Source organism: Rhodococcus sp. DK176, assembly GCF_038447315.2.
Classification (GTDB): domain Bacteria; phylum Actinomycetota; class Actinomycetes; order Mycobacteriales; family Mycobacteriaceae; genus Rhodococcus_F; species Rhodococcus_F jostii_A.
In genome coordinates this window covers 968,936-1,026,606 of the sequence record NZ_CP118321.2, presented here as the reverse complement: position 1 = coordinate 1,026,606, position 57,671 = coordinate 968,936, and the positions used below count along the sequence as shown (strand labels likewise).

At 66.9% G+C, this 57,671-nt stretch carries 49 protein-coding genes, 2 tRNA genes, 3 rRNA genes, 1 pseudogene and 1 riboswitch (2 of these 56 running past the window's edge); of the genes and pseudogenes, 42 read left to right on the top strand and 13 right to left on the bottom strand.

Going from position 1 to position 57,671, the window contains the following annotated elements; genetic code table 11:
* From PSR88_RS04790 to PSR88_RS04680, 23 genes are all read left to right on the top strand, one after another.
* On the top strand, positions 1 to 494 hold the 3' portion of the coding sequence (locus tag PSR88_RS04790; protein ID WP_011594137.1) for a DNA-3-methyladenine glycosylase. Its footprint begins 178 nt before the window's first position; only the last 494 of its 672 coding nucleotides appear in the window; its start codon lies off the left edge, out of view; the stop codon is at positions 492 to 494.
* Positions 495 to 502: 8 nt separating this feature from the next.
* Positions 503 to 1,780, top strand: coding sequence for a tyrosine--tRNA ligase (tyrS, locus tag PSR88_RS04785; RefSeq protein ID WP_029537419.1), 1,278 nt, complete (start codon positions 503 to 505; stop codon positions 1,778 to 1,780).
* Between the two features lie 603 nt (positions 1,781 to 2,383).
* A 16S ribosomal RNA gene (locus PSR88_RS04780) occupies positions 2,384 to 3,901 on the top strand.
* 330 nt (positions 3,902 to 4,231) lie between these two features.
* Positions 4,232 to 7,367: ribosomal RNA gene (locus PSR88_RS04775) — 23S ribosomal RNA — on the top strand.
* A gap of 130 nt (positions 7,368 to 7,497) precedes the next feature.
* Positions 7,498 to 7,614, top strand: a 5S ribosomal RNA gene (gene rrf, locus PSR88_RS04770).
* The 16S, 23S and 5S rRNA genes sit together here, the layout of an rRNA operon.
* A 60-nt stretch (positions 7,615 to 7,674) precedes the next feature.
* Positions 7,675 to 8,667 (top strand): tetratricopeptide repeat protein, encoded by a 993-nt coding sequence (locus PSR88_RS04765; RefSeq protein WP_016880794.1) that lies wholly within the window; start codon positions 7,675 to 7,677, stop codon positions 8,665 to 8,667.
* Complete coding sequence (locus PSR88_RS04760) at positions 8,664 to 9,659, top strand: HAD-IIA family hydrolase (RefSeq protein ID WP_016880793.1); 996 nt, start codon at positions 8,664 to 8,666, stop codon at positions 9,657 to 9,659. The genes PSR88_RS04765 and PSR88_RS04760 overlap by 4 nt, the downstream gene beginning before the upstream one ends.
* 77 nt (positions 9,660 to 9,736) lie before the next feature.
* Positions 9,737 to 9,964, top strand: a complete 228-nt coding sequence (locus PSR88_RS04755; RefSeq protein WP_050787244.1) for a hypothetical protein — start codon at positions 9,737 to 9,739, stop codon at positions 9,962 to 9,964.
* Between the two features lies 1 nt (position 9,965).
* A complete protein-coding gene (locus tag PSR88_RS04750) occupies positions 9,966 to 10,796 on the top strand; it encodes a TlyA family RNA methyltransferase (protein WP_029538186.1) in 831 nt (276 codons plus the stop codon).
* A complete protein-coding gene (locus PSR88_RS04745; protein WP_009473603.1) occupies positions 10,793 to 11,755 on the top strand; it encodes an NAD kinase in 963 nt (320 codons plus the stop codon). The genes PSR88_RS04750 and PSR88_RS04745 overlap by 4 nt, the downstream gene beginning before the upstream one ends.
* A 2-nt stretch (positions 11,756 to 11,757) precedes the next feature.
* Positions 11,758 to 13,530: a DNA repair protein RecN gene (gene recN / locus PSR88_RS04740; RefSeq protein WP_016880792.1), complete on the top strand. Its 1,773-nt coding sequence runs from the start codon at positions 11,758 to 11,760 to the stop codon at positions 13,528 to 13,530.
* Between the two features lie 110 nt (positions 13,531 to 13,640).
* Positions 13,641 to 14,825 (top strand): putative cytokinetic ring protein SteA, encoded by a 1,185-nt coding sequence (gene steA, locus PSR88_RS04735; protein WP_009473601.1) that lies wholly within the window; start codon positions 13,641 to 13,643, stop codon positions 14,823 to 14,825.
* Positions 14,822 to 15,772: a copper transporter gene (locus PSR88_RS04730; protein WP_009473600.1), complete on the top strand. Its 951-nt coding sequence runs from the start codon at positions 14,822 to 14,824 to the stop codon at positions 15,770 to 15,772. Before steA ends, PSR88_RS04730 begins: the two co-directional genes overlap by 4 nt.
* 141 nt (positions 15,773 to 15,913) lie before the next feature.
* Positions 15,914 to 17,689 (top strand): CTP synthase, encoded by a 1,776-nt coding sequence (locus PSR88_RS04725; RefSeq protein ID WP_011594131.1) that lies wholly within the window; start codon positions 15,914 to 15,916, stop codon positions 17,687 to 17,689.
* Positions 17,690 to 17,702: 13 nt separating this feature from the next.
* Complete coding sequence (locus tag PSR88_RS04720) at positions 17,703 to 18,371, top strand: NUDIX domain-containing protein (protein ID WP_016880791.1); 669 nt, start codon at positions 17,703 to 17,705, stop codon at positions 18,369 to 18,371.
* Between the two features lies 1 nt (position 18,372).
* On the top strand, positions 18,373 to 19,299 hold the full coding sequence (xerD, locus tag PSR88_RS04715; protein ID WP_016880790.1) for a site-specific tyrosine recombinase XerD: 927 nt from the start codon (positions 18,373 to 18,375) through the stop codon (positions 19,297 to 19,299).
* A 58-nt stretch (positions 19,300 to 19,357) separates the two neighbouring features.
* Positions 19,358 to 20,362, top strand: coding sequence for a ParA family protein (locus tag PSR88_RS04710; RefSeq protein ID WP_016880789.1), 1,005 nt, complete (start codon positions 19,358 to 19,360; stop codon positions 20,360 to 20,362).
* On the top strand, positions 20,363 to 21,238 hold the full coding sequence (locus PSR88_RS04705) for a segregation and condensation protein A (RefSeq protein WP_011594127.1): 876 nt from the start codon (positions 20,363 to 20,365) through the stop codon (positions 21,236 to 21,238).
* The gene (scpB, locus tag PSR88_RS04700; protein ID WP_009473594.1) at positions 21,235 to 21,927 is read left to right on the top strand and encodes an SMC-Scp complex subunit ScpB; all 693 of its coding nucleotides are present in this window, start codon (positions 21,235 to 21,237) and stop codon (positions 21,925 to 21,927) included. Before PSR88_RS04705 ends, scpB begins: the two co-directional genes overlap by 4 nt.
* 16 nt (positions 21,928 to 21,943) lie before the next feature.
* Positions 21,944 to 23,005: a pseudouridine synthase gene (locus PSR88_RS04695; RefSeq protein ID WP_009473593.1), complete on the top strand. Its 1,062-nt coding sequence runs from the start codon at positions 21,944 to 21,946 to the stop codon at positions 23,003 to 23,005.
* Positions 23,002 to 23,691 carry a (d)CMP kinase gene (cmk, locus tag PSR88_RS04690; RefSeq protein ID WP_009473592.1) on the top strand — a complete coding sequence of 230 codons (690 nt, stop codon included), beginning with the start codon at positions 23,002 to 23,004 and terminating at the stop codon, positions 23,689 to 23,691. Before PSR88_RS04695 ends, cmk begins: the two co-directional genes overlap by 4 nt.
* Positions 23,688 to 25,115 carry a ribosome biogenesis GTPase Der gene (der, locus tag PSR88_RS04685; RefSeq protein ID WP_011594125.1) on the top strand — a complete coding sequence of 476 codons (1,428 nt, stop codon included), beginning with the start codon at positions 23,688 to 23,690 and terminating at the stop codon, positions 25,113 to 25,115. Before cmk ends, der begins: the two co-directional genes overlap by 4 nt.
* 86 nt (positions 25,116 to 25,201) lie before the next feature.
* Positions 25,202 to 25,278, top strand: a tRNA-Pro gene (locus PSR88_RS04680).
* 65 nt (positions 25,279 to 25,343) lie between these two features.
* Here PSR88_RS04680 and PSR88_RS04675 read toward each other — a convergent pair.
* Positions 25,344 to 26,105, bottom strand: a complete 762-nt coding sequence (locus tag PSR88_RS04675) for a L,D-transpeptidase family protein (RefSeq protein WP_029538181.1) — start codon at positions 26,103 to 26,105, stop codon at positions 25,344 to 25,346.
* Positions 26,106 to 26,288: 183 nt separating this feature from the next.
* On the opposite strand from PSR88_RS04675, the gene PSR88_RS04670 reads away from it, so the two are divergent.
* Complete coding sequence (locus PSR88_RS04670; protein ID WP_016880787.1) at positions 26,289 to 27,167, top strand: sigma-70 family RNA polymerase sigma factor; 879 nt, start codon at positions 26,289 to 26,291, stop codon at positions 27,165 to 27,167.
* A gap of 219 nt (positions 27,168 to 27,386) precedes the next feature.
* Here PSR88_RS04670 and PSR88_RS04665 read toward each other — a convergent pair.
* A pseudogene (locus PSR88_RS04665) lies at positions 27,387 to 28,658 on the bottom strand (MFS transporter); the annotation flags it as partial.
* 152 nt (positions 28,659 to 28,810) lie between these two features.
* Between PSR88_RS04665 and PSR88_RS04660 the strand changes: the two are divergent.
* The gene (locus PSR88_RS04660) at positions 28,811 to 29,251 is read left to right on the top strand and encodes an SRPBCC family protein (RefSeq protein WP_009473587.1); all 441 of its coding nucleotides are present in this window, start codon (positions 28,811 to 28,813) and stop codon (positions 29,249 to 29,251) included.
* A 6-nt stretch (positions 29,252 to 29,257) separates the two neighbouring features.
* Here the strand turns inward: PSR88_RS04660 and PSR88_RS04655 are convergent, their stop codons facing one another.
* On the bottom strand, positions 29,258 to 29,893 hold the full coding sequence (locus tag PSR88_RS04655) for a TetR/AcrR family transcriptional regulator (RefSeq protein WP_029538178.1): 636 nt from the start codon (positions 29,891 to 29,893) through the stop codon (positions 29,258 to 29,260).
* 207 nt (positions 29,894 to 30,100) lie between these two features.
* Here PSR88_RS04655 and PSR88_RS04650 point away from each other — a divergent pair, with 207 nt between their 5' ends.
* The 15 genes from PSR88_RS04650 (at position 30,101) to gcvP (ending at position 44,911) form a co-directional block, all read left to right on the top strand.
* The gene (locus PSR88_RS04650) at positions 30,101 to 30,904 is read left to right on the top strand and encodes an SDR family NAD(P)-dependent oxidoreductase (protein WP_011594123.1); all 804 of its coding nucleotides are present in this window, start codon (positions 30,101 to 30,103) and stop codon (positions 30,902 to 30,904) included.
* Positions 30,905 to 30,944: 40 nt separating this feature from the next.
* On the top strand, positions 30,945 to 32,066 hold the full coding sequence (locus PSR88_RS04645; RefSeq protein ID WP_011594122.1) for a DUF5938 domain-containing protein: 1,122 nt from the start codon (positions 30,945 to 30,947) through the stop codon (positions 32,064 to 32,066).
* Positions 32,067 to 32,100: 34 nt separating this feature from the next.
* A complete protein-coding gene (locus tag PSR88_RS04640) occupies positions 32,101 to 33,621 on the top strand; it encodes an acyl-CoA synthetase (protein ID WP_016880784.1) in 1,521 nt (506 codons plus the stop codon).
* A 73-nt stretch (positions 33,622 to 33,694) separates the two neighbouring features.
* Positions 33,695 to 34,312 (top strand): NUDIX hydrolase, encoded by a 618-nt coding sequence (locus PSR88_RS04635; RefSeq protein WP_011594120.1) that lies wholly within the window; start codon positions 33,695 to 33,697, stop codon positions 34,310 to 34,312.
* 42 nt (positions 34,313 to 34,354) lie between these two features.
* Entirely contained in the window at positions 34,355 to 35,413 is a 1,059-nt protein-coding gene (locus tag PSR88_RS04630; RefSeq protein ID WP_016880782.1) for an SMP-30/gluconolactonase/LRE family protein, read from the top strand.
* 115 nt (positions 35,414 to 35,528) lie between these two features.
* Positions 35,529 to 36,152 (top strand): CDP-alcohol phosphatidyltransferase family protein, encoded by a 624-nt coding sequence (locus PSR88_RS04625; protein WP_016880781.1) that lies wholly within the window; start codon positions 35,529 to 35,531, stop codon positions 36,150 to 36,152.
* Positions 36,152 to 37,015: a DUF881 domain-containing protein gene (locus PSR88_RS04620; protein ID WP_011594118.1), complete on the top strand. Its 864-nt coding sequence runs from the start codon at positions 36,152 to 36,154 to the stop codon at positions 37,013 to 37,015. The genes PSR88_RS04625 and PSR88_RS04620 overlap by 1 nt, the downstream gene beginning before the upstream one ends.
* A gap of 32 nt (positions 37,016 to 37,047) precedes the next feature.
* Positions 37,048 to 37,410 (top strand): small basic family protein, encoded by a 363-nt coding sequence (locus PSR88_RS04615; protein WP_005264197.1) that lies wholly within the window; start codon positions 37,048 to 37,050, stop codon positions 37,408 to 37,410.
* Positions 37,411 to 37,417: 7 nt separating this feature from the next.
* Entirely contained in the window at positions 37,418 to 38,164 is a 747-nt protein-coding gene (locus PSR88_RS04610; RefSeq protein WP_005264198.1) for a DUF881 domain-containing protein, read from the top strand.
* A gap of 42 nt (positions 38,165 to 38,206) precedes the next feature.
* Positions 38,207 to 38,611: a glycine cleavage system protein GcvH gene (gene gcvH / locus PSR88_RS04605; protein ID WP_005562897.1), complete on the top strand. Its 405-nt coding sequence runs from the start codon at positions 38,207 to 38,209 to the stop codon at positions 38,609 to 38,611.
* Positions 38,612 to 38,932: 321 nt separating this feature from the next.
* Positions 38,933 to 39,433, top strand: a complete 501-nt coding sequence (gene garA / locus PSR88_RS04600) for a glycogen accumulation regulator GarA (RefSeq protein ID WP_009473579.1) — start codon at positions 38,933 to 38,935, stop codon at positions 39,431 to 39,433.
* Complete coding sequence (locus tag PSR88_RS04595) at positions 39,430 to 40,170, top strand: MerR family transcriptional regulator (protein WP_009473578.1); 741 nt, start codon at positions 39,430 to 39,432, stop codon at positions 40,168 to 40,170. The genes garA and PSR88_RS04595 overlap by 4 nt, the downstream gene beginning before the upstream one ends.
* A 142-nt stretch (positions 40,171 to 40,312) precedes the next feature.
* On the top strand, positions 40,313 to 40,786 hold the full coding sequence (locus PSR88_RS04590) for a bifunctional nuclease family protein (protein WP_011594116.1): 474 nt from the start codon (positions 40,313 to 40,315) through the stop codon (positions 40,784 to 40,786).
* A gap of 284 nt (positions 40,787 to 41,070) precedes the next feature.
* On the top strand, positions 41,071 to 41,691 hold the full coding sequence (locus PSR88_RS04585) for a MerR family transcriptional regulator (protein WP_005243116.1): 621 nt from the start codon (positions 41,071 to 41,073) through the stop codon (positions 41,689 to 41,691).
* Positions 41,692 to 41,760: 69 nt separating this feature from the next.
* Positions 41,761 to 41,884, top strand: a riboswitch (glycine riboswitch).
* A 174-nt stretch (positions 41,885 to 42,058) separates the two neighbouring features.
* A complete protein-coding gene (gene gcvP / locus PSR88_RS04580; protein WP_016880780.1) occupies positions 42,059 to 44,911 on the top strand; it encodes an aminomethyl-transferring glycine dehydrogenase in 2,853 nt (950 codons plus the stop codon).
* Positions 44,912 to 44,953: 42 nt separating this feature from the next.
* Here the strand turns inward: gcvP and PSR88_RS04575 are convergent, their stop codons facing one another.
* The 9 genes from PSR88_RS04575 to PSR88_RS04535 all read right to left on the bottom strand — a co-directional run bounded on the left by PSR88_RS04575 (position 44,954) and on the right by PSR88_RS04535 (position 55,462).
* Positions 44,954 to 46,108 (bottom strand): metallophosphoesterase, encoded by a 1,155-nt coding sequence (locus PSR88_RS04575; RefSeq protein ID WP_016880779.1) that lies wholly within the window; start codon positions 46,106 to 46,108, stop codon positions 44,954 to 44,956.
* Complete coding sequence (locus PSR88_RS04570) at positions 46,105 to 47,835, bottom strand: substrate-binding domain-containing protein (RefSeq protein ID WP_237723879.1); 1,731 nt, start codon at positions 47,833 to 47,835, stop codon at positions 46,105 to 46,107. Before PSR88_RS04570 ends, PSR88_RS04575 begins: the two co-directional genes overlap by 4 nt.
* Before the next feature lie 193 nt (positions 47,836 to 48,028).
* The gene (locus PSR88_RS04565; RefSeq protein WP_342338061.1) at positions 48,029 to 50,212 is read right to left on the bottom strand and encodes a malate synthase G; all 2,184 of its coding nucleotides are present in this window, start codon (positions 50,210 to 50,212) and stop codon (positions 48,029 to 48,031) included.
* Positions 50,213 to 50,334: 122 nt separating this feature from the next.
* Entirely contained in the window at positions 50,335 to 51,300 is a 966-nt protein-coding gene (locus PSR88_RS04560; protein WP_011594111.1) for a sulfite exporter TauE/SafE family protein, read from the bottom strand.
* Between the two features lie 262 nt (positions 51,301 to 51,562).
* On the bottom strand, positions 51,563 to 52,807 hold the full coding sequence (locus PSR88_RS04555) for a saccharopine dehydrogenase family protein (RefSeq protein ID WP_011594110.1): 1,245 nt from the start codon (positions 52,805 to 52,807) through the stop codon (positions 51,563 to 51,565).
* A 36-nt stretch (positions 52,808 to 52,843) separates the two neighbouring features.
* Positions 52,844 to 53,251, bottom strand: coding sequence for a DUF2784 domain-containing protein (locus tag PSR88_RS04550; RefSeq protein WP_009473569.1), 408 nt, complete (start codon positions 53,249 to 53,251; stop codon positions 52,844 to 52,846).
* 77 nt (positions 53,252 to 53,328) lie between these two features.
* Positions 53,329 to 53,745: a universal stress protein gene (locus PSR88_RS04545; protein ID WP_009473568.1), complete on the bottom strand. Its 417-nt coding sequence runs from the start codon at positions 53,743 to 53,745 to the stop codon at positions 53,329 to 53,331.
* 104 nt (positions 53,746 to 53,849) lie between these two features.
* A complete protein-coding gene (locus tag PSR88_RS04540; RefSeq protein ID WP_009473567.1) occupies positions 53,850 to 55,304 on the bottom strand; it encodes an SDR family oxidoreductase in 1,455 nt (484 codons plus the stop codon).
* Between the two features lie 72 nt (positions 55,305 to 55,376).
* Positions 55,377 to 55,462, bottom strand: a tRNA-Leu gene (locus PSR88_RS04535).
* Between the two features lie 111 nt (positions 55,463 to 55,573).
* Between PSR88_RS04535 and PSR88_RS04530 the strand changes: the two genes are divergently transcribed.
* Both PSR88_RS04530 and PSR88_RS04525 read left to right on the top strand, forming a co-directional pair.
* A complete protein-coding gene (locus tag PSR88_RS04530) occupies positions 55,574 to 56,926 on the top strand; it encodes a M20/M25/M40 family metallo-hydrolase (protein WP_011594108.1) in 1,353 nt (450 codons plus the stop codon).
* A 34-nt stretch (positions 56,927 to 56,960) separates the two neighbouring features.
* The gene (locus PSR88_RS04525; protein WP_016880775.1) at positions 56,961 to 57,491 is read left to right on the top strand and encodes a YbhB/YbcL family Raf kinase inhibitor-like protein; all 531 of its coding nucleotides are present in this window, start codon (positions 56,961 to 56,963) and stop codon (positions 57,489 to 57,491) included.
* A gap of 77 nt (positions 57,492 to 57,568) precedes the next feature.
* Here PSR88_RS04525 and PSR88_RS04520 read toward each other — a convergent pair whose 3' ends face one another.
* On the bottom strand, positions 57,569 to 57,671 hold the 3' portion of the coding sequence (locus PSR88_RS04520; RefSeq protein WP_009473564.1) for a quinone-dependent dihydroorotate dehydrogenase. The gene runs 968 nt beyond the window's last position; only the last 103 of its 1,071 coding nucleotides appear in the window; its start codon lies beyond the right edge, outside the window; it ends in the stop codon at positions 57,569 to 57,571.

Here is a 57,671-nt window from a genome sequence, read left to right as displayed (position 1 = left end):
AGGACGGCCCGTGGCCCGACCCGGCATCGCACTCGTACCGGGGGAGGACGCCGCGCAACGAGGTGATGTTCGGACCGGCCGGGCACCTGTACGTCTACCGCAGTTATGGGATGCACTTCTGCATGAACGTGTCGTACGGGCCGGTCGGAGTCGCGGGCGGGGTGCTTCTCCGGGCGGGCGAAGTACTCGACGGTTGCGCGACGGTCCAGGCGCGCAGGCCCCGCGTCACGCGACCCGCGGAGTGGGCGCGCGGTCCCGGCAACCTGGGGTCCGCGACCGGCGTGACCCTCGCGGAGAACGGTGCGGCGCTGTTCGAGTCCGATTCGCCGGTTCGACTGGAGGTCGCGGAGTCGGACGGCTGGGTGAGTGGCCCCCGGGTCGGTGTCAGCACGGCCGCCGACCGTCCGTGGCGCTTCTGGATTCCGGAGTCGCCGGCCGTGTCGGCGTACCGGAGAAGCCCGCGTGCGATGTCCGCCGACGAGCAGATGGGATGATCGGAGCCGTGACTGAGAACATCATCGATGAACTGACCTGGCGCGGGCTCATTGCCCAATCAACCGATCTGGACGCGCTGCGCCGTGATCTCGACGCCGGACCGGTCACGCTGTATGCCGGTTTCGATCCGACCGGACCGAGTTTGCACGCCGGCCACCTCGTGCCCCTGCTCGCGCTGAAGCGGTTCCAGCGCGCGGGCAATCGCCCCATCGTGCTGGCCGGTGGGGCGACCGGTCTGATCGGCGATCCCCGCGACGTCGGTGAGCGGACGATGAACTCCGCCGACACCGTGGCGGAATGGGCTGATCGGATCCGGGGGCAGCTGGAACGCTTCGTCGACTTCGACGAGTCGCCGAGCGGGGCGATCATCGAGAACAACATGAACTGGACCGGCAAGCTGTCGGCCATCGACTTCCTGCGCGACGTGGGCAAGCACTTCTCCGTCAACGTGATGCTCGCGCGAGACACCGTGAAGCGGCGCCTCGAATCCGACGGCATGTCCTACACCGAGTTCAGCTACATGCTGCTCCAGGCCAACGACTACCTGCACCTGCGACGCAGTCACGGCTGCTCGCTGCAGGTCGGCGGATCCGACCAGTGGGGCAACATCATCGCCGGCGTCGAACTGAATCGGCGCATCGACGCCGAGTCGGTGCACGGACTGACCGTCCCGCTCGTCACGTCGGCGGACGGCAAGAAGTTCGGGAAGTCGACCGGAGGCGGAAGTCTGTGGCTCGACCCGGAGATGACGAGCCCCTACGCGTGGTACCAGTACTTCGTGAACACCGGCGACGCCGACGTGATCAAGTACCTGCGGTGGTTCACCTTCCTCACGGCCGAGGAGTTGGCGGAACTGGAGACGGCGACGGCCGAGCGGCCGCATGCACGCGAGGCGCAGCGCAGGCTCGCCGCCGAGATGACGACGCTCGTGCACGGCGAAGCCAACACTCGTGCCGTGGAGCTCGCGAGCCAGGCACTGTTCGGTCGCGCGGAACTGCAGGACCTGGACGAGCCGACCCTCGGTGCCGCCCTCCGGGAGGCGTCCGTCGCGGAACTTGCGCCGGGGGAGCCCGCCGGCATCGTCGATCTTCTGGTTCTCAGTGGATTGTGCGAGAGCAAGGGTGCGGCCCGCCGCACCGTCAAGGAAGGCGGCGCGTCGGTGAACAACCAGAAGATCTCGAGTGAGGACTGGACCCCGGCGCCGACCGATCTGCTGCACGGAACGTGGCTCGTGATTCGCCGGGGAAAGCGCAACTTCGCCGGCATCAAGGTGCTGTCGAACTAGCGTGCGGCGGGTCACACCCGCGTAATTCGGCGGACTGCGGTCCGGTGGCCCGCGCGCAGCGCGGGCCACCAGCGGATTTTACGTGTCGGATGCCTGTGACCTGGGGATTTGACGCTCCGTTTCCCGTCGCGTAACTTATTCCAGGTCAGAGCGACACGGACACCAACCCCGACCGCGAGGCCGGGGACACGAGGTTGGACGCAGGCGCCTGAACTTCCCGAGAATACCGAACCTGGTTCGATGCTTTCGAGATGTGCTGATCGCCCCGGTTTGCGCCGGGGCGCGGCAGGAGATAAGTTGGAGCGGTTGCCCCGGAGCGGCTGGCGAGTGTGCCAGTGGTGATGGTGTGTGCGTGTTCTTTGAGAACTCAACAGTGTGTCGATGAATGTCAGTGCCAAATGTTTTTGGTACTCCGCATCACGGATGATCAACCGCCTCTTGGGGTTTGGTTGTGAGGTGTGGTGTGGGTATTTGCTGGCTCTTCTCCTTCTTCCGTCGGAGGGGGGTCAGTGTTTGAAAATGCTAGTTTGAGTTTTTGATCGCTAGTGATTTGACTCGATGTCTATGACTGATTTCCGGGTTCGCCTGCGATTTCTAGAGTCTTCAACGGAGAGTTTGATCCTGGCTCAGGACGAACGCTGGCGGCGTGCTTAACACATGCAAGTCGAGCGGTAAGGCCCTTCGGGGTACACGAGCGGCGAACGGGTGAGTAACACGTGGGTGATCTGCCCTGCACTTCGGGATAAGCCTGGGAAACTGGGTCTAATACCGGATATGACCTTCGGCTGCATGGCTGAGGGTGGAAAGGTTTACTGGTGCAGGATGGGCCCGCGGCCTATCAGCTTGTTGGTGGGGTAATGGCCTACCAAGGCGACGACGGGTAGCCGACCTGAGAGGGTGACCGGCCACACTGGGACTGAGACACGGCCCAGACTCCTACGGGAGGCAGCAGTGGGGAATATTGCACAATGGGCGAAAGCCTGATGCAGCGACGCCGCGTGAGGGATGACGGCCTTCGGGTTGTAAACCTCTTTCAGCAGGGACGAAGCGAAAGTGACGGTACCTGCAGAAGAAGCACCGGCTAACTACGTGCCAGCAGCCGCGGTAATACGTAGGGTGCAAGCGTTGTCCGGAATTACTGGGCGTAAAGAGTTCGTAGGCGGTTTGTCGCGTCGTTTGTGAAAACTCACAGCTCAACTGTGAGCCTGCAGGCGATACGGGCAGACTTGAGTACTGCAGGGGAGACTGGAATTCCTGGTGTAGCGGTGAAATGCGCAGATATCAGGAGGAACACCGGTGGCGAAGGCGGGTCTCTGGGCAGTAACTGACGCTGAGGAACGAAAGCGTGGGTAGCAAACAGGATTAGATACCCTGGTAGTCCACGCCGTAAACGGTGGGCGCTAGGTGTGGGTTCCTTCCACGGGATCTGTGCCGTAGCTAACGCATTAAGCGCCCCGCCTGGGGAGTACGGCCGCAAGGCTAAAACTCAAAGGAATTGACGGGGGCCCGCACAAGCGGCGGAGCATGTGGATTAATTCGATGCAACGCGAAGAACCTTACCTGGGTTTGACATATACCGGAAAGCCGTAGAGATACGGCCCCCCTTGTGGTCGGTATACAGGTGGTGCATGGCTGTCGTCAGCTCGTGTCGTGAGATGTTGGGTTAAGTCCCGCAACGAGCGCAACCCTTGTCTTATGTTGCCAGCACGTAATGGTGGGGACTCGTAAGAGACTGCCGGGGTCAACTCGGAGGAAGGTGGGGACGACGTCAAGTCATCATGCCCCTTATGTCCAGGGCTTCACACATGCTACAATGGCCAGTACAGAGGGCTGCGAGACCGTGAGGTGGAGCGAATCCCTTAAAGCTGGTCTCAGTTCGGATCGGGGTCTGCAACTCGACCCCGTGAAGTCGGAGTCGCTAGTAATCGCAGATCAGCAACGCTGCGGTGAATACGTTCCCGGGCCTTGTACACACCGCCCGTCACGTCATGAAAGTCGGTAACACCCGAAGCCGGTGGCCTAACCCCTTGTGGGAGGGAGCCGTCGAAGGTGGGATCGGCGATTGGGACGAAGTCGTAACAAGGTAGCCGTACCGGAAGGTGCGGCTGGATCACCTCCTTTCTAAGGAGCACATCTCCAATGTTGTTGTCACACAGGTGTACAGCGGCTTGGCAGAGACCGTTTAGTCCTCATCAGTAGGGCTGCGGACGCTCATGGGTGGAACACTGACAAACATTCTTTTCACTACTGCCGGCCCGAGTGCCGGTGGGAGAAGAGTTATATCGATGCACTGTTGGGTCCTGAGGGAACACGCGAGTGTTTTTTCTAGGCAAGAACTTACAAGTGATCATGGTGGTCATACCGGCCGGGTTTTTCTGGTGTTCGGTGGCGACGAGGACATGGTTGGTTGTGTGTTGTTTGAGAACTGCACAGTGGACGCGAGCATCTTTGTTGTAAGTAATGAAGAGCGTACGGTGGATGCCTTGGCACCAGGAGCCGATGAAGGACGTAGGAGGCTGCGATAAGCCTCGGGGAGCTGTCAACCGAGCTGAGATCCGAGGATGTCCGAATGGGGAAACCCAGCACGAGTGATGTCGTGTTACCCGCACCTGAATATATAGGGTGTGTGGAGGGAACGTGGGGAAGTGAAACATCTCAGTACCCACAGGAAGAGAAAACAATAGTGATTCCGTGAGTAGTGGCGAGCGAAAGCGGAAGAGGCTAAACCATGGATGTGTGATAGCCGGCAGGTGTTGCATTCGTGGGGTTGTGGGGTTCATCTTGTCAATGCTGCCGTGTTGGCCGACAGTAAGAAATCATTGTGTTAGTGGAAGTGGTCTGGAACGGCCTGTCGTAGAGGGTGAGAGTCCCGTACACGAAAACATGATGACTGTCGTGATGGAAACCCAAGTAGCACCGGGCCCGTGAAATCTGGTGTGAATCTGTCGGGACCACCCGATAAGCCTGAATACTCCCTGGTGACCGATAGCGGACTAGTACCGTGAGGGAAAGGTGAAAAGTACCCCGGGAGGGGAGTGAAATAGTACCTGAAACCGTGCGCTTACAATCCGTCAAAGCCTTTGCACACTTCGGTGTGGGGGGTGATGGCGTGCCTTTTGAAGAATGAGCCTGCGAGTTAGTGGCATGTCGCGAGGTTAACCCGTGTGGGGTAGCCGTAGCGAAAGCGAGTCCGAATAGGGCGTCCGTAGTGGCATGTTCTAGACCCGAAGCGGAGTGATCTACCCATGGCCAGGTTGAAGCGACGGTAAGACGTCGTGGAGGACCGAACCCACTTAGGTTGAAAACTGAGGGGATGAGCTGTGGGTAGGGGTGAAAGGCCAATCAAACTCCGTGATAGCTGGTTCTCCCCGAAATGCATTTAGGTGCAGCGTCGCGTGTTTCTCACCGGAGGTAGAGCTACTGGATGGTCTAGGGGGCCCACAAGCTTACCGAAATCAGCCAAACTCCGAATGCCGGTGAGTGAGAGCGCGGCAGTGAGACTGCGGGCGATAAGGTTCGTAGTCGAGAGGGAAACAGCCCAGATCGCCAGCTAAGGTCCCTAAGCGTGTACTAAGTGGAAAAGGATGTGGGGTCGCGAAGACAACCAGGAGGTTGGCTTAGAAGCAGCCACCCTTGAAAGAGTGCGTAATAGCTCACTGGTCAAGTGATCCTGCGCCGACAATGTAGCGGGGCTCAAGTACACCACCGAAGCTGCGGCATTCACACAATGCACCCCCTTGATTCTGCGGAGTCTTGGGCAGTGGTGTGGATGGGTAGGGGAGCGTCGTGTGGCCATGGAAGCGGCGGGGTGACCCAGCCGTGGAGGCCACACGAGTGAGAATGCAGGCATGAGTAGCGAAAGACGAGTGAGAAACTCGTCCGCCGAATGACCAAGGGTTCCTGGGCCAGGTTAATCCGCCCAGGGTGAGTCGGGACCTAAGACGAGGCCGACAGGCGTAGCCGATGGACAACGGGTTGATATTCCCGTACCCGTGTGAACGCGCCCCTGGTGAATCAGTGATACTAACCATCCTGAAGCGTCCTTACGCCCCTTCGGGGGCCCTGGATGTGGATGCATGGGACCTGATCTGGTAGTAGCCAAGCGATGGGGTGACGCAGGAAGGTAGCTGAGCCAGTCAGTGGTAATACTGGTGTAAGCCTGTAGGGCGAATGGTAGGCAAATCCGCCGTTCATCAAGCCTGAGAGGTGACGCATAGCCGAATGAGGCGAATTCAGTGATCCTATGCTGCCGAGAAAAGCCTCTAGCGAGCTTTCACACGGCCCGTACCCCAAACCGACACAGGTGGTCAGGTAGAGAATACTAAGGCGATCGAGATAACTATGGTTAAGGAACTCGGCAAAATGCCCCCGTAACTTCGGGAGAAGGGGGGCCTCGTCCGGTGATCACTCTTGCAGTGTGAGCTGGGTGGGGCCGCAGAGACCAGTGAGAAGCGACTGTTTACTAAAAACACAGGTCCGTGCGAAGTCGTAAGACGATGTATACGGACTGACGCCTGCCCGGTGCTGGAAGGTTAAGAGGACCGGTTAGCCACTTCGGTGGCGAAGCTGAGAATTTAAGCCCCAGTAAACGGCGGTGGTAACTATAACCATCCTAAGGTAGCGAAATTCCTTGTCGGGTAAGTTCCGACCTGCACGAATGGCGTAACGACTTCTCAGCTGTCTCAACCATAGACTCGGCGAAATTGCATTACGAGTAAAGATGCTCGTTACGCGCGGCAGGACGAAAAGACCCCGGGACCTTCACTACAGCTTGGTATTGGTGTTCGGTTCGGTTTGTGTAGGATAGGTGGGAGACTGTGAAGCGCTCACGCCAGTGAGTGTGGAGTCGTTGTTGAAATACCACTCTGATCGTATTGGACCTCTAACCTCGGACCATGATCTGGTTCAGGGACAGTGCCTGGTGGGTAGTTTAACTGGGGCGGTTGCCTCCCAAAATGTAACGGAGGCGCCCAAAGGTTCCCTCAGCCTGGTTGGCAATCAGGTGTCGAGTGCAAGTGCACAAGGGAGCTTGACTGTGAGACTGACAGGTCGAGCAGGGACGAAAGTCGGGACTAGTGATCCGGCACCGGCAAGTGGAAGCGGTGTCGCTCAACGGATAAAAGGTACCCCGGGGATAACAGGCTGATCTTCCCCAAGAGTCCATATCGACGGGATGGTTTGGCACCTCGATGTCGGCTCGTCGCATCCTGGGGCTGGAGTAGGTCCCAAGGGTTGGGCTGTTCGCCCATTAAAGCGGCACGCGAGCTGGGTTTAGAACGTCGTGAGACAGTTCGGTCTCTATCCGCCGCGCGCGTTAGAAACTTGAGGAAGGCTGTCCCTAGTACGAGAGGACCGGGACGGACGAACCTCTGGTGTGCCAGTTGTTCCACCAGGAGCACCGCTGGTTAGCTACGTTCGGAAGGGATAACCGCTGAAAGCATCTAAGCGGGAAGCCTGTTCCAAGATGAGGTTTCTCACCCCCTCGAGGGGGTAAGGCCCCCGGCAGACCACCGGGTTGATAGGCCAGAACTGGAAGTCCGGTAACGGATGCAGGTGACTGGTACTAATAGGCCGAGGACTTACCACAAAGAAGCTACGCGTCCACTGTGCAGTATCTGAAACAACACACACGTTTCAGAACAGAAGAAAGAAGCACACCCCACCACCAATGGTGATGTGTGTCTTCGCTGATGTTCCGTGTGACAGTTTCATAGAGTTACGGCGGCCATAGCGGAGGGGAAACGCCCGGTCCCATTCCGAACCCGGAAGCTAAGCCCTCCAGCGCCGATGGTACTGCACCCGACAGGGTGTGGGAGAGTAGGACACCGCCGAACATCCGTTACCGAAAGGGGACCCAATATACTGGGTCCCCTTTCGTGGTTTGTGTGAAAGGAATGACTGTGTCGGAGAGTGACGACGGACGTCGGTCCTTCCGCGGAGGCGGCGCCTCCAACAGCAATCGAGGCGGCGCCTCCAACAGCAATCGAGGCGGCGCCTCCAACAGCAATCGAGGCGGCGCCTCCAACAGCAATCGGGGCGGCGCCGGCGGTTCGGGTCGGGGTGGCTCGACCGGTGGCCCCCGTCGCGATTCGCGCGACAACCGTGGCGGGGCCGGTGGCGATCGTCGCGGTGGGGGACCCCGTCGTGGCGGCGAGGGCGGTTTCGCGCCCCGTGGACGTGAAGGTGACCGTCCGCAGCGGCAGCAGGCGCGTCCGGACGAACCGGATCTGCCCGAGAACGTCGAGGCCGGCGAGCTCGATCCCGCGGTACGCCGCGACCTGCTGAGCCTGGACAAGACGAACGCGAACACGGTTGCGCGTCACCTGGTGATGGCAGGCAAGCTGGTCGACGACGATCCGCGACTTGCGCTCGCGCATGCCCGCGCCGCGCGTCAGCGTGCGGGCCGCATCGCCATCGTGCGTGAGGCCGCGGGTATCACCGCGTACCACGCCGGCGAATGGGCCGAGGCGCTGTCGGAGTTGCGCGCCGCTCGTCGCATGGCCGGTGGTCCCGGGCTGCTCGCGGTCATGGCGGACTGCGAACGCGGACTCGGCCGCCCGGAGCGTGCGATCGAACTCGGTCGGAGCGAGGAAGCTGCTGCGCTGTCCGGTGACGAGGCAGCCGAGCTGCGCATGGTCGTCGCCGGAGCGCGCATGGACCTCGGTCAGTTCGACCAGGCCGTGGTCACGTTGCAGACCCCCGATCTCGACGCTTCGCGGACCGGCCCCGGTGCCGCTCGCCTGTTCTACGCGTATGCGGACGCCTTGGTGGCGGCCGGCCGCATCGAGGACGGACTGAAGTGGTTCCTCAATTCCGCCGCCGCGGATCTCGAGGGTGACACCGACGCGGAGGAGCGTGTGGCCGAGCTGACCGGAGACGATCAGTGACGGTTCTGCGCGACGGCTACGACGCCCTGCTGCTCGACCTCGACGGCACCCTGTATCAGGGGCCGCAGGAAATCCCCGGTGCGCGAGAGGCTTTGGCGGCCGGGGAGCAGTCCTGCTACTACGTGACCAACAACGCCAGTCGCAGCCCGGGCGAGGTCGCGGAACACCTGACCGAACTCGGGTTCGACGCCGACGAGTCGACAGTGGTGACGAGTTCCCAGTCCGCGGCCAGGCTGCTCGCGGAGAACGTCGCCCCCGATTCGCCGGTCCTGATCGTGGGCACCGAAGCGCTCGCCGACGAAGTGCGGAACGTCGGACTGCGCCCGGTGCGGTCGTTCGAGGACGCGCCCGCGGCTGTCGTCCAAGGACATTCGCCGACGACGGACTGGGCGATACTCGCCGAGGCGACCCTCGCGATCCGGGCCGACGCGGTCTGGGTGGCGGCGAACCTGGACTCGACCCTCCCCACCGAACGCGGCCTCGTCCTCGGCAACGGATCGATGGTCGCGGCGCTACGCACGGCGTCGTCCCGCGAACCACTCGTGGCGGGTAAACCGGCCGCGCCGCTGATGGAGGACGCGATGCGCCGCAGTGGTTGCGCGCGCCCGCTCGTCGTGGGCGACAGGTTGGACACCGACATCGAAGGCGCCAACAACGTCGGTCTCGACTCGCTCTTGGTGCTCACCGGAGTGAGCACCGCGGTCGACGTGCTGCGTGCGGCCCCGGAGCAACGGCCCACCTATCTGGCGTCCGAACTGGACGCGCTCAACCGCCCCGCCGAGGAATCCCTCATCGGTGAGGACAGCCGCTGGTCCGTCGAGTTCGACGGCACAGACCTGGTGATCGAACCGACCATCGATTCCGCCGCGCGGGTGGATTCGGCCGCCCTGCTGCGGGCCGTGGCCCTCGCCGCCTGGAAGTTCCCCGGCTTCGCGCGAATCACGTCGACGACGCCCGCGGTGAGCGCGGTCGCCTCCGGCTGGGGTGCCTGAAACCCGGCAGACCCGCGTTGTTCGTCACGCGATTCGCTGTATGCGTATCGGAACCCGATGGACTAGCGTTGTGCCCGATGAGCACGCCAATACCGCGCCCGGGAGCCCATCTACCTGGGCCTCCTCAGAGTGTCGACCCCGAGAAGATCCACTCGGAGGTCGATGGATTGTTGTCGCGGCTCGGAGCCGTCGAACCGGATCCTGACGACGAGCACGGCGTCGGAGTCATCCCACGCAAAGCCCATCTTCTCGAGAAGGCGCACGACGTGCTGGTGGAGGCGCTGGCCACCGTGGACAAGATCTGACGTGGCCCGTCGAGCACGGGTGGATGCCGAACTCGTTCGGCGGGGACTGGCCCGGTCCCGCGAACACGCGCAAGAACTCATCGCCTCCGGCCGAGTACTGATCTCGGGAGCGGCAGCGACCAAACCCGCCACCGCAATCGAAGCGGGAACTCCGCTGCGGGTGGTCGAGGTCGACAACGAAGTGTCCTGGGCATCGCGCGGAGCCCACAAACTCCTGGGTGCGCTCGAGGCGTTCGGCCCCCGCGGACTCGAGGTCGAGGCCAAGCGCTGCCTCGACGCAGGCGCGTCCACCGGCGGCTTCACCGATGTGCTGCTTCACCACGGCGCGCGGGAGGTGGTGGCGGTGGACGTCGGCTACGGCCAGCTGGTGTGGCGGCTCCAATCCGACGACCGCGTCCACGTCATCGACCGGACCAACGTGCGTTCCATCGACGCCGAGCAGATCGGCGGCCCGGTCGATCTGGTGGTCGCGGACCTCTCGTTCATCTCCCTGAAGCTCGTCCTCCCGGCGTTCGTCGGCTGCGTGGCGGACGGCGCAGATCTGATTCCGATGGTGAAGCCGCAGTTCGAGGTCGGCAAGGACCACGTGGGCTCCGGTGGTGTGGTGCGTGACCCGGAGTTGCGCGTCGCCGCGGTACTGGATGTCGCGAAGACGGCAGCGTCGCTGGGACTGCGTACCGTCGGTGCAGTGGCCAGTCCGCTGCCGGGACCGTCGGGGAACGTCGAGTACTTCCTGTGGCTCCGCGCGGATGTCACACCCGGGACGGATGATGTACCGGTCGAGTCGATAGAAGAGTTGATCCGCACCGCGGTGCAGGAGGGACCACAGTGAGCGGGGGAAGCAGCGGCACCCAGCAACGCGAGCGGGAGATCCTGCTCGTCGCGCACCCGGGCCGCGCCGAGATCACGGAGACCGCGAGACGCGTCGGCAAGATCTTCGAACGGGCCGGAATCGGACTGCGCGTCCTCGTCGACGAGGTCGACAGCACCCGCATCGAACCGATGGACGGCATGGCCGCCGACGAATTCCTGGTCCCCGGGCTGGAAGTCACCATCGTGCAGGCCGGCCCCGACGCCGCCCTCGGTTGCGAGATGGTGCTCGTCCTCGGCGGCGACGGAACGTTCCTGCGGGCAGCGGAACTCGCCCAGGCCGCCTCCATTCCGGTTCTGGGCATCAACCTGGGCCGCATCGGGTTCCTCGCGGAAACGGAGGCCGAGCACCTCGACGAGGCGCTCGCCCAGGTGGTGCGTCGTGAATACCGCATCGAACACCGAATGACGCTGGACGTGCTGGTCCGCGTGGACGACGAGATCATCGAACGCGGCTGGGCACTCAACGAGGCGAGCATCGAGAACCGGTCCCGGCTCGGTGTGCTCGAGGTGGTGCTCGAGGTGGACGGCCGCCCCGTGTCGGCCTTCGGCTGTGACGGCGTCCTCATCTCCACCCCGACGGGGTCGACGGCGTACGCGTTCTCGGCAGGCGGCCCCGTGGTGTGGCCGGAGCTGGAGGCCCTGCTCGTGGTCCCGAGCAACGCGCACGCGCTGTTCGCGCGCCCGCTCGTGACGAGCCCGAATTCGCTGATCGCGGTGGAAACGGTGGCGGGCAGCCACGACGGTCTGGTGTTCTGCGACGGTCGCCGGACCCTCGAGCTGCCCGCGGGCGCCCGCGTCGAAGTGGTGCGTGGCAAGGAACCCGTTCGGTGGATACGGCTGGATTCGGCGCCGTTCGCGGACCGGATGGTGCGAAAGTTCGAGCTGCCCGTCACCGGGTGGCGAGGAAGGAAGCCCTAGACGTGCTGGCAGAGATCAGGATCGACAACCTCGGTGTGATCTCCGAGGCGTCGGCGCAATTCCACGAAGGTTTGACGGTGCTCACCGGTGAGACCGGTGCGGGCAAGACGATGGTGGTGACGAGCCTGCACCTGCTCAGCGGTGCGCGGGCAGACGCGGGCCGGGTGCGTCTCGGCGCGCCCCGTGCCGTCGTCGAGGGCCGGTTCTTGACGGACGAGGGCTCGGAGCATGTCGAACGTGCCGTGTCCCGGCTCCTCGAATCGACCGGCGCCGAGCGCGACGAGGACGGCACTATCATCGCGGTGCGGACCGTCGGCAGCGACGGACGGTCCCGCGCCCACCTGGGCGGGCGCAGCGTTCCGGCGGGCGTGCTGTCCGAGTTCACCGATCCACTGCTCACCGTCCACGGACAGAACGATCAGCTGCGGCTGCTGCGCCCCGACCAGCAATGCGCCGCCCTGGACAGGTTCGCGGACAAGACGGTCGGCCCGCTGCTGGCGCGGTACCGCAAGCACCGCGACGAATGGGTGACCGCGCGAACCGAACTGATCGAACGCACCGGGCGCACCCGGGAACTCGCGCAGGAAGCCGACCAACTGACGTTCGCCCTCAACGAGATCGACGGCGTCGCGCCCACCCCGGGCGAGGACGAGTCGATCGTGTCGGAGGTGCGCAGGCTCAGTGAACTCGACTCGCTGCGCTCTGCGGCCGAGGAAGCGCACGCCGCGCTCGCCGGCGGCGACGACATGGACGGCGACGGAGTCGGCGCACCCGCCTTGGATCTGTTGTCCGAGGCGCGGGCCCGGATCGAATCGGCCACCGACCCCGAACTGGACGGGCTCGGACCGCGCCTCGCCGACGCGATCGCGGTGATCACGGACGTCTCCGCCGACCTGACCACGTATCTCGCCGGACTTCCCGCGGATCCGGGGGCGCTGGACTCCTTGCTGTCGCGTCAGGCGGAACTGAAGAACCTCACCCGCAAGTACGCTGCCGACGTCGACGGCGTACTGGAATGGGCAGGCAACGCCCGTGCGCGGCTCGCGAAGATCGACGTGTCCTCCGATGCATTGGCGGCGCTGACGAAGCAGGTCGAGGAGTCGGCGGCGTCCACCGCGGAGGCCGCGTCGAAGCTGACCGCCGCCCGCGTCAAGGCCGCGGCCAAGCTCGCCAAGGCCGTCAGTTCCGAACTCGCAGGTCTGGCGATGGGCCGGGCCGCGCTGGAGGTGTCGGTCCGGCCCCGGATCGCCGGACCTCAGGACACGGCACCGCTCACCATCGACGGGACGGAACTGCACGCGGGATCGTCCGGCGTCGACGAAGTGGAATTCCGGCTGTCGGCGCACAGCGGCGCACAGTCGCTGCCCATCAGCAAGAGCGCGTCCGGCGGTGAACTCTCGCGCGTGATGCTGGCCCTCGAGGTGGTCCTCGCCGGATCCGACTCCGGCGCGACGATGGTGTTCGACGAGGTCGACGCCGGCGTCGGCGGTCGGGCCGCGGTCGAGATCGGCCGGCGACTCGCCCGGCTCGCCCGGACACACCAGGTCATCGTCGTGACGCACCTGCCGCAGGTCGCGGCGTTCGCGGACACCCACCTGGTGGTCGACAAAGTCGACGACGCGGACGGCGTCGTCAGCAGTGGTGTGCACACGCTCACCGACGACGAGCGGGTGGTGGAACTGGCGCGCATGCTCGCCGGACTCGACGACACCGAGACCGGCCGCGCCCACGCGGAGGAACTGTTGGCCACCGCCAACGCCGAGCGTTCCGTCTGAACCGGCCCGGCGGACCGCCGGCCGCACCCGTGGTAATGGTGTGACTGATGTGGTAAACGGTTCGGCGCGCCTCCACAGGTCGGTCCGGCTTCCGGTCCATCATCGAACTCATGAAGATGCCGGCACTGCTGTCACGTAACACCGAAACTTTGCCTGGGGTCAGCGGCATCGCCAGGGTGGATCGCAACACGGCCAAGTTGCTGCGACGCGTCGGACCCGGTGACATCGTCGTTCTCGACGAGCTCGACCTCGATCGCGGGACCGCGGACGCCCTGGTGAAGGCCGGCGTTCTCGCAGTGATCAACGCGTCGCCCTCCATCTCGGGGCGCTATCCCAACCTCGGACCGGAGGTGATCGTCGCCAACGGGATCCTCCTGGTGGATTCGGCCGGCACCGAGATCTTCAAGAGCATCAAGGACGGCAGCAAGGTCCGGGTGAACGGGGGAGGTGTCTACTCCGGGGAACGGCGCATCGCGAAGGGCGAGGAACAGACCGAGGCGGAGATCTCCGACCGGATGATCGAGGCGAAGACCGGTCTGGTCGACCACCTCGAGGCGTTCTCCGGCAACACCATCGAGTTCATCCGCACCGAAAGTCCGCTGCTGATCGATGGAGTCGGCGTCCCCGACGTCGACGTCGACATGAAGGAACGGCACGTCGTGATCGTGTCCGACGGACCGGACCACGCGTCCGACCTGAAGAACCTCAAGCCGTTCATCAAGGAGTACTCGCCGATCCTCATCGGCGTCGGGGCAGGCGCCGACGTCCTCAAGTCGGCGGGCTATCGCCCCGACCTCATCGTCGGTGACCCCGAGGACATCACGAGCGCCACGTTGAAGTCGGGCGCCGAGGTGGTTCTCCCCGCCGACCAGGACGGTCACGCACCCGGTCTGTCACGGATCCAGGACCTCGGCATCGGAGCGATGACGTTCCCCGCGTCAGGGTCCCCGTCCGACCTGGCACTACTGCTGGCCGATCATCATGGCGCGTCGCTGATCGTCACGGTCGGGAGCACCGTCTCCCTCGACGAGTTCTTCGACCGCGGCCGCCGCGACAGCAACCCGTCGGCGTTCATGACCCGGCTGAAGGTCGGGCCGAAACTGGTGGACGCGAAGGCCGTGGCGACCCTGTACCGGAGCCGGGTGTCGGGCGGCGCGATCGCGCTGCTGGTGCTGGCCGCACTGGTTGCGGTGATCGTGGCCCTGGTGGTGTCGAACATCGGTGGTGAGGCATTGGACTGGGCCGTCACGACGTGGAACAGCTTCGCGTTGTGGGTTCAGGGGTTCTTCAAGTGATTTCTCTGCGTCACCATGCCATTTCCATAGCGGCGATCTTCCTGGCTCTGGCAATCGGCGTGGTGATGGGTTCCGGCCTGTTGTCGAGCGGTCTCGTGTCGGGGCTGCGCGACGACAAGGCCGACCTGCAGACCGACGTGGAGAAGGCGAACGAACGCAACAACCAGCTGACCGAGCAGCTGAACTCGGCGGACGGCTTCGATTCCGCCGTGGGCGGCCGCGTGGTGGCCGACTCTCTCGCGCAACGCACCGTGATGGTCGTGACGACCCCGGATGCCGACCCCGCCGACCTCGACGGGGTCAACCGCATGATCGCGCAGGCCGGCGGGTCGGTGACCGGCCGGGTGTCGTTGACCGATTCGTTCGTGGACGCGACGGGCGGTGACCGGCTGCGGACGGTCGTCAACAACGTGATCCCTGCGGGTGTCACGCTGAAGACCGGGGCCGTCGACCAGGGCAGCCTCGCAGGCGACCTGCTCGGCTCGGTCCTGATGCTCGGCAAGGAAACGGGCCAGCCGCAGAGTTCCGCACAGGAGATGGCGCTCGCTCTCGAGACCCTCCGCGGTGCCGGATTCGTCAGTTACGACGACGGTGCGGTCCAACCGGCACAGGTCGCGGTGGTGCTGACCGGCGACCGCGACGTGGAGGACGGCGTCAGCGGCAACCGTGGTGCGGTGGTGGCCCGGTTCGCGGGCGCGCTGGATGCGCGCGGTGCCGGGGCGGTTCTCGCCGGGCGTCCGGCGTCGGCACAGGGCAACGGCGCGGTCGCCGTGGCGCGGGCCGACGCGGCCCTCTCCGCGGCGCTCACGACGATCGACAACATCGACCGGGAAGCGGGCAAGATCACCGTTCCGCTGGCCCTGCAGGAGCAACTGAACGGCGGCGCCGGCCGGTACGGCACCGGGCCCGGCACGACCGGGGTCACCGTCGGGGCCACCCCGGCGTAGCGCGCGTCACATCGGGGCGGTCAATCGCGGCGCGTTGTTTCCGGGACGTACGCCAAGGTGTTACCGTGAAGTCCCGTGGGTCGGCAGGCCCCAGCATTGCTCGAACAGACCAAGCCCTGCACAGTCGTCACGGGAGCCCCTTTGCCACAGTCACGCACTCATTCGCGTACCGCTACCAAGCACATCTTCGTGAGCGGCGGCGTCGCCTCCTCACTCGGCAAGGGCCTCACAGCCTCGAGCCTCGGGCAATTGCTGACCGCGCGAGGAATGCGCGTGACCATGCAGAAACTGGATCCGTATCTCAACGTCGATCCGGGCACGATGAACCCGTTCCAGCACGGTGAGGTCTTCGTCACCGACGACGGTGCCGAGACCGACCTCGACGTCGGCCACTACGAGCGTTTCCTCGATCGCGACCTGTCCGGTCAGGCGAATGTCACCACCGGCCAGGTGTATTCGACGGTCATCGCCAAGGAGCGGCGCGGCGAATACCTCGGCGACACCGTCCAGGTGATCCCGCACATCACGGATGAGATCAAGAGCCGGATCCTCGCCATGAGCGGACCGGACCTCCAGGGACACCAGCCGGACGTCGTCATCACCGAGATCGGTGGCACCGTCGGTGACATCGAGTCGCAGCCGTTCCTCGAGGCCGCCCGTCAGGTGCGCCACGACGTCGGTCGCGACAATGTCTTCTTCCTCCACGTCTCCCTGGTGCCGTACCTGGCGCCGTCGGGCGAGCTCAAGACGAAGCCCACCCAGCACTCGGTCGCGGCACTGCGAAACATCGGTATCCAGCCCGACGCGCTGATCCTGCGCTGCGACCGCGAGGTTCCCCCGGCGCTGAAGAACAAGATCGCCCTCATGTGCGACGTCGACGTCGACGGGTGCATCTCGACACCCGACGCGCCCTCGATCTACGACATCCCGAAGGTGCTGCACAGCGAGGGCCTCGACGCCTACGTGGTGCGTCAGCTGGGTCTGCCGTTCCGCGATGTGGACTGGACCGTGTGGGGCAACCTGCTCGAGCGCGTCCACCAGCCGCGCGAGACCGTGCGAATCGCCCTGGTCGGAAAATACGTCGACCTGCCGGACGCCTACCTGTCCGTCACCGAGGCGCTGCGTGCCGGTGGGTTCGCGAACCGCTCGAAGGTGGAAATCTCCTGGGTGCCGTCCGACGCGTGTGAGACGGAGGCGGGCGCGCAGGCCGCCCTCGGCGACGTCGACGGCGTGCTGATTCCCGGCGGCTTCGGGATCCGCGGTATCGAGGGCAAGCTCGGTGCGATCCGGTACGCCCGTCACCGGAAGATCCCGCTGCTCGGACTGTGCCTCGGCCTGCAGTGCGTCGTGATCGAGGCTGCGCGCAGCGTGGGTCTCGACGACGCCAACTCCGCCGAGTTCGAGCCCGAGACCACGCACCCCGTGATCTCCACGATGGCCGACCAGGAAGACGTCATCGCCGGCGAGGCGGACCTCGGCGGCACGATGCGCCTCGGCGCGTACCCCGCCGTCCTGACGAAGGGATCCGTCGTCGCCCGCGCGTACGGCAGCGAAGAGGTGTCCGAGCGTCACCGTCACCGCTACGAGGTCAACAACGCGTACCGCGACCGGATCGCGAAGAGCGGACTCCGGTTCAGCGGAACCTCGCCCGACGGTCACCTCGTCGAGTTCGTCGAGTACCCGGCCGACCAGCACCCGTTCTTCGTCGCGACGCAGGCGCACCCCGAGCTGAAGAGCCGTCCGACGCGTCCGCACCCGCTGTTCGCGGCGTTCGTCGACGCGGCGCTGAAGCACAAGCTCGAAGAGCGGCTTCCCGTCGACGTGCACGGTGAGGAGCGGGCCGCCGTCGCCACCGATGACGAACTCGCCGACTCCGCCGACCGCGACGAGGTCGCTTCCGTCGACAGCGCGGGATAGGGCGAAACCGACCATGACCGACACCGGCCGGCACGAATTCGAGACTCTCGACTCGCGCGCCGTCTACAGCGGCGCGATCCTCGCCCTGCGCGTGGATCACGTCGCGATGCCGGACGGCCGGACCGCCGAACGTGAGGTCGTCGAGCACCACGGAGCCGTTGCCGTCGTGGTGCTCGACGACGAGGACCGGGTCGTCCTGATCCACCAGTATCGGCACCCGGTGGGGCGCCGATTGTGGGAGATCCCGGCGGGCCTGCTGGACGAGCCGGGGGAGGACCCGGTCGACGCGGCCAGGCGCGAGCTCGCGGAGGAGACCGGGCTCGGGGCCCGTCGCTGGTCCGTTCTCGTGGATGTCGTTCTGTCGCCCGGGTTCACGGACGAGTCGGTGCGCGTGTTCCTCGCCGAGGACCTGTACGAGGTGGACCGGCCCGCCCCGGAGGACGAGGAAGCCGACCTCGAGATCGAGCGGATTCCGCTCGACGAGGTCGTGTCGATGGTGCTGAACGGGACCATCGTCAACGCCACGGCCGTGGCCGGGCTCATGGCACTCGCCGCTGCCCGGTCCCGCCCGGGCGGTGTCGGCGAACTCCGCGACGTGACCGCGCCCTGGGTCGATCGCCCCGACAGGTTCAGCGAGAGGAAACGCTCGCGCACCGGCGGGGACGAGGCCGCGCGGGCATGACGTGGTAATTGCGCGGCAGGTGGATTCGTACCTCGACCACCTGGCTGTCGAGCGCGGAGCCGCCCGCAACACCCTCGGTTCGTATCGCCGCGACCTCGAGCGCTACACGCAGTTCCTCGCCGACCGGGAGCTCACCGACATCGACCGGATCCGCGAACAGGATGTCAGTGACTTCGTGATCGCTCTGCGCAGCGGCGATCCGAATCGCGAACTGCCGCCGCTGGCCGCGAGCTCGGCGGCCCGCGCCCTGATCGCGGTGCGCGGATTCCACCGGTTCGCCGCGGCCGAGGGGATGACCGCAGTGGACGTCGCCCGGGACGTGCGGCCGCCGTCGCCGGCGAAACGGCTCCCCAAGTCGCTGCCGGTCAACGAGGTGCTGGCGCTGCTGGAGGCGGTCGGCGGCAGCGGACCCGCCGACGGTCCGCGGGCGGTCCGCGACCGCGCGCTGCTCGAACTGCTGTATTCGACGGGCGCCCGCATCTCCGAAGCCGTCGGCCTGGACGTCGACGACGTCGACACCGAGACCCGGTCGGTGCTGCTGCGGGGCAAGGGCGGCAAGCAGCGGGTGGTGCCGGTGGGCCGGCCTGCCGTCGAATCCCTCGACGCCTACCTGATCCGGGGCCGGCCGGCGCTGGCATCACGCGGAACACCAGCGCTGTTCCTCAATGTCCGCGGCGGACGCCTGTCCCGCCAGAGCGCGTGGAAGGTGCTGCAGACCGCGGCGGACGCGGCGGGCATCTCGTCGGCGGTGTCACCGCACACGCTCCGCCACTCGTTCGCGACGCATCTGCTCGACGGCGGCGCCGACGTCCGCGTCGTCCAGGAGCTGCTTGGGCATGCCTCGGTGACGACCACCCAGATATATACGCTGGTGACAGTGGGTGCGCTGCGCGAGGTGTGGGCCGGAGCGCACCCCCGGGCGAGGTGACGGAAAGCGTGTCGAGGGGAAATTTCACGGTACGAGGCGGTAGCGTTCCCATAACGATGTGGGATCGGCAGCGATCATCGAGAGAACAGGGGATCATCGGACCGTGGTGACACCGCAGCCGCCAGCGGCGGAGTCAGAGCACTCGCAACAGGAGGGCGACATGTTCGACGTGCGGCAATCCGAACCCGCAGCCTTGTTCGAGGACGCTGCCGTGGTCGTGGAGGAGGAGCTCGGGCCCACGGGACGGCCGACACGTGCGGTGCCGGAACCCGCCCCGCTGCCCTCGCACGGCCCGGCCAAGATCATCGCGATGTGCAACCAGAAGGGTGGCGTCGGCAAGACGACGTCGACGATCAACCTGGGAGCGTCGCTCGCCGAATTCGGCCGACGTGTGCTGCTCGTGGACCTCGATCCCCAGGGGGCGCTGTCCGCGGGCCTCGGCGTCGCGCATCACGACCTCGAACTGACCGTCCACAACCTGCTCGTCGAACCCCGCGTCGCGATCGACGACGTCCTGATGCGGACACGGGTCGAGGGCCTCGACCTCCTGCCCAGCAACATCGACCTGTCGGCGGCGGAGATCCAGCTCGTCACCGAGGTCGGGCGCGAACAGACGCTCGGACGCGTGCTGCATCCGGTGCTCGACCGGTACGACTACGTCCTGATCGACTGCCAGCCGTCCCTCGGTCTGCTCACGGTCAACGCGCTGGCCTGCGCGGACTCGGTGATCATTCCGATGGAGTGCGAGTACTTCAGCCTGCGCGGTCTGGCCCTGCTCAACGACACGGTCGAGAAGGTCCACGACCGGCTCAACCCGCGGCTCGAACTCGCCGGCATCGTCGTGACGATGTTCGACTCGCGGACCCTGCACGCCCGTGAAGTGATGGCCCGTGTGGTGGAGGTGTTCGGGGATCTCGTCTACGACACCGTGATCAACCGCACCGTGCGCTTCCCCGAGACCTCGGTCGCCGGGGAGCCGATCACCACCTGGGCGCCGAAATCGACCGGCGCCGAGGCGTACCGTGCTCTGGCGCGCGAGGTCATTCACCGGTCCGGCCGGTAAGTGGTGAATACGCAAGACATTTCGGCTCCACCGCAGACCGAGGACCCGCAGGCCCGGGTAACGCAGGCCGAGGATCAGCAGGCGCCCGCGGTCAAGCCCGGCTTCCGGGTGACGCTGCGGAATTTCGAGGGACCGTTCGACCTGCTCCTGACCTTGATCAACCAGCGACAGCTGGATGTGACGGAAGTCGCGCTGCACCAGGTGACGGACGACTTCATCGCCTACACCCGCTCGCTCGGCACGGAGATGGGTCTCGATCAGACCACCGAATTCCTGGTGGTCGCGGCGACGCTGCTCGACCTGAAGGCGGCGCGTCTGCTCCCGGCGGGCCAGGTGGAGGACGCCGAGGACCTCGCGCTCCTCGAGGCGCGCGACCTGCTGTTCGCCCGGCTGCTGCAGTACCGCGCGTACAAGCAGGTGGCGCAACTCTTCGGTGAGCTCGAGGCGGCCGCGTTGCGCCGGTACCCGCGTTCGGCGGCACTGGAGGACCAGTTCACGAAATTGCTGCCGGAAGTGTTGCTCGGGGTCGACCCGCAGCGGTTCGCGGAGATCGCCGCGACCGTGTTCACACCCCGCCCGAAGCCCACCGTGGGACTCGACCATCTGCACGACATGCACGCGGTCTCGGTGCCCGAACAGGCGGCGCGGATGCTGGAACTGCTCCGCGAACGGGGAGCCGGGGAGTGGGCGACGTTCGGCGACCTGGTCTCGGAGTGCGAGGTGACCACCCTGATCGTGGCAAGATTCCTCGCGCTGCTCGAGCTGTATCGCGAGCAGTCGGTGTTGTTCGAACAGCCCGAGCCGCTCGGGGAATTGCTGGTGAGCTGGACCGGGGAGGGCACACACGCCCCGGTGACCGAGGAGGATTACGGATGAGTTCGGCCCCGTTCGACGAGTCGGACGACCTGGGCGCCGTCGACGGAGAACCCGAGCTGTCGGACACCGAACTCGAAGCTGTTCTCGAGTCGCTGCTGCTGATCGTCGACTCTCCCGCCGGAGCCGAACAGCTCGCCTCCGCGACCGGCGCTTCTGTGAATCGCATCACGGACGTGCTGAACCGCATGTCCGCCGAGCTCACCGCCCGTGGCAGTGGGATGGACCTCCGATATGCCGGTGACGGTTGGCGTCTCTATACGCGCACCGCGTACGCGCCCTACGTGGAACGACTCCTGCTCGACGGCGCGCGGTCCAAATTGACGAGGGCGGCTTTGGAAACTCTGGCCGTGGTGGCATACCGTCAACCGTTGACCCGCGCACGGATCAGTGCGGTGCGCGGCGTCAACGTGGATGGTGTGGTGCGCACACTTCTCGCTCGCGGATTGATCGCCGAAGCCGGCGTCGATCCCGATACCAACGCCACGCAGTATTCGACGACGGAGCTCTTCCTGGAACGGCTCGGCTTGGCGTCTCTCGCCGATCTTCCCGCCTTGGCTCCGCTGTTGCCGGACGTGGATCTGATAGATGACATCAGTGACAGTCTGGAATCTGATCCACGATTTGCGAGAATGAATAAAGCTACGGCTTCCACAGAAGAGTTGGACACCGGGCTGGACACCGAAGACTGACAGGGATAGTACAAAAGTGAAGAAACCCGCTCGCCGAGATGGCACACCGGATCGCAACAACAAGAAGCAGCGCCCCACCAGGTCGGAGGCCGGGGGTCGCTCGGACAGATCGGAAGCCGGAGGGCGACCGAGCCGCTCCGAGACCGATCGGCGTCCGTCCAGGTCGGACGCCGTCAAGGGGAAGCCGGCCAGGCCTGACGCCGCGGCCGCGAAGAACAAACGCGGCAAGCCCAAGTCGGCCAAGCCGCAGCGCGCCCAGGCCCACGCGCCCAAGATCAGCAATGCCAAGCCGGCCCGGCACCAGTACGCCGACGCCGCCGATCGGCCCGCGGGCCCGCCGCAGGGCGACGGCATGCGACTGCAGAAGGTTCTCGCCCAAGCCGGTGTCGCGTCGCGCCGTGCGGCCGAGGAACTGATCTCGCAGGGTCGCGTCGAGGTCGACGGCCGCATCGTCATCGAACAGGGACTGCGCATCGACCCCGAGAACGCGGTGGTGCGCGTGGACGGTGTCCGCGTCGTCGTGCAGAAGGACCTGGTCCACCTCGCGCTGAACAAGCCCCGCGGCTGGCAGTCGACGATGTCGGACGACCTGGGTCGCCCGTGCGTCGGCGACATCGTCTCCGAGCGGGTCGCCGCAGGTCAGCGATTGTTCCACGTCGGTCGCCTGGACGCCGACACCGAGGGGCTGCTGCTGCTCACCAACGACGGTGACCTGGCGCATCGGCTGATGCACCCGTCCTTCGAGGTATCGAAGACGTACCTGGCGACCGTCTCGGGTGCCCTCGAACGCGGCGTCGGAAAGAAGCTCAAGGAGGGTGTCGAGCTCGACGACGGACCGGCGAAGGTCGACACGTTCACGCTCCTCGACATCAACGAGGGTAAGTCGCTCGTCCGCGTCACCCTGCACGAAGGCCGCAAGCACATCGTGCGGCGCCTGTTCGACGCCGTGGGACACCCCGTCATCCGGCTCGTCCGGACGGACATCGGCGCGGTTGCTCTCGGCGACCAGCGTCCCGGCACACTCCGCGTACTCGGTCGAGGCGAGGTCGGCGGGCTCTACGGGGCGGTGGGCCTGTGAGTACCTCGAAGCTGGTCGTCGCGATGGACGGCCCCTCCGGAACCGGGAAGTCGAGCGTCTCGCGGATGCTGGCGCAGCGGCTCGACGCCCGCTACCTCGACACCGGCGCCATGTACCGGATCGCGACGCTGCATGCGCTGCGCAAGGGCGTGGACCTCACCGATCCCGCCGCGATCGCCGACGCGACCGCCGGGCTGCCGTGGTCGATCGGCACCGACCCGGCGGGTGAGCAGGTCCTGCTCGACGGGGAGGACGTGGGGGAGGAGATCCGCGGCGACGCGGTGACCAAGGCCGTCTCGGCGGTCTCCGCCGTACCGGCCGTGCGTGAACTGCTCGTCGCGGCGCAGCGTCGCCTCGCGGGCGAGGCCGAACGGATCGTCGTCGAGGGCCGAGACATCGGCACCGTCGTCATCCCGGACGCCGACGTGAAGATCTACCTCACCGCCTCGGCGGAAGCCCGGGCACAGCGCAGGAATGCGCAGAATCTCGCGGAGGGGCGAGGCGACGACTACGCGGCCGTGCTGGCCGACGTGCAGCGTCGTGACCACCTCGACTCCACGCGCGCCGTGTCGCCGCTGCGGCCGGCCGACGATTCCGTGCTTGTCGACACCAGCGAACTCGGAATCGACGACGTGATCGGCAGGTTGCTGCTGGTGGTAAGCGAAAGAACTGGAGCAGGGCAGTGACCGAACAATTCACCACCGAGTTCGCAGGCGACGGCACCTGGAGTGAGGAATCCGACTGGGAGGTCCTGGACCTCGAAGACGGTGGCGACGGAGAGTCCCACGTCCCGGTTCCCACCCTCGCAGTGGTCGGGCGCCCGAACGTCGGCAAGTCGACGCTCGTCAACCGGATCATCGGCCGACGCGAAGCCGTGGTCGAGGACATTCCCGGTGTCACCCGGGACCGCGTCTCCTACGAGGCGAACTGGAGTGGACGCCGCTTCATGGTGCAGGACACCGGCGGCTGGGAACCCGACGCCAAGGGCCTGCAGCAGTCGGTGGCCCGTCAGGCGGAATTGGCGATGCAGACCGCGGACGCGATCCTCCTCGTGGTCGACGCCGTCGTCGGCGCCACCGCAACGGACGAGGCCGTGGCCAAGGTGCTGCGCCGGTCCAAGACCCCGGTTCTGCTGGTGGCCAACAAGGTGGACGACGGCCGCACCGAATCCGAGGTGGCCGCACTGTGGTCGCTCGGTCTCGGGCAGCCGCACTCGGTGAGTGCGACCCACGGCCGCGGCACCGGTGATCTCCTCGACGAGGTGCTCGCCGCGCTCCCGGAGACCCCGCGTGAAGGCATCCCCGGCGGCGGGCCGCGACGCGTGGCTCTGGTCGGGAAGCCGAACGTCGGGAAGTCGAGCCTGCTGAACAAGCTGTCGGGCGACGAGCGGTCGGTGGTCCACAACGTCGCGGGCACCACCGTCGATCCGGTCGACTCGATCGTGGAGCTCGGCGGCAGGCCGTGGCGTTTCGTCGACACCGCCGGTCTGCGCAAGCGGGTCAGCCACGCCAGCGGCGCCGAGTTCTACGCGTCGCTGCGGACGAAGAGCGCCATCGAGGCGGCCGAGGTCGCGATTCTGCTGATCGACGCGTCCGAGCCGATCTCGGAGCAGGACCTGCGCGTGCTGAGCATGGTGGCCGACGCCGGCCGGGCCCTCGTCATCGCGTTCAACAAGTGGGATCTCGTCGACGAGGACCGGCGCCTCCAGCTCGATCGAGAGGTCGACCGGGACCTGGTGCGGGTGCCGTGGGCGCAGCGCGTCAACATCTCGGCGCAGACGGGGCGCGCGGTGCAGAAGCTCGTCCCCGCCCTGGACACCGCGCTGGAGTCCTGGGACAAACGCATTCCCACGGGCCGGCTCAACACCTGGCTCAAGGAAGTCATTGCCGCCACTCCGCCGCCGATGCGTGGTGGTCGGCTGCCTCGCGTGATGTTCGCCACGCAGGCCGGAACACGCCCGCCGACGTTCGTGCTGTTCACGACCGGGTTCCTCGAGGCGGGCTACCGCCGGTTCCTGGAGCGGCGTCTGCGCGAGGAGTTCAATTTCGACGGCAGCCCCGTCCGCATCTCGGTGCGGGTGCGGGAAAAGCGTGAGCGGCGGAATCGTTGATCCGACAGAATGCGCTCTGACCAGGCGATTAGCGTTACGGACTGCCCCTGATGTAATCTCATCGAGCACCTGAACGAGGGTGTGGACGGGCTGTGGCGCAGCTTGGTAGCGCACTTGACTGGGGGTCAAGTGGTCGCAGGTTCAAATCCTGTCAGCCCGACCAGATGATCAGCGAAGGCGGTTTCCCGGAAACGGGAAACCGCCTTTTCTGTGTCTCGGGGCCGGTACTCAATCCGTGACGATGACCGGGTCGCCGATCTTGGCGTTGTCGTAGAACCACCGCGCGTTCTCGGTGCTGAGATTGATGCAGCCGTGGCTGACGTTCTCGAATCCCTGCGAGTTCACCGACCACGGTGCGGCGTGCACGAAGATCCCACCCCACGTGATGCGGGTGGCGTACTCGACGTAGAGGCGGTAGCCCTCCTCGTCATCGATCGGGACGCCGTACGTCGACGAATCCATGATCATGTCGCGGAATTGCTCGATGACGGGGAACGTCCCGAGCGGTGTTTCGTATCCGGGTTTGCCCATGGACGCCGGCATGGTCTGCACGACCTTATCGTTGATGCTGACCGTGAACTGGTGCGTCGTCGTGTTCGCGACGGCGACGAGTGCGTCACCCACCTGGAACTGCGACCTCGCGCCCGCCGCCTCGACGGTCACCCGGGTGTGGGCCGGCCAGAAGTGCGCCGGAGTCCACTGCACGGTGCGGTCGTCGATCCAGGAGAACTGCCCGGGCACCGCCCTCGACGGGGTGATCCGGACACCACGCTCGGCGAGCGCGCGATCGGGCACCGGTGACGCGAACCGGACGACGACAGGATGCGCGACGCCGACGACGTGCCCGCTCGCGGGGGACAGTGTCGGCGCGACGACCTTCCCGGTGACTGCCGGGGCATGCGCCGACGCGGTGGCGCTCACCCCGCACACGGCCAGTGCCGCGAGTACCGAGACGAGAAACAGACGTCCGACCTGCTGCGCTTTCCACATGCCGTCCAGCCCTTCAGAGACTGCGAGCGTCATTTCAGTTAACCACGGCGATATCGGACAGCGGAACCAGGGAAACTGGATGCATTGCGCGCATCAGAGGGACACGGACGACGCGCCGTCGTCACATCGGCAGCGTTTCGCCGGTCACACAGTTGACGGATCGAGACTGAGGGGATGTGACCGATGAACGACAACGACGTGTTGGCGCAGCAGTTCGAGGCCCATCGCACGCACCTGCGCGCAGTGGCCTACCGGATGCTCGGCTCGCTCAGCGAAGCCGAGGACGCCGTGCAGGAATCCTGGCTGCGACTGAGCCGCACCGACGCCGACACCGTCGAGAACCTGGGCGGCTGGCTGACCACGGTGGTGGCGCGGGTGTGCCTGAACATGCTGCAGTCACGCAGGACACGGCGGGAAGATCCACTGGACGCGGCGGTCCCCGACCCGATCGTGACCCGGGCAGACGGCAGCGACCCCGAACACGAGGCGGTGCTGGCCGATTCGGTGGGTCTTGCACTGCTCGTCGTTCTCGGCACGCTTTCCCCCGCCGAGCGACTGGCGTTCGTGCTCCACGACATGTTCGCGGTGCCCTTCGAGGACATCGCCCCGATCGTGGAGCGAACACCCGCGGCCGCCCGGCAACTGGCCAGTCGCGCACGCCGGCGTCTGCAGGGAGCCCCGGTTCCCGACACCGATCCGGTCCGTCAGCGTGCGGTTGTCGACGCGTTCCTGGCGGCCGCGAGGAGCGGCGACTTCGACGCCCTCGTGGCGGTGCTCGACCCGGATGTCGTGCTCCGCGCCGATACCGGAGCAGTGCCTGCAGGCGCCTCCACGATGGTGCGCGGCTCGGCGACCGTCGCGGGCCGGGTCCTCGGGTTCGCCCGGTTGGCTCGGTTCGCGCATCCGGCGCTCGTCAACGGTGCCGCCGGAGTGGTCGCGATCTCCGACGGGCAGTTGCTGTCGGTCATGGGCGTCACGATCCGGCGCGGGAAGATCGTCGAGATCGACATCCTCGCCGACCGTGAGCGCCTCGCCGGGCTCGTCGTCGAGAACCTCGACTGACGAGCCCGCCGGGGGTCAGTTCGTGCGGCGCTCGCCGTCTCCGTGTGCGTTGCCGGTGCGCAGGCCGATCACGGCCGCGGCGACGAGGAAGATGCTGCCGGTCAGCAGCGCTCGCTGGAAGCCGAAGGTGAGTGCCTCGGGCACAGGCGAATTCGCCGCGAGCAGATGCTGGGAATGCGAGGTGGCGATCGCGGCGAAGATCGCCAGTCCGAGTGCGCTGCCGACCTGCTGGGAGGCGTTCAACAACGCTGCCGCGAGCCCTGCCTCGCCGGCAGGCACACCGGCGTTGGCCGCGGTCGTGACGCCGACGAAGACGGCGCCGAGACCGAAAGACACGATCATCAGTCCGGGCAGCAGATCGTTGAGGTAGGAGCCGTCGACGGGGATCCGGGACAGCAGGTACAGGCCGGCCGAGGCCACCAGCGCTCCCACGACGACGACGGGACGGGTTCCGGTCCGGGTCAGCAACTGGGAGCACACCCCGGCGGCGACCCCGACCCCCAGGCAGAGCGGGAGGTAGGCCGCACCGGTCTGGATGGGGGAGTAGCCGAGAACGTTCTGCATGTAGAGAGTCAGGAAGAAGAACATCGCGATGAGACCCGCAAAGGCGATCAGCCCTGTGACATTCGCGGCGGCAAGGCCCTTGACGCGGAAGATCGACAGCGGCAGGAGAGGGTGCCGGCTGTGCTGCTCGTTGATCACGAACGCCACGATCAGCACGAACGCACCGGCGAACCCGGCGATCGTGCGGGCGCTGCCCCATCCCTGGTCGGGTGCCTCCACCAGGGCGTAGACGAGCAACAGCATCCCGCCGGTGCCGAGCACACTGCCTGCGACGTCGAAGTTTGCGAACCGGGCGCGGCGCCGGTCGCCGGGAATGAGCGCGAAGACCGCCGGAAGCACGAGCGCGCACGCGACAGGGTTGACGAACAGCACCCATCGCCAGCCCGGCCCCTCGGTGAGCACACCGCCGAGAAAGACACCGACAGCCGATGCGAGACCGCCCACCCCGGCCCAGACACCGAGTGCGGTATGCCGTTCGGGGCCCTCCTCGAAGGTCGTCGTCAGAATCGACAGCGCGGCCGGAAGCATCAGTGCCGCACCGACACCCTGCGCGAGTCGTGCGCCGATCAAGACCTCGGCGTTTCCGGCGAAACCGCCGATCAGCGACGACAGCCCGATCACGACGGTGCCGGTGACGAGCACGCGACGGCGACCGAGCAGGTCGGCCAGGCGGCCGCCGAGCAGCATGAAACCGCCGTAGGTGAGGAGGTAGGCGCTCGGGACCCACTGCAGTTCCTGTACCGAGATGTCCAGGTCGCTGCGCATGTCGGGCAGGGCGATGTTGACGATGGATGCGTCGACGAAATCGAGAAATGCCACAGCGCACAACAGCGTCAGCGTGAGTGTGCCGCGGGCGGTGGAGAGAAACGGGCGTGCCGGGGTCGATCGCCCGGCCCGGGAACTGTCGGTGATCGAGGTGATGTCCATGTTCGAGCCTTCCTGTGTTCGGAGTCCTGCAGAAGACGCCGCGTTGTCGGCCGTCACTTCTATGACCGACGGTCCGGCGGCGATGTGACCGCGCCGCCGGACCGTCGCGAGTACTGTCGGAACCCGGCAGGTCACGGAAACGGGAGGCTGGCATGGCTGGACGGTTCGAAGGCACTGTTGTGATCAATCGCCCCATCGGGGAAGTGTTCGAGTACCTCGCCGCCGGGGTCAACGACCGGGACTTCAGTCCCCGGGTGCAGGAGATCGTGAAGAAGACGGATGGTCCGCCGGGCGTCGGCACCCTCTTCGTCAGCACCGTCAAGGACGCCGGGATGACCACGAAGCGGGAGTTCGAGATCACCGAATTCGAGGTGCCACGGAAGATTCGCTGGGCGGAGCGTTCGAAGAATTCCATCACCGCGAAAGAGGGCGGTTACGACCTCGAACCCGCGGGCGCAGGCACCAAGGTGACGATCTTCAACGTGCTGGAGGGGCACGGAATAGGAAAGCTGATCGCACCTCTTGCCCTTCGGGCGGCCCGGAAGGACGCACCCGATTTCGCGCAGCGGATCAAGGCTGCCGCGGAGAAGTGACCGGCCTTACCGTGCCGGAATGACGAGCGCCAGTACCTGACCGACGTTGTCCGCGAGGCTGTCCGCGGCGGTGTCGTCGCCCGACAGATACCGTGCGAGGCTCTGCTGGAACAGTCCGTCGAGGACCGCATACATGGTGGCCGGGGCGATGGTGATCGTGCGCCCCGCCAATTCCGCATACCGGGACACGATGCGCCAGATCATGTTTTCGAGACTCTTGTCGATCGCGGCGACGTCTGCGCGGAACGACTCCTCGAACAGCGACTGCGAGCGGAGGTCATACCAGAGGCGATGCAGGGTGGCCTCGTCGCGGAGGGAATCCCCCAGCACCCGGCCGAATCCCGCCTTCAACTCCTCGGGAGTCTGCGCCGTGGCGACCACGCCGTCGTATCGCGTGACGCACCGGGCCTTGTAGTGCCGCACGCAGTGCGTGATCAGATCGACCTTGTCGCTGAAGTAGTAGTGCAGGACGCCGTGGGAGAACTCGGAGTTCTGGGCGATCTCCCGGAGGCTGGTGCGGGCATAGCCGAGTTCCGAGAGGGTCTGCAACGCGGCCTCGGCGAGCTGATCCCGGCGCTCGGCGAACTTGTCGACCTGGCGGCGCGAGACTCGATCGGCGTTCTTCTCGGCGACGGGTGTCACGGCATTCTTCCTGTTCGGCGCATGGTCCAGCACGGTGAGCATCAGTCTAGCCCGCGTTCCTTGACGACTGTGTAACAAAAACTTGACAGTCGTCAAGAGAATTCTTGACAGTCGTCCAAAGTCGAATACGCTGTGATCCACACCACATTGCGGACTCGGTCTCGTGACGTGGTTTCCGCGAATCGTCTCGTACGAAGGCAGGTCGGAATGAGCGTAAGTGATCTTGCAGGACGGAAAGCACTGGTCACCGGTGGTGCGAAGGGGTTGGGCGCCGGTATGGCTGCCGCCCTCGCCGACGCCGGTGCGGCGGTCGTGATCGGCGACGTCCTCGAGGAGGAAGGGCGCGCGACTGCCGATTCCGTCGGGAAGACCGGCGTCGACACCGGATTCGTGAAACTCGACGTGACCGACGACGGCAACTGGGAGCGCGCCGTCGCTGCCACCGTGGAGCAACTCGGCGGACTCGACCTCCTCGTCAACAACGCGGGCATCGAGATCTCGTCGCTCGTGGTCGACATCGACCCCGCAGACATCCGACGGATGTGTGAGGTCAACATTCTCGGCGTCGCGCTCGGTCTGAAACACGGTCTGCGCGCGATGCGTCCCGGAGGCGCAGCGGGATCGGGCGGGGCGATCGTCAACGTCTCCTCGGTCGCCGCCACCATCCCGTTCCCGGGCATCGCCGGCTACTCCGCCACCAAGTCGGCCGTCGACCGGCTGACCCGGGTCGCGGCCCAGGAGGCAGGCAAACTCGGGTACGGCGTCCGGGTGAACTGCGTGTACCCCGGGCTGGTCGCCACGGAGATGGGACTCGGGCTGGCCGCCGACATGGAGCGGCTCGGACTGTGGCCCAGCGCCGACGCCGCGGTCGCCGACGTGATCGGCCTGACGCCTCTCGGGCGACTCGGCGAGGTCGCGGACATCGCCGACACCGTCGTCTTCCTGGCCTCCGACGCCGCCCGCTTCGTCACCGGAATCGGCCTGCCGGTCGACGGTGGCATGGGCATGTGACCGATCTCCCGAACTTCTCCCACATTCTGAAAGGCATCTCATGACCGACAAGAAGCCCGTCATCGTCTACGGCGTCTCCGGTTACACCGGGCGCCTCGTGTGTGAATACCTGCGCGAGTTCAACATTCCGTTCATCGCCGCGGGGCGGGACAAGAAGCGGATCCAGGAAGTGCTCGACCGGATTCCCGGCCTGGACACCGTCGACCACGAGGTGGTCGAGGTCGAGCACACCGTCCCGGCGCTGACGGAATTGTTCAGCGGCGCAAGGGTTGTCAGCAACATGGTCGGCCCGTTCATCAAGCACGGCGCCATCGTCGTCGAGGCGGCTCTCGCCGCGGGCTGTCACTACACCGACACGACCGGTGAACAGGACTGGGTTCTGGACGTGCAGGCGAAGTTCGGCGAGAAGTTCGCGGAGAAAGGGCTGCTGCTGTCACCCGGTGTCGCGCAGATGTACACCACCGGCGAGATCGCCGCGAACATCGCGCTGGAGACGCCCGGATTGGACACTCTCGACATCCTGGTGTTGTGGAAGGGTTTTCCCACCTACGCGTCCACGCAGACGATCTTCACGATCCTCAAAGCCGACTGGTACTACCTGGAACAGAACCGGTACGAGAAGTGGGATCCCGGTACCACGTTCGAGGTCGTGGTGCCGGGACAGCACCAGATGGCCCTCGCGCTGCCGTGGGGCGGCACCAGCCATCCCGTGTGGTTCAAGGACGATCCGCGGGTGGCGAACGTGAAAGCGGCAGGCGGCGTGTTCGACCGTTCCGTGATGGAGGGTGTCGTCGCGACGCAGAAGATGGTCGAGGAACAGATCAAGACCCTTCCCGCGGACGAGCAGGACGCGGCGCTCGCGGAGATCGCCGGCTCCGTGCAGGCGGGAATGCCGCCGCGGGAGAACCCACGGGTCAACACATCGCTCGACTCCGTGTACGCGTCGGGGCCGCTGGGGCGGGCGCACTGTGTCATCCACGGCAACTGCAACTACAAGCAGACGGGTCTCCTGCAGGCGTACGCCGCGTACTCCCTGTTGCAGCAGCCTCCGAAGCGGACGGGTCTCGCGTCGGCGTGCCAGGCGTTCGGGCATCGCGAACTCCTGGGAATCCTGCGGAGCTTCGGCCTCGTGATGGAGCCGGTTCTCACCGTGCAGAGCTGATCGTCCCGGCCGCGACTTCGAGGAGGACCACACCATGCGCTTGACCGACTACCTCGACAAGGGTGCCTCGCTCGGTCCGTCGTCGCCGTGCCTGACGATGGGCGACCGGACGCTGTCGTACGCCGATGTCCAGGACCTGAGCCGGCGCGTCGCGGCCGCGCTGGCACGGTCGGGGATCGCCGCGGGCGACAAGGTGGCCGTCCTGTCCGGCAACGATCCGACTGCGTTCTCCTGCGTCTTCGGGATCAGCCGGGCGGGGGCGGTGTGGTGCCCGATCAACCCGCGGAACGAGGCGGCGGAGAATCGGGACCTGCTCGCCCTCTTCGACTGTCGCTGCCTGATCTTCCAGAAGGCGTTCGCGCCCTTGGTCGATCGGATCCGTCGGCAGTTGCCGCTGCTGACGACGCTCGTGTGTCTCGACGGCGATGAGGAGTACGCCCACCCGTTCGACGACTGGCTGGGTACCGAACGTCTCGACGTCGAGCCGGTCGACGATCTCGCGCTGATCGTCGGCACCGGCGGCACGACGGGGAGGCCGAAGGGTGTGATGCTCACCGGCCGGAACATCGAGACGATGTCTGCGCTGACCCTGATGAGCTACCCGTTCGACGGCAGGCCGGTCTACCTCGCCCTCGCGCCGTTGACGCACGCGGCCGGTGTCCTGTGTTTCCCGATCCTCGCCCTCGGCGGACAGGTGGTCATCATGCCCACGCCCGACCTGGGGCAGTTCCTCGCGCACATCGACCGGGACCGCGTCACCCACACCTTCCTTCCGCCGACCCTGATCTACATGCTGCTGGACCACGCAGACCTGGCGACGACGGACCTGAGTTCGCTGCAATGCTTCTGGTACGGCGCGGCGCCGATCTCGCCGACCCGGCTCGAAGAAGCGCTGACCCGGATCGGGCCGGTGATGGCCCAGCTGTTCGGGCAGAGCGAGGCGCCGATGATGATCGCGACGATGGCGCCGAAAGACCATTTCCACGCCGACGGCTCGGTGGCGACCGCCCGGCTGAGCTCCGCAGGCAGGCCCTCCCCGCTGGTCACCGTCGCCATCATGGACGGGCAGGGGATGCTGCTGCCTTCCGGTGAGCGAGGCGAAGTGGTCGTGCGCAGCTCGCTCGTCATGACGGGGTACTACAAGAATCCCGTTGCGACGCAGGAGGCGTCGGCGCACGGCTGGCATCACACGGGCGACATCGGGTACCTCGACGACGACAACTTCCTGTACATCGTCGACCGGGCCAAGGACATGATCATCACCGGCGGATTCAACGTCTATTCCGTCGAAGTGGAACAGGCGCTCATGGCGTACCCCGGAATCCAGGACTGCGGGGTGATCGGGCTCCCCGACGAGAAATGGGGTGAACGTGTCGTCGCCGTCGTCCAGTCCCGAGCCGGAACACCGATCGAGGCCGACGCACTCACGGCGTTCGTGAAAGCGCGCATCGGCAGCGTGAAGACCCCGAAGGAAATCCTGGTCTGGCCCGATCTGCCGCGTTCCAAACTGGGGAAGGTCCTCAAGAACGAGATCAGGCAGCAACTGCTCGGCTGACGGCCGGCGCGGGGTTTGAAACGCGGGGGGATCGAAGCGTGGGTTTCGCCGCGACTGGCGATACTGTCGGGTGATGGTGAATGGGCACGCACTGAGCAGGGAACGGCTCGCCGACGCGCTGGCACGCTTCGAACCACGGATCGTGGACCCGACGAATCGGCGGTCCGCGGCGGTAGTGATCGCCGTGATGAACGACGGCGCCGGCGGTCAGGCCGTTCCGCTGACCATGCGCCCGAGCAAGATGCGCGCGCATCCGGGACAGTTCGCGTTGCCCGGCGGCGGAGTGGATCCGGGGGAGACCGGCGAGGACGCCGCCCGGCGCGAGCTGCACGAGGAACTCGGCCTCGACGTGGAGCCGTCCGCGGTGCTCGGCAGGCTCGACGACTACGTCACCCGCTCCGGGTACGTCATCACCCCGTTCGTCGTGTGGTCGGACCAGTCGATCACGTCGCTCGTCCCCAATCGCGAGGAAGTGGCGGAAGTGTTCTCGGTGGGCGTTCCCGAGATCGACGCGGAGCCGCGGTTCGTCGAGATCCCCGAATCGTCGAAACCGGTGATCCAATGGCCGTTCCGCCGTCACCTCGTGCACGCCCCCACCGGCGCGGTCGTGTTCCAGTTCCGGGAGGTCGCACTGCACGGCAGGCACACGCGGATCGACGGTTTCGACCAGCCGGTCTTCGCCTGGCGTTAGCGGAACCACGTCCAGCGGGGGACGCGACTAATCTCACAGTTCGTGACCTTCTTCGAGTCTCTCGCCCGCAAGCTCGACCGCACCGGTGTCGACCCCACCGTCTGGCACGCCCCGCCGCCACCACCACCGACGGGAGTGCTCGCGCCGAACGGGATGCTCGACGACGCGCACCGCTGGACGCTCCCCGCCGGAGAAGGCCCGGAGGACGTCGCCGTCGATCACGACGGCCGGGTGGTCACCGGAGGCAACGACGGCCGGATCTGGCGGTTCGACGGCCACGGACACGCCACCGAACTCGCGAACACCCACGGGCGGCCTCTCGGGGTCGAGATACTCGACGACGGCCGGTTCCTGATCTGCGACGCCGAGCGCGGTGTGCTGCGAGTCGACGACCAGGGACGCGTCGACGTGCTCGCCGACGCCGCGGCCGGGCGCCCGCTCGTGGCGTGCAACAACTCGGCGGTCGGCAGGGACGGCATCGTGTACTTCACCGACTCCTCGGCGCACTTCACGATCGCCGACCACCGCTACGACCTTCTCGAGCACCGCGGGACCGGCCGCCTGCTGCGTCTGGACCCGCGGACGGGGGAGACCGACCTCCTGGCCGAGGGGCTGCAGTTCGCCAACGGCGTGGGACTGGCCTCGGACGAGTCGTTCGTTCTCGTCGCCGAGACCGGCTCGTACCAGATCTCCCGCGTCGACCTGACCGGCCCGTCGCAGGGTGCGGCGTCGGTGTGGGCCGCGAATCTGCCCGGCATACCGGACAACATGACGTGTCAGACACGGGACGGCCTGTTCTGGGTGGCGCTCTACAGCCCGCGGATGCGGTTGCTCGACCTGCTCGCGCCGTACCCGACGCTGCGGATCGTCGCGGCGAACCTGCCGGAGGCCGTGCAACCGAATCCGGAGCACGCCGGCTGGGTGATCGCCCTCGATCACCGCGGCGAGATCGTGCACAGCCTGCGCGGAGGCAAGGGCAGCTATTCCCCCGTCACAGGTGTGCGGGAGCACGACGGGTGGCTGTACCTGGGAAGTCTGACCGCGGACGCCGTCGCACGCGTACCGGCCCCACCACGACCGGACGTTGCGCGGGGCGAGTGACACGGCCGGACGGACGAGAGGATCGACTGAACACCATCCCGGTTGTGGAAGAGTGGCGAGAGCGGTGCGACGAGCGCCCGAAAACAGGTCCGCACTCGACGCTGGGGAGATTTTGGTGAATTCGGTGGACCGGGACACTGCGCGGTCGGACCGGATCGTGACCGTCCCGAACCTCCTGAGCGTGGTTCGACTCCTCGGCGTGCCGCTGTTCGTGTACCTGCTGCTCGTCACCCACTCCGACGGGTGGGCACTCGCGATCCTCATGATCAGCGGCTTCACCGACTGGCTCGACGGCAAGCTGGCGCGGATCCTCGACCAGTCGTCGAAGCTGGGTGCGCTGCTCGACCCCTTCGTCGATCGCCTCTACGTCGTCACGACGCTGGTGACGTTCGTCCTGCGCGGATTCATCCCGTGGTGGGTGGCGGCGATCCTGATCGGCCGCGACGCCGTTCTCGCGCTCACGCTGGTCATCTACCGACGGCGCGGTCTCCCTCCCCCCGACGTGATGTACCTCGGCAAGGGTGCCACGTTCCTGCTGATGTTCGCGCTGCCGATGACCCTCGCGGCGCACGGCGACTGGTGCATCGCGACCGTGGCGCAGCCGCTCGGCGCCGCGCTCCTGATCTGGGGCACGGTGCTCTACGTGTGGACCGGGCTGCTCTACACCGTGAACGCGCTGACCGTCGCGCGCACCGTTCCCGTGCGAGGACCGGGCGGCGAGGAACGCGAGGTCCAGTGATGAAACGGACAGATTCCGGCATTCGCAGGAATCCGGTGCCGTCCCTGCTGCGGTCCCTGATGAACGACCACCTGGACCCCGGGTACGAGGGTGCGGCCGACGATCGTGAGCAGGGACATTCACGACAGACGCGGGTCGGTCAGCAGGTGTGGATCGCGATCGGCGCGCTGCTCGTCGGGCTGGTGCTGTCGGTCGCCTACCGGCAGGCCACCGAACGCATCCCCGGCACCGAGCAGGTGCGGACCGAACTGCTGAGCAAGGTGCAGGACGCCCAGGATCGGGCGGGCGCCCTCGCCGCAACCCGGGACACGCTGTCGACACAGACCGACGACGCGCGCGCCACCGCGCTGGCCGGTGACGCCCGAGGTGCGGCACTGCTCGACGAGCTTCGCGGCCTCGAGGGGGACGCCGGAGTCGAGGCCGTGCACGGTCCCGGCCTGACCGTGACGTTGACGGACCCCGCGGCCAAGCCCAACCTGTCCGACTCGTCCCAGCGCAGTGTCGGGGGGAAGGCCGTGGTGCTCGACCGCGACCTCCAGTCGGTGGTCAATTCGCTGTGGGCGAGCGGCGCCGAGGCCATCGCGGTCGGCGACGTGCGGATCGGCCCGTCGGTGACGATCCGCCAGGCGGGTGGCGCGATGCTCGTGGACAATCAGCCGGTGTTCTCGCCGTACGTGGTCTCGGCGATCGGCCCGCAGGGGCCGATGCAGACCGGATTCGTGGTGAGCGACGCCTATCTGCGGATGTCCAGCGTGGCGCAGTTGTACGGCATCGGCTTCGCGGTGGCGGAGGCCGACGATCTCCACTTGCCGGCCGCCCCGGCGCGGGAAGTGCGGGCAGCCAGGGAAGTGGGAACACGATGACAACGGCGGAGTCGAATGGAGGCGTCACACGAATGAAGGCAGCACTGAAGGGCGGATCCGCGATCTACGGGGTGCTCGCCCTGATCGTGGGCATCGTGCTGGGAGTGGTGTTCAGCCCGCAAGTGCCCGACGCCGTGCAGCCCTACCTGCCCATCGCCGTCGTCGCCGCGCTCGACGCGGTGTTCGGCGGACTGCGCGCGTACCTCGACGAGATCTTCGACTCGAAGGTGTTCGTCGTCTCGTTCGTGTTCAACGTCCTGGTGGCCGCCCTGATCGTGTGGCTCGGTGACCAACTCGGTGTGGGAACCCAGCTGTCCACCGCGATCGTCGTCGTGCTCGGAATCCGCATCTTCGGCAACGCGGCCGCGCTCCGGCGACGTCTGTTCGGGGCGTGATCGCGGCGTGAGCGGACACGAGGGCAGACACGAACTGCACGGGAACGAACCGGCGACGTCGCAGCGATCGCACGTCGTCTTTGCGCTGCTGGCCGCGCTCCTGCTCGGTGGGCTGGGAATCGCGATCGTCACGCAGGTGAAGAACACCGGGTCCGGCGACACCCTCGACTCGGCGAGCCCGGCCGATCTCCTGGTCGTCCTGGACACGCTGAACCAGCGGGAGGCGGCCCTGCGGCAGGAGATCGCATCGCTGGAACAGACCTTGGCAACGTTGCAACAGAGCGGCAGTTCCGGGGCGGCACTCGACGAGGCGCAGGCCCGGTTGACGGCGCTGTCGATCCAGGTCGGCAGCGCACCGGCCACCGGCCCCGGGGTGACGATGCGCATCACCGACCCCAACAAGGGAGTCGGCTCCGAGGTCCTGCTCGACCTCGTGCAGGAATTGCGTGCCGCCGGTGCCGAAGCCGTCCAGATCCAGGGTGCGGACGGCCCGCCCATCCGGATCGGCGTCGACTCCTGGGTGTCCGGTTCGGCCGGCGGCGTGTCGGTGGACGGCCGGAAGGTGAACGCCCCCTACGGGGTGGTCGCCATCGGTGATCCGCCGACTCTGGCGGCGGCCCTGAACATTCCCGGCGGGGTGGTCGACACGGTCGCGCGCAGCGGCGGACAGCTGACGATCGAACAATCGCAGCAGGTCACGATCTCCGCCTTGCGGGAGGCGAAACCTCGCCAATACGCTCAGCCCGGAAATTGATCTTCGCATCCGCCCGCGGATTGCCATCGAAAGGAAGCCACTGTGAGTGAGCTCGAAATCCCCGCCGATCGTCGGTACACCGCCGAACACGAGTGGGTCGAGCGGACGGGGCCCACGACGGTACGCGTCGGCATCACCGATTTCGCGCAGTCCCAGCTCGGCGACGTCGTGTTCGTCCAGCTTCCGGCGGTCGACGAGGCCGTGACGGCGGGCGAATCGTTCGGCGAGGTGGAATCCACCAAGAGCGTCTCCGACATCTTCGCCCCGCTGACGGCGAAAGTCGTTGCCGCCAATGCCGATCTGGACGGCAACCCGGAACTTGTGAACTCCGCGCCCTACGGGCAGGGGTGGCTGGTGGACCTCGGTGTCGACGACGAGGCGACCCTCGACGCGGCACTGGCCGAAATGCTGGACGCCGCCGGCTATGCAGACATCACGGCAGGATAATTTCCCGAGAACACGCGAAGCGGTAATCGGATAAGTTCGGAAGGTGCCGACAGCCCGGAAAACCGGGTTGCCGGAAAAATCCGCTGTCGGAATACCGGTTCGTAATGTGCTGGCGGCCTGTCTCACTACACGCACCGGCGTGCGCAGGGTACGGTCGATGTTGAACGCATGTGCCGTGTCGGGGCGCAGGTCCGTAGTTTGAAATGTGATCGTGGGAGTTTGCACAGAAGTTAATGTGCACGGGAACCGAATTATGTAGTACCGAGTGGCATTGCGTAGTCCAGCGAATCTTGCTGGATGATCGAACTAGGAGGAGAAACGGTGAGCGAGAACGGCAACGACGCGGTCTATGGGGAGACGCCGGCGGAAACCACGTCGGTCTTCCGCGCGGACTTTCTCAATGAGCTCGACAACTCCTCGGCAACCCAGGCTCCGGAAGCTCCGGTGTCGGGTGTGGAGGGACTGCCCGCGGGCTCTGCTCTGCTCGTCGTCAAGCGTGGACCGAACGCAGGGTCGCGCTTCCTGCTCGACCAGCCGACGACGTCCGCGGGACGGCATCCCGACAGCGACATCTTCCTCGACGACGTGACCGTCAGCCGTCGTCATGCGGAGTTCCGTCAGGAGGACGACGAGTTCCAGGTGGTCGACGTCGGCAGCCTCAACGGCACCTACGTCAACCGGGAACCGGTCGACTCGGCCGTCCTGGCGAACGGTGACGAGGTCCAGATCGGCAAGTTCCGACTGGTCTTCCTGACCGGACCCCGGACCACTGCCGGTGGCTCGCAGATCGGTGAGACGTCAGCTGGTGCGGGTAGCCAATGACCGCGGTGCGGCAGCAGCAGGCGCAATCGGGGATGTCGATCGGCTCCGTGCTGGATCGACTCCGCCCCGATTTTCCTGATGTGACGATCTCGAAGATCCGATTCCTCGAAGCCGAGGGTCTCATCAGCCCCCAGCGCACTCCGTCGGGGTATCGGCGATTCTCGATCGCCGACTGTGAACGTCTGCGCTATGTCCTCACTGCGCAGCGGGATCAGTATCTGCCGCTGAAGGTCATCAAGGAGCAGCTCGAGGCCATCGACAGAGGTGTGGCCACGGTCGGCGCAGGCGATTCTTCGCCGCGCCGGCCGCGCACGCTCACGGTGGCCCCGGGCGAGGTGTCCCCGGAGGAGTTCCTCACCGACCGCGAGGTGCGGATCAGCCGCGACGATCTGATCGCCCGGGCGGGGATCGACGACAAGTTCCTCGGCGAACTGACCCGCGGAGGCCTGGTCGTTCCCGGGCCGGCAGGGTTCTTCGACGAAGACGCGGTGACACTGGCGCGCACCGCGAGGGCGATGTCCGAGTTCGGACTCGAAGTGCGGCACCTGAGGGCGTTCAAGCTGGCGGCCGACCGCGAGGCCGGGCTGGTCGCGCAGATCGCCGGGCCCGTCGCCAAGGGCCGCGACGCCGGCGCACGTGATCGCGCCGAGGAGATGGTGCGCGAACTGGCCGCCTTGTCTCTGACGTTGCACACCTGCCTGGTGAAGTCGGCAGTCCGGGGTGCGCTCGATCGGTGAGGTGAACTCGCCGACCGTCCCCACTTCCCAACGACGCTGCGCTCGAACGGCTGTACGGTCGAAGAGCAGACACGAATCGAATAGAATCCTGGTACGGCATTGTGTGCCGCGGACGGACCATTGCAGGGTGGAGGCAGACGCGATGAGCGAAATGCACGTGATCGGAGTTCGTGTCGAGCAACCCCAAAGTCAACCTGTTCTGCTGTTGCGTGAAACCGACGGCGAGCGGTACCTGCCCATCTGGATCGGCCAGACCGAGGCCACCGCGATCGCACTCGAACAGCAGGGCGTCGAGCCGGCGCGTCCATTGACCCACGATCTCATCAAGAACCTGATCGAAGCCTTCGGTCGCACCTTAAAGGAAGTTCGCATCGTGGACCTGCGCGAGGGCACGTTCTATGCCGACCTCGTGTTCGACCAGAACACCCGCGTCTCGGCCCGCCCGTCCGACTCCATCGCCATCGCACTGCGGATCGGGGTGCCGATCTTCGCCGAGGAATCGGTGCTCACGGAGGCCGGTCTGGTCATGCCCGACGAGCGCGAGGACGAGGTCGAGAAGTTCAAGGAATTCCTCGAGTCCGTGTCGCCGGACGATTTCAAGGCCACCGACGGCTAGGTTGCACCCTCGGAAAAGCCTCGGGCGCGGAGTAACGGTTGAGGTTCCTCCGGCGCGTTGCGTTGACCCCGTCTCTTCGGAGTCATAGCGTTCAGTGCAGTGATTTTCTGCCCTGCAGATTCTATCGGGCGTACGCTGAGTAGGTTCAGGGTACGGGCTTGCTCGATGTCACTGGTGGCGCTTGCGCCGCTCGATGTGCTGTGGCTGTGCCGCGGGCACTGGCGACGCGCGTCACAGGCGCACTGATCGTCGGGTTCAGTGCAACATGCGAGAGGGAGTAGTCAGTGGGAGATCGGCCGCAGGAGAATGCGCTGAATCTTGCGCCCGGCGACAACGTTGCCGAGTCCGAATTCAGCTCCGAGGAGATCCAACCGGGCCTCTTCCCGGACGATTCCGTGCCCGACGACCTCGTCGGATACCGCGTCCCCATCGCCTGCCAGATCGCGGGAATCACCTACCGCCAGCTCGATTACTGGGCTCGCACTTCGCTCGTCGTGCCGTCCATTCGTGGCGCAGCAGGTTCGGGCAGCCAACGGCTGTACTCGTTCAAAGACATCCTCGTCCTCAAGATCGTCAAGCGTCTGCTCGACACCGGAATATCCTTGCAGAACATCCGCGTGGCCGTCGACCACCTCCGTAAGCGCGGAGTGCGGGACTTGGCGAAGATCACACTATTCTCGGACGGGACCACGGTCTACGAGTGCACGTCCCCCGAAGAGGTCGTCGATCTGCTCCAGGGCGGGCAGGGCGTCTTCGGTATCGCGGTGAGCGGTGCGATGCGCGAACTGACCGGCACCATCGCCGATTTCCCGGCCGAGCGCGCCGATGGCGGCGCGAGCGAGCAGAGCCCCGAGGACGAACTGGCGTCGCGGCGCAAGAACCGCGCGAGCCGCAAGACGGGCTAGCCCGCCTCCATCGGAGCGCGGCGCTGCCTGCGCCGCCATCCGCAGCCGTGACATAGACTGGCGGTGCGTCGACGCCGTGCGGGAGAGTTCCGGGCACTGCAAGCACAGAAACATCGTGTGTGCAGGAGTTCGGGCGCCGAAGGAGCAACACCTCCCCGTCAATCTCTCAGGCAGACAGGACCGTGCGGGCTCCGACGTCTCTGGAAAGCGGTGGGAGCACCCACCCGCCCACGGGGAAAGGGCCGTCTTCAACCGCGAACGACGGTACCGAATCTCTCAGGCGCTCGACTCGAGCAGGCGACAGAGGGGGAGGGACGTTCCGCTGCGCGGGGCGTGTCCTGATCCTCCGAACTGCTTGGGAGTTGTCGTGATCGACGCTGGAAGCCGTACATTCGCCGATCGTCATGTCGGCCCGAACGCTGCGGAACTCGCGCACATTCTCGAACTGGTCGGAGCCGATTCGCTCGACGACCTCGCGTCGAAGGCCGTCCCCGCCGTCATCCTGGACGGGGTCACGGCCGGCATCGCCGACGGCCTCGACGCACTGCCCGCGCCGGTGTCCGAGCACGAAGCGCTGTCCGAACTGTCCACACTCGCCGCGCAGAACACCGTGGCGACGTCCATGATCGGTCTCGGCTACTACGACACCCTCACCCCGCCGGTCCTGATCCGGAACATCATCGAGAACCCGGCCTGGTACACGGCCTACACGCCGTACCAGCCCGAGATCAGCCAGGGCCGGCTCGAAGCGCTCCTCAACTTCCAGACGATGGTCGCCGACCTGACCGGCATGGAGGTCGCCAACTCGTCGATGCTCGATGAGGCCACCGCCGCCGCCGAGGCGATGACGCTGTTGCGCCGGGCGAGCAAGAGCAAGTCCCCGCGGTTCGTCGTCGACGCCGACCTGTTCCCGCAGACGCTGGCCGTCGTCGAGACCCGGGCCGAGCCGCTCGGCATCGAGATCGTCGTGGCCGACCTGTCCGTCGGCCTTCCGGACGGTGACTTCTTCGGCGTCCTCGCCCAGATGCCCGGCGGGTCCGGCCGTATCGTCGACTACACCGACGTGATCGCCGCCGCCCACGAGCGCGGCGCACTGGTCGCGGTCGGGGCGGATCTGCTGGCACTCACCCTCCTCACCCCGCCCGGCGAGATCGGGGCCGACGCCTGCTTCGGCACCACCCAGCGGTTCGGTGTCCCCATGGGCTTCGGTGGCCCGCACGCCGGCTACCTCGCCGTGCACACCAAGCACGCACGTCAGCTCCCCGGCCGTCTGGTGGGCGTCTCCGTCGACGCCGACGGCGACAAGGCGTACCGGCTGGCGCTGCAGACCCGCGAGCAGCACATTCGCCGCGAGAAGGCGACGTCGAACATCTGCACCGCTCAGGTGCTGCTGGCGATTCTGGCGGCCATGTACGCCAGCTACCACGGCGCCGAGGGCTTGAAGGCGATCGCCCTGCGCGTGGCGAACACGGCGCACTCGCTGGCCGCCGCGCTCCGCAAGACCGGGGCCGTCGTCGTCCACGAACACTACTTCGACACGATCCTCGTTCGAGTGGACGGCCGAGCCGCGGACGTGGTGGCGAAGGCGAAGGACGCCGGCATCAACCTGCGGCTCGTCGACGCCGATCACGTCGCCATCGCGTGCGACGAGGCCACCACCGCCGACGACGTCACCCAGGTTCTGGCGGCGTTCGGTGGCGAAGGCGCCGTGACCGAGGAGGTGGGCACGTCCGTCCCCGACGCGCAGCTCCGCGGATCCGACTACCTGCAGCACGAGGCCTTCACCCGGTATCGCACCGAGACGGCGATGCTGCGCTACCTGCGGGCGTTGTCCGACAAGGACATCGCACTCGACCGAAGCATGATCCCACTCGGTTCCTGCACGATGAAGCTCAATGCCACCGCCGAGATGGAAGCGATCACCTGGCCCGCGTTCGCCGGACTGCACCCGTTCGCGCCGACCGGGGACACACCGGGAATTCTCCGCATCATCAAGGACCTCGAGAACTGGCTCGTGGCCGTCACCGGCTACGACGCAGTCAGCCTGCAGCCGAATGCCGGTAGCCAGGGCGAGTACGCGGGGCTGCTCGCGATCCGCAACTACCACCTCAGCCGCGGAGACGACCACCGCGACACCTGCCTCATCCCGTCGAGCGCCCACGGCACCAACGCCGCATCCGCGGTCATGGCCGGGATGCGCGTCGAGGTCGTGGCGTGCCGCCCCAACGGTGACGTGGACCTGGACGATCTGCGCGCGAAGATCGCCGACCATGCCGAGCGCCTCGCGGCGATCATGATCACCTACCCGTCCACACACGGTGTGTACGAGCACGAGATCGCCGACATCTGCGCCGCCGTCCACGACGCCGGCGGCCAGGTGTACGTCGACGGCGCCAACCTCAACGCCCTTGTCGGCCTGGCCCGTCCCGGCCGGTTCGGCGGCGACGTGAGCCACCTCAACCTGCACAAGACGTTCTGCATCCCGCACGGTGGCGGTGGCCCCGGCGTCGGTCCGATCGGTGTGCGGTCCCACCTCACGCCGTTCCTGCCCGGGCATCCGCTCGCACCGGAACTCGGCACGGCCGGACCGATCTCCGCGGCCCCCTACGGCAGTGCGTCGATCCTCCCGATCACGTGGGCGTACATCCGGATGATGGGCGCCGTCGGGCTGCGCCGCGCAAGCCTGACCGCCATCGCCTCGGCCAACTACATCGCGCGCCGCCTGGACGAGTACTTCCCCGTCCTCTACACCGGCGAGGGCGGAATGGTGGCCCACGAGTGCATCCTCGACCTCCGGCCGATCACCAAGGACACCGGTGTGACCGTCGACGACGTCGCAAAGCGCCTCGCCGACTACGGATTCCACGCACCGACGATGAGCTTCCCGGTGGCGGGCACCCTCATGGTGGAGCCCACCGAGAGCGAGAACCTCGAAGAGATCGACGCCTTCTGCGAGGCGATGATCGCGATCCGCGCCGAGATCGACCGCGTGGGCGCGGGGGAGTGGCCGGTGGACGACAACCCGCTGCGCGGTGCCCCGCACACGTCCGGTTGCCTGGTCGCGGAGTGGAACCACCCCTACACCCGTGAGACGGCGGTGTTCCCCCGGGGCAAGGCACGGCCGAAGGTGTGGCCGGCGGTGCGGCGCATCGACGGTGCACACGGCGACCGCAACCTCGTGTGCTCCTGCCCGCCGATCTCCGCATTCGAAGGCGCCTGACACAGATGCCCGTCCCGCTCACGCGGGGCGGGCATCGCTCGCTCAGTCCTCGCGCACCAGCTCCAGGATCGTGATCTCCGGTGGGGCGCCCACCCGCACGGGCGGACCCCACGTGCCTACACCGCGTGTCGTGTAGAGGATGGTGTTCCCGATGCGGTCCAGTCCCGTCACCGACGGCTGCTGCAGCGGCACCAGATAACGCAGCGGCCACATCTGCCCACCGTGCGTGTGCCCCGACAGTTGCAGGTCGACACCGAGGTCGGACGCTTCGAGTGCCTGCCGCGGTTCGTGCGCGAGCAGCACGACGAACGTCGACGGGTCGCGTCCGGCGAGCGCGGCCGGAAGATCGGGTTCGTACGGGGTCGGCGAGGAATAGTCGTGGATGCCCGCGATGTCGAGGGTGGCGCCGCCCCGGGTGATCGTCGCGCGCTCGTTGCGTAGCGTCCGGATGCCCAGCCGGTCCCACACGTCCAGCCACCGGCCACCGTCGTCGGCGTAGAACTCGTGATTGCCGCTGACACCGAACACTCCGAGCGGGGCCTCGAGGTCGCCGAGCGGTTGCAGATCGGACGACACCTTGGCGACGGTCCCGTCGACCAGATCGCCCGCGATCGCGACGAGATCCGGCTGCTCCGCGTTCACCAGGTCGACGACCCGCCGGGTGAAATCCACTCCTCGCGCCGGGCCGACGTGAAGGTCGGACACGAGCGCCACACGCACACCGTCGAACTCGGCGGGCAGACGCTTCAGCGGCACCCGAACCCGCACGATCCGAGGCCGCGCGGCCTCCGACACCCCGTAACCGGCGGCGCCGACGGCACCCACCACGACGACGGTGGTGGCGATGCGCAGGCTTCGCCGCCGCGACAGATCGACCTGTTCGTCGTTCCCGGTGCCGCGCAGGCGGCCGAACAGCCGCGTCAGCAGCGACACCAACGCGACCAGGAGAAGCCCGAGCACCAGATAGAACATCGCGCCGAGCCACACCCAGCCCACCCACCCCGGGGGACGCGCCCATCCCGGATCGAAGGCTTCGCCGCTGCCGACGCCGATGACCGCGAGAACCCACAGGACCACGAGGGTCACGTCGACGGCCACCGACCAGGGCCGGCCCAGCCCGGTGGCCCGCACGAGTCGCCGATGGAGCCACCACGTGACGAGTGCGAGGAAGACCGCGAAGACCAGGAGCCTCGTCACGACAGCAGCTTACTGATCGCGGTCGGCAGTGCCGCGCCGTCCGAGGACGCGACCTTCTCCAGCGACCCGCCGGTGCGATCGGCCAACGCCTGCAACGTGTTGAGGTCGGAGTTCTCGCCGATCGTCACGACGTCGATGCGCACCGGCTTCGACGTGCTCGAGGCCGCCGCGATAGCGGACAGCAGATCCGCGCGCGCAACGGAGTCGTCGTTGGCGCCGTCGGTGACGAGCAGCACCGAGTTGGTCCGGCCCGGCGAGTATCCGTCGACCGCGCTCTTGTACGCCGCTTCGAGCGACGTGTACGTCGAGGACCCGGTAGCGGGTGTCGCCTCGGCGAGCCGGGCGTCGAGTGCCTGCCTGCGGGTGCCCTCCGTGAAACCGCCCGCCGATAGGGGGCCGGTCGCGACCACGGTCGTGTACGGCCGCGACCCGTCGAGCGTCGTGCTGTACTCCCACAGCCCGAGGTTCGACGAGTCCGGAGAACGGTCCACGTGGGCTGCGAGCGCTGCCGTCGTGTTCGCCAGGCGCGTCGCCGTCCCCTCGCGCTCTCCCATCGAGCTGGAAACGTCGAGCAGGACGGTGGAGGTGCGGGGGGTGATCGGATTCCGGATCACCTGCATCAGCTCGGCCGCAGCGGCCGCGTCCGCGGGAACGAGGGTGGATTCGAAACCGGGAAAGGCCAGCGCGGTGTCGTCGGGCCGGGCCAGTCCCTCGACCCGGAACCCGGCGTCGGCCAAGACCTGCGCCTGTTCGGGTCGACGGACGAACTCCGCGAACTGTGCGGCGGCGCGGCTCTGCGTCTCGTCGACGGACGGGCCCGCGAGGACGGCCGCCGGGTGATCTGCCACGGGTGTCGGGCCTTTCGGCATCGATGTGGTGATGTCTGCTCCGGGTGCGTCGCGCAGGGCCTGGTAGACCTGCTGTTCGGTGGCCGCAACCGCGTGGATGCCGGAGGTGGCAGGATCGCCCTGCTCGGCCAGCGCGGTGAGCGCCTCCCGCGTCGTCGCGGGCTTCGTCCCCGACGACGCCTCGTAGCCGAGCGCCAGACCGGTGAGTGCCGACGTGACGGGAGCGGAACGAGCCTGCTCCTCCGTCACCGGACCCGTGGGGCTTCCCGTGACCGCGGCTGCGACCGATTCGACTGCCGTCTCCGTGCTCTCGGCGCCGGGGCCGACGGGGAGCGCCATGCCCAGGCTGCCCCAGCCCGGCAGGCCGAGAGTCGCGAGGGAGTCGCGGCCGGTCTGCAGCGACGGCAAGTCCTTCCAGTCGATCGCCGGTTCGCCCGGCGCGTTCGCGAACGCCGTCCGGACCGCGAGCACGACGGGACTGGTCGCCACGGGACGCGCTTCGCCGCTGATGACGCCGGTCGCCGACAGCTGCTTGACGGAATGCGAGCTCGACGGAATCCACAGAGCGGGGCGAGGCCCGAGTGCCGCTGCGTCCCACGGGCCGTCCGGCCCCGCGGACAAGGCGTCGCGCACGGTGTCGGACGCGACGGCAGTGACCGTCACCGACACGCACTGATCGCGGATCACCGGAGCAGTCTCCGTGAAATGGTCGGCGAGAGTCTGGAGCTGGGGTGCGATGTCCGGATCCGCCGCGACCGCGAGCACGGATTCGCCTTCGACGCAGGCGCCCGCGGCAGCCACGCCCTGATCGGTAATCCGGTCACGCAACTGGAACCAGCCCACCACACCCGCCGCGATCACGACGACGAGACCGAGCACGATCAAAGGCCCCCTGCTGATACCCCTGGCGCGCGATTCGCCGCGATGCTGCCCCACGTGCTATCCAGCCCCTGTCCGACGAGTTCGACGTTGACCCTCGCAGTGTAGTGATGCGCAGGATCACCCCGGCCTGACACGTGAGTGGCGAAGCGTCCCGCGGGACGCTTCGCCACTCACGTGGGGAAACTACCGGTCAGGCGTTGGCTGCTTTGTATTCGCGGCGGCGGCGGTGCAGGATCGGTTCGGTGTAGCCGGAGGGTTGGGTGGTGCCGTCGAGGATGAGTTCCTTCGCGGCCTGGAAGGCGATGTTGGTGTCGAAGTCCGGGGCCAGGGGCCGGTAGGTGGGGTCGTTCTGGTTCTGCCGGTCCACGATCGGGGCCATCCGTTGCAGTGACTGCACGACCTGGTCGGCGGTGACCACGCCGTGCCGGATCCAGTTCGCCAGCAGCTGGGAGGAGATGCGGAGGGTGGCGCGGTCTTCCATCAGGGCGACGTCGTGGATGTCGGGGACCTTGGAGCAGCCGACGCCGGCGTCGATCCAGCGGACCACGTAGCCGAGGATGGACTGGCAGTTGTTGTCGAGTTCTTCCTGCTTCTCGGCGTCGGACCAGTCGGTGCTGGGGGCGAGGGGGATGGTGAGGATCTCGTCGAGGGTGGCCCGCCGGGTGCCCTTCAGCTGGTTTTGGACGGCGACGACGTCGACCTGGTGGTAGTGGGTGGCGTGCAGGGTGGCCCCGGTCGGGGACGGCACCCATGCGGTGTTCGCGCCGGCCTTGGGGTGGCCGATCTTCTGGTCGAGCATCTCGGCCATCAGCTCGGTCATCGCCCACATGCCCTTGCCGATCTGCGCCCGCCCCTGCAGCCCGCAGGCGAGCCCGACATCGACGTTCCAGTCCTCGTAGGCGGTGATCCAGGTCTGCTTCTTCATCTCGGCCTTGCGGATCATCGGCCCGGCCTCCATCGAGGTGTGGATCTCGTCGCCGGTGCGGTCGAGGAACCCGGTGTTGATGAACACCACCCGCTCCCGGGCTTCGTTGATGCAGGCGGCGAGGTTGACGGTGGTGCGGCGTTCCTCGTCCATGATGCCGACCTTGAGGGTGTTGGCGGGCAGCCCGAGGACCTGCTCGACGCGGCCGAACAGTTCGGTGGTGAACGCGACCTCGTCGGGGCCGTGCTGCTTGGGTTTGACGATGTAGATCGACCCGGTGCGGGAGTTGACCAACGGCCCCGTCGCCTCGCCCGTGCTGAGTCCGTGGACGGCGCACAGGGAGGTGATCAGGGCGTCGAGGATGCCCTCGGGGATTTCGGTGCCGTCGCCGTGCAGGATCGCCGGGGTGGTCATCAGGTGCCCGACGTTGCGGACGAACAGCAGCGACCGCCCGTGCAGGGTGAGCTCGGACCCGTCCGGGGCGGTGTAGGTGCGGTCCGGGTTGAGGCGGCGGGTGAACGCGGTGCCGCCCTTGGTCATCTCCTCGGTCAGGTCGCCGCGGTTGAGGCCCAGCCAGTTGCGGTAGCCGATCACCTTGTCGTCGGCGTCGACGGCGGCGACGGAGTCCTCGAAGTCCATGATGGTGGTGACCGCGGACTCGAGCACCACGTCCTTGACCCCGGCGGTGTCGGTGGACCCGATCGGGGAGGTGGGGTCGATCTGGATTTCCGCGTGCAACCCGTGATTGCGCAGCAGCACACTGGTCGGGGCGGCCGGGTCGCCGAGGTAGCCGACGAACTTACCCGGCTCCGCCAGCCCGGTGACGGTGCCGTCGGCGAGCTGCACGGTCAGGGCGGTGCCGTCGACGGTGTAGCGGGCGGCGTCGGCGTGCGACCCCTGCGCGAGGGGGGCGGCGGTGTCGAGGAAGGTGCGGGCCCAGGCGATGACCCGGTCGCCGCGGACCTTGTTGTAGGTGGCGCCCGCCTCCGCGCCGCCGTCGTCGGGGATGGCGTTGGTGCCGTACAGGGCGTCGTACAGCGACCCCCACCGGGCGTTGGAGGCGTTCAGCGCGAAGCGGGCGTTGAGGACCGGGACCACCAGCTGCGGGCCGGCGGTGGCGGTGATCTCGGTGTCCACGTTCGCCGTGGACACCTCGAAGGGGGCCGGTTCGGGCACCAGGTACCCGATCTCGGTCAGGAACGCCTTGTACTCGGCCGGGTCGATCGCCGTCCCGGTCCGGTCGCGGTGCCAGCCGTCGATCCGGGCCTGCAGGTCGTCGCGGGTGGACAGCAGGGCCTTGTTCTTCGGCGCCAGCTCGTCGATCACCGCGGCCGCACCCGACCAGAACCCGTCGGCGTCCACCCCGGTCCCGGGCAGCGCCTCCTCGTTCACGAAGTCGTAGAGCACCTTCGCGACCTGCAGACCGCCGACCTCAACACGCTCAGTCATGAAATGCCTCACTGTTCCGCACTTGGAGCACCGGACGGGTGCCACGAACCGCAACCAATGTTACCCGCTGGTAAGGATGCGGTGTGGCAGATGTCCTGCGGAGGGGAGGGTGGGAGGTGAGGTCAGGCCTTCTCGCCGGTGGACGGCTCCAGCGACGGGGCTTCCGACTCGATCGGCGTGTCGTTCTCTGAGTCGATCCGGTGCAGATCGCCCGCGGCCTCTGCCGCGCTGAGACGCGAGCGGCGCCAGGCGACGACCAGCAGTCCGGCCCACACCGCGACGAGAGCGAGGTACCCCAGGGTCGCGGCGACGCCGGTCACCTCGAACGTCTTGAACAGCTTCTGCGCGTTGGTGATGATGATGATGCCGCCGACACCGGTACCCAGAAGGGTCGCGGGCACCCGGCTGACGAGCCACGCGGCGAGCGGGGCGGCGATGATGCCGCCGAGGGCCAGCCCCGCGATGATGGGGATGTTGTCGAAGAAGTCGCTGCCGAGACCGAAGATGAAACCGATGCTGGCCGCGGCGGACACCAGGAACTCCGACGCGCTGACCGAACCGATGACGGTGCGCGGTGCGGTCTTGCCGCGCGAGAGCAGCGTGCTGGTGGTGATCGGCCCCCAGCCGCCGCCGCCGCTCGCGTCGATGAATCCACCGAACAGTCCGAGCGGTGACAGGAACTTCGCCGTGTGCGGCGACGTCCGGGCGTCGTTGACGGCGGGAGGACGGATGGAGAAGCGGAGGAGGACGTAGATACCGATCGCCAGCAGGATCGTCGACGTCACGGGAACGGCGGCGGCCGTCGACAACTGGGACAGCACCGTCGCACCGAGGAACGCGCCGGCGGCGCCGGGGACGCCGAGGCGCAGGACGAGGGACCAGTCGATGTTGCGGAACCGCCAGTGCGACGCGCCGGAGGCGAGTGTGGTGCCGACCTCGGCGAAATGCACTGCTGCGCTGGCGTGTGCCGGTCCGACGCCGCTGAACACGAGCAGGGTGGTCGCAGTCACGCCGAAGGCCATGCCGAGAGCGCCGTCGACCAGCTGGGCACCCACGCCGACCAGCGTGAAAATCAAGAGTTTGAACATCGAGACTCCGACCGAGAGAGCGAACCGTCAGGGCAGCAAAGACCAGCGAGCAGGCTGGTCAGCAACATCCCTGGTCGAAGGCATGGCCTCGGCGGGAGGGCCAGAAGGGCATGAGGGCGAGCGAGGCCGCGGGGCCTGCCTGCGCGCTCGTGCCGTTCACTCGGACTCCCGTGTCTCTCGTCGCGTGCGCGGCTGTCCGCGCACAAGGGTCGACATTAGCGGGAGGGGTGGGCGCGTGTCATCTTCACACGCGCCCAACCGCTCACAGTTTGCGTGCAGAGATCTCGAAGCCCGCGTCGCGCAGCCGTGTCACCAGGACGTCGCCCAGTGCCGTCGCGGGGGTGAGGACACCGGTGGCGTCCGGTAGTGCATCGCCGCCGAGGGCGAGGCTCAACGCGGATTCGCCGAGCATCACCGCGGTGGCGCTGTATCCGGGGTCGCCCTTCGCCTTCACCCGCGACGTATAGCGCGCGCCCGTGCTGGTGGTCGTGTACACGTCCATGGTGAAGTGGCCCTTGCGTTGCGCCTCCTCGCTGGGACCGTCGCCCGGTGAGGGCAGAACGCGGTCGAGGACGTACCGGGTGGGCGGGAGGGCCATTCCGACGATCATCCCGCCGAGGCCCGCGGCCACCGCACCCGCGATCACCGGTGTGATCGGGGAGCTCCCGACATTCATGACCTCCCGGTATTTGAACTTCCGGCCGTAGGCCCAGTCGCGGAGCGCGTTGCTGCGGCGCACGACGCGCGTGTTGTAGGGGCCCATGAAGAAGGGTGCCTTCCACCCCTTCAGACCGGGCGCGATGTCCTCGCCCTTGACCACGCTCATGTCGGATTGCTTGCCGAGGTCCGGTTCCTTCGAGCGGTCGGGGCTCATGGAGTACGGCGAAGCCGCGAGACGGCGTAGCGCCGGATCCTTCTTCGATACGTCCACCTGCGTGCGCAGCGAATCGATCGTGCCGCCGCTGACGCCGCCCCGCACGGACGTGACCACCAGCGTGGTGTCGGTGAGTTCGCCGGCGCCGTCCTCCTGGACCTTCTCGTGCAGGACGTGCACCCCGAGATCGGACGGAATGGAGTCGAATCCACAGGAATGGACGATGCGGGCGCCGGTCTCGCGGGCCCGTTCGTGGTTGGCGTCGATGCTCTCGCGGACGAACAACACCTCCCCCGTGAGGTCGACGTAGTCGGTGCCCGCCTCGGCGCAGACCGAGGCGAGGGCGTGACCGTACTTGGCGTAGGGCCCGACCGTCGTCGCGACCACGCGGGTGCGTGCCGCCAACGCTGCGAGTGACGCGGCGTCGTCGGAGTTCGCGACGATGACGGGCCACTCGGCCGCGCGAGGTCCGAGCGAGGACCGCACCGCTTCGAGCTTGGCGGCTGTGCGCCCCGCGAGCGCGATCCGCACGCCTTCTGGTGCGTGCTGTGCGAGATAGTCGGCCAGAAGCTTGCCGACGAAGCCGGTGGCCCCGTACACGACGAGGTCCAATTCACGTGCGCTGTCTGTCATGGCACGACCCTACTCGGCGGTAGGGTAAGGACGCGCTCAGGCTCCGGTGCCGCCCGGATGGGTGGGTGCGAGGGGCACCCGGGTGCGGAGTCGCAGGACGACGTAGCCGACCCACGAGGTGACGACGCCGAGCGCGACGAGAGTTTGGATCGCTCCCGCGGCGGATTCCGGGTAGACGACCCCGGTGAGGTAGTGGGAGATGAACCCGGACGAGGGGAGTGGGTCCTGCCCGGCGCGGACCCGGGCCCAGCTCTCCACATGCGTCAGCGGACAGTCGATGCCGACGAGGAGACCGGTGAATCCCCAGGCCACCGCAGCGAGGTGGAGGGCGATGGTGCGCGGCCAGTGCCAGGCGAGAAACCCGCCGCACACGACGTAGAGGATGAAGATCAGGTGCGCGACGGCAGTGGCGTCGGCGACGACCTCGTAGAAGACGCTCCCCATCGATGCACCCCTGACATCCGAAGTTCCCCCCTACGCCATCGTAGGCGTCGCCCGGCCGGATCCGCCGGGTAACGGGCTCAGGCGGTGCCGCGCACGTCTTCCTTGACCACCAGAATCGGAATGTCGACCTCGAGCAGGAGGCGCTGCAGCCACCGTTCCAGGAGGAACTTGCCGATCGGGGACATCCGCCGGGTACCCACGACGAGCAGATCCGCACCGCTGCTGTCGACCAGCGCGCACAGTGCGCTCACCTGATCGCCGTCGTGTTCGTTGGTGCGCAGTTCCCACGACGACTCGCCGACCCCGCCGCCCTCGAGCGTCGCCTGGATCTCGGCGCGCAAGGCGGACCGGTCGGACTCGGCGTCCTGCCCGGGGTCGTCGTCGAGGACGTGGAGGACGAGCAGCTGTTCCCGTCGTTGCACAGCCTCGCGGGCGGCGTGGACGATGGCCGCCCGGCCTTCCGGGCTGTCTCGGTGGACAACGGCTATCGCCATGAAGCGCCTCCATTTGCAGGTATCGGTACGACCCTATTATCCCCGTGCCGGAGAGTGCTGCGGCTGTGTCGATGCTCTCGTAGGCGGACCCGAGCGGTGCTCGATCACCAGGGTGAGGGTTCGTAGTCCTTCAGGAAGCAGCCGTGGAGATCGACGCCCTGCTCGCCCTGGACGATGGGGTCGTAGACGCGGGCGGCGCCGTCGACGAGGTCGAGGGGGGCGTGGAAACCCTCGTCGGCCAGGCGCATCTTGGTGTAATGCGGCCGCTCGTCGGTGATCCATCCGGTGTCCACCGCGGTCATGAGGATGCCGTCGTCGAGCATCTCCTTGGCGCTGGTGCGGGTGAGCATGTTCAGCGCGGCCTTCGCCATATTGGTGTGCGGGTGCCCCGGACCCTTGTAGGCGCGGCTGAACTGGCCCTCCATCGCGGAGACGTTCACCACGTACTTGCGTCGGGCGCCTGCGGCCGCCATCGCGGGCCGCAGTCGGGACACGAGGATGAACGGGGCGACCGAGTTGCACAACTGCACCTCGAGCAGCTCGATCGGGTCGACTTCCTCGACCGTCTGGACCCAGCTGTTCGTGTGCGCGAGGTCGGGCAGGAGTCCGCCGGCGTCGATCGCCAGACCCTGGTCGATGCGATCGGGGGATGCCGACTTCGCGACCAGTGCGAGTGAGCTCACCGCGTCGGGGGACAGTGCGGCGCCCGCCATCGCGGACACGTCGGACAGCGAACCGGCGAGTGCCGCCGGGTGGGCGTCGCTCGTCTTGCCGAACGTCAGGACGTCGGGCAGGTCGCCGGAGGGAAGGGCGCCGGACTCGGCATCGGCGAGCGCGCTGTAGGCGCCGGGGGAACGTCGCACCGTCTGTGCGGCGTTGTTGATCAGGATGTCCAGCGGGCCCTGCGCGGCTACGGAGTCGGCCAGCGCGACGACCTGCGCCGGGTCGCGCAGATCGATACCGACGACGCGCAGCCGGTGGATCCACTCGCTGCTGTCCTCCATCGCCTTGAACCGGCGGATGGCGTCGTTGGGGAAGCGTGTCGTGATCGTCGTGTGGGCTCCGTCGCGGAGCAACCGCAGCGCGATGTACATGCCGATCTTGGCGCGACCGCCGGTCAGCAGCGCCCGGCGTCCGGTGAGGTCGGCGCGCGCGTCCCGCTTGGCACGGCTCTTCGCCGCGCAGTCGGGGCACAGCTGGTGGTAGAAGGCGTCGACCCGGGTGTACCGCTGCTTGCAGATGTAGCACGGGCGGGGCCGGATCAGGGTGCCCGCGGATGCGCCGTCGGCGTTCGACGTGAGGGGGATGCCCGCGGTCTCGTCGTCGATCCGATCGGGGGAACCGGTGGCGGTCGCGGCGACGACCTGACGGTCGGCCTCGGAGACGGCGTCGCGGGCCGCGATCCGCCTGCGCTTCTTCAACTTCTTGAAGAGGTGACCGACGGCGCGCTGGACCGTGACGGCATCGGGATCCGCGTCGTCGAGTTCCGCCGCCTGATCGAGAACCTTCAGGCAGATTTCGAGATCCGCCGGATCGATCGTCGTCGCTGTTTCACCCATCGAACTTCGCCCTCTCACGAAGAAGGCCCCGGTTCGATGAACCGGGGCCTTTTCGTCTGTCTCAACTCAGAGTGTCCGAGGGGGGACTTGAACCCCCACGTCCGTTAATAGGACACTAGCACCTCAAGCTAGCGCGTCTGCCATTCCGCCACTCGGACTTCCCTGCCCCCATTTCCTGGGTGCTGCAAAAGATTAACCGATGAACCGCCACGGCCCAAATCGCCCCTCTCACCTGAGCGTTTCCGCTGCTGCGGTGGTAGGAAAGTGGAGTGCCAACTACACAGGAAACCGCAGGCCAGGGTCGCGCCGAAGCCGAAGTCGTGGATCTCGTCAGTTCATTGATCCGCTTCGACACGTCCAACACCGGAGAGCTCGCCACGACGAAGGGCGAACGCGAGTGTGCGGAGTGGGTGGCGGCCCAGCTGCAGGAAGTGGGTTACGAGACCGAGTACGTGGAGTCGGGTGCGCCGGGCCGCGGCAACGTGTTCGCGCGGCTGAAGGGCTCGAACCCCGACCGTGGCGCCCTCATGCTGCACGGCCACCTCGACGTCGTTCCCGCCGAGCCGGCCGACTGGCGCGTCCACCCGTTCTCCGGAGCCGTCGAGGACGGATACGTGTGGGGTCGCGGCGCCGTCGACATGAAGGACATGGTCGGGATGATCCTGGCGGTGGCCCGCCAGTTCAAGGCCGAGGGAATCGTTCCTCCCCGCGACCTCGTGTTCGCCTTCGTCGCCGACGAGGAGGCCGGTGGCAAGTACGGCTGCCAGTGGCTCGTCGAGAATCGTCCCGATCTGTTCGAGGGTGTGACGGAAGCGGTCGGTGAGGTCGGCGGTTTCTCCCTGACCGTTCCGCGACCGGACGGCACCGACCGCAGGCTCTATCTCGTCGAGACCGCTGAGAAGGGTCTCGGATGGATGCGGCTGACGGCAAAGGGCCGGGCCGGGCACGGTTCGTTCCTGCACACCGACAACGCCGTCACCATCCTGGCGCAGGCGGTCGCCCGGCTGGGTGCGCACACCTTCCCGTTGGTCATCTCCGATTCGGTGGCCGAATTCCTCGAAGCGGCGGGTGCGGAGACCGGACTCGACTTCGACCCGAAGTCGCCCGACCTCGACGGCACCCTCGCGAAACTCGGCACCATCGCCAACATCATCGGCGCCACCCTCCGTGACACCGCGAACCCGACCATGCTCTCGGCCGGCTACAAGGCCAACGTCATCCCGCAGACCGCGGAGGCCGTCGTCGACTGCCGGATCCTGCCCGGCAGGCAGGCCGAGTTCGAGGCGACTGTCGACGAGCTCATCGGACCGGACGTCCAGCGTGAATGGATCACGAAGCTCGATTCCTACGAGACGACCTTCGACGGGCATCTGGTCGACGCCATGAACGACGCGATCCTCGCGCACGATCCCGGTGCCCGGACCGTGCCCTACATGCTGTCGGGTGGAACCGACGCCAAGGCGTTCGCGAAGCTCGGCATCCGGTGCTTCGGGTTCGCTCCGCTGCAGCTGCCCGCCGACCTGGATTTCAGCGCGTTGTTCCACGGTGTCGACGAACGGGTACCGGTCGACGCACTACTGTTCGGTACACGCGTGCTGGAACATTTTCTGCTCCACAGCTGATCCGAGAACCGATACGCGACAAGAGAGGAAACGCATGTCACACGACCCGTACGAGGCACTTCCCGACCTGCCGAGTTTCGAGCTGACCTCCACCGACGTCACCGACGGGCAGCCGCTGAACAAGGAGCAGGTCAGCGGGATCTTCGGCGCCGGCGGCTACGACAACTCACCGCAGCTGTCGTGGTCGGGGTTCCCCGCCGAGACCAAGAGCTTCGCGGTGACGGTGTACGACCCCGACGCGCCGACGGCGTCCGGATTCTGGCACTGGGCTGTTGCCAACATTCCGGCCGACACGACCACGCTGGTGAGCGGTGCAGGCGACGACGACGGAACCGGGCTCCCGAGCGGTGCGATCACGCTGAAGAACGACGCCGGATTGCGTCGCTTCCTCGGCGCGGCCCCGCCGGAAGGGCACGGTCCGCACCGCTACATCTTCGTGGTCCACGCGCTCGACGTGGAGACCCTCGACGGGGTCACGGCCGATTCGACACCGGCATTCCTGGGTTTCAACCTGTTCTCGCATGCGATCGCTCGCGCGACGATCCAGGGGACATACGAGCAGTAGCTCGGCAACTCCGGAAAGACACGGGTGGCCGGCGAATCCTCTGGATTCGCCGGCCACCGGTCTGTGTGCGGTCCGTGTCAGCGAACGGCGCCGGCGCCGACCGCATCGGCGACGGAGGAGTAGCCGGCCTCGCGCACCTTCCGGGCCAGCCCCTTGTGGATGCGGCGCGCCCAGAACGGC

Excerpts from the sequence above, each read along its gene's own strand:
- PSR88_RS04645 (WP_011594122.1), top strand. The coding sequence starts at position 30,945 with ATGACCGACAAGAAGCCCGTCATCGTCTACGGCGTCTCCGGTTACACC.
- PSR88_RS04675 (WP_029538181.1), bottom strand. The coding sequence starts at position 26,105 with ATGTGGAAAGCGCAGCAGGTCGGACGTCTGTTTCTCGTCTCGGTACTC.
- PSR88_RS04565 (WP_342338061.1), bottom strand. The coding sequence starts at position 50,212 with ATGACTGAGCGTGTTGAGGTCGGCGGTCTGCAGGTCGCGAAGGTGCTC.
- PSR88_RS04660 (WP_009473587.1), top strand. The coding sequence starts at position 28,811 with ATGGCTGGACGGTTCGAAGGCACTGTTGTGATCAATCGCCCCATCGGG.
- PSR88_RS04595 (WP_009473578.1), top strand. The coding sequence starts at position 39,430 with ATGACCGCGGTGCGGCAGCAGCAGGCGCAATCGGGGATGTCGATCGGC.
- PSR88_RS04555 (WP_011594110.1), bottom strand. The coding sequence starts at position 52,807 with ATGACAGACAGCGCACGTGAATTGGACCTCGTCGTGTACGGGGCCACC.
- PSR88_RS04650 (WP_011594123.1), top strand. The coding sequence starts at position 30,101 with ATGAGCGTAAGTGATCTTGCAGGACGGAAAGCACTGGTCACCGGTGGT.
- PSR88_RS04525 (WP_016880775.1), top strand. The coding sequence starts at position 56,961 with ATGTCACACGACCCGTACGAGGCACTTCCCGACCTGCCGAGTTTCGAG.
- PSR88_RS04635 (WP_011594120.1), top strand. The coding sequence starts at position 33,695 with ATGGTGAATGGGCACGCACTGAGCAGGGAACGGCTCGCCGACGCGCTG.
- PSR88_RS04620 (WP_011594118.1), top strand. The coding sequence starts at position 36,152 with ATGAAACGGACAGATTCCGGCATTCGCAGGAATCCGGTGCCGTCCCTG.
- PSR88_RS04545 (WP_009473568.1), bottom strand. The coding sequence starts at position 53,745 with ATGGCGATAGCCGTTGTCCACCGAGACAGCCCGGAAGGCCGGGCGGCC.
- steA (WP_009473601.1), top strand. The coding sequence starts at position 13,641 with ATGAAGATGCCGGCACTGCTGTCACGTAACACCGAAACTTTGCCTGGG.
- PSR88_RS04560 (WP_011594111.1), bottom strand. The coding sequence starts at position 51,300 with ATGTTCAAACTCTTGATTTTCACGCTGGTCGGCGTGGGTGCCCAGCTG.
- PSR88_RS04640 (WP_016880784.1), top strand. The coding sequence starts at position 32,101 with ATGCGCTTGACCGACTACCTCGACAAGGGTGCCTCGCTCGGTCCGTCG.
- PSR88_RS04720 (WP_016880791.1), top strand. The coding sequence starts at position 17,703 with ATGACCGACACCGGCCGGCACGAATTCGAGACTCTCGACTCGCGCGCC.
- PSR88_RS04755 (WP_050787244.1), top strand. The coding sequence starts at position 9,737 with ATGAGCACGCCAATACCGCGCCCGGGAGCCCATCTACCTGGGCCTCCT.
- scpB (WP_009473594.1), top strand. The coding sequence starts at position 21,235 with ATGAGTTCGGCCCCGTTCGACGAGTCGGACGACCTGGGCGCCGTCGAC.
- PSR88_RS04590 (WP_011594116.1), top strand. The coding sequence starts at position 40,313 with ATGAGCGAAATGCACGTGATCGGAGTTCGTGTCGAGCAACCCCAAAGT.
- PSR88_RS04540 (WP_009473567.1), bottom strand. The coding sequence starts at position 55,304 with ATGGGTGAAACAGCGACGACGATCGATCCGGCGGATCTCGAAATCTGC.
- PSR88_RS04765 (WP_016880794.1), top strand. The coding sequence starts at position 7,675 with ATGACTGTGTCGGAGAGTGACGACGGACGTCGGTCCTTCCGCGGAGGC.
- PSR88_RS04615 (WP_005264197.1), top strand. The coding sequence starts at position 37,048 with ATGAAGGCAGCACTGAAGGGCGGATCCGCGATCTACGGGGTGCTCGCC.
- PSR88_RS04670 (WP_016880787.1), top strand. The coding sequence starts at position 26,289 with ATGAACGACAACGACGTGTTGGCGCAGCAGTTCGAGGCCCATCGCACG.
- PSR88_RS04550 (WP_009473569.1), bottom strand. The coding sequence starts at position 53,251 with ATGGGGAGCGTCTTCTACGAGGTCGTCGCCGACGCCACTGCCGTCGCG.